Source organism: Roseateles sp. P5_D6, assembly GCF_054049415.1.
The window spans coordinates 169702-223856 of sequence record NZ_JBFUMK010000002.1 but is presented as its reverse complement, the minus strand read 5'-3'; the positions used below and the strand labels follow the sequence as shown (position 1 = coordinate 223856).

The following is a 54155-nucleotide window of genomic DNA, read 5'->3' as shown; positions in this document are numbered from 1 at the left end:
ATGGCCACCATCAACACGAAAAACGTGCACCGCAGCAACGCGCTGCGCGGCCACCCCTGGGGCGCCGATTTCATCTACAGCGAGAAGCTGTTGACCGGCAAGCCCGGCCAGGCCGACAAGGGGCGCAAGAAGGCCATCGCGCTGGCCCGCTTCACCAAGCTGCAGAACCTGGCCCTGGGCTTCACGCCGACACGGGCCCTGCTGCGCCGCTTCGTGCTGACCCAGCCCGGCGACGGGCCGGACAAGGCGGCGCGCGAGGCCGGGCACTATGAGCTCTGGTTCACCGGCAGGTCGGCCGGCGGCGAGCTGCTGCGCGCCGTCGTCAAGGGCGACCGCGACCCCGGCTATGGCTCGACCTGCAAGCTCATCAGCGAGGCCGCCCTGTGCCTCGTGCAGGACGTGGGCCGCGACGCGACGCCCGGCGGCGTCTGGACGCCTGGCAGTGCCATGGGCCTGGCCCTGGTGCGCCGCCTGCATGAGCGCGCCCGGCTGACCTTCGAGATCGCGGCTTGACGGGCGTCCCGCGCTGGGCGGTCAGCCAGCCGCGCATGCACTGGACGCTGCAGGCCAGCCTGGCCGAGACGCTGGCCACATTGGAGGCGGCCGCAGCGGCCGGTGCCCAGGGCTGCGTCGGCACCGAGCTGGCGTTGACGGGCTTTCACCGCCGCGTGCCTGAACTGCTCGATGAACGGGCGCTGACCGATGCCGAGGCGCAACTGCGTGCGGCCTGCGCGCGGCTCGGCATCGCGGCGGCCGTGGGCGTGCCGACACTGGGCGTGGACGGCGCGGTGTTCAACAGCCATCTCTACATCGACGCCGCGGGCCGCGAGCTGGGCCGCGTGCACAAGCGCGGGCTGACCGACAGCGAGGCGACTTTCTTCGCGCGGGGTGATGAACGCGGCTGGACGGCGATCGGCGGCGTGCTGGCGACGTCGGTGCTGTGCCGCGAGACGCTGGACGGCGCAGCGCTGCTACCGGAGCTGCGTGCCGCGGCCATTGGCTCGGGGCCACGCGTGATCTTCTGGCCCAGCTACATCAGCGAATCCGACGCCGAGCAGGCGGCGCTGTGCCAAGCCTATCGTGCCGGCGCCGAGGCGCTGGCGCGCGAGCTGGGCGCCTGGGTGCTGCAGAGCAACTGGCCCGAATCGCTGAACGCACCCGAGCAGCGCGGTTTCGGGGCCAGCGTCGTCATTGCGCCGGATGGCCACTGCGTGCTGACGCTGCCGCGGGATGAAGCCGCCTTGATCGTCGTGGATCTGGCTTAGCGTCTGCGCTTGGCCAGCCAGCCGAATACGCCCAGGCCGGCCAGCAGCAGCGCGCCACTGGTGGGTTCGGGCACCGGGGCAGTCGCGCCGGTCACCGTTGCGGCATTCAACCCCCAGCCCTCGTCGCCCAGGCCCTGGAAGCCGGCACGGTCTGAACCTTCAAAGCTCGTCGGGCTGTCGATGCTGAAGACCAGTTGGTTGCTGCCCGCGGCCAACGTGACGGGGAGGCTGATCGTCAGCTGCTGGTTGACCACCGCACCGACCGTGGCGCCGTTCGGGTTGAACAGCACGCGGTCGGCGCCACCGCCGCCGAGATTCCAGGTGCCGCTGAACACTTCGCTGCCATTCAACGTCACGCGCAGGATGTCGATATAGCCGTTGTCGCCGTCCAGCGTGGCGTAGCCGGCCAGCGTGAAGTCGATCAGGCCGGCGCCGGCGCCAGCGGCGAAATTGGCGGTCACCGAGACCGTGGTGTCCAACATGGCCGTCGGCGCGGGCAAGGTGTACAGCGTGGCGGCCCAGGCGGGCGCGACCGTCAGCAAGGCGGCGGCAGCGAGCAGCGGCAGGCGGGGCATCGAAGTCATCGCGCGTCTCCAGTGGGGTTCGGCGCAATCTATCCGCCGCCGATCCGCGCCGTGGGCTTCGAACTTGGGGGTGTCCCCCGACTCGGGGGGAGCGGGATCAGGTGCGCCGGATCAGCGCCGCATAGCAGCCGCGTCGTGCGAAATGGGCGTGGATGTAGTCCACCTCGGGCTGGGCCAGCAGGCGCTCGATGAGGCCTTCGATGGCTGCGCCGTCGACGACGTCCGCATCGACCATCAGGCCTGCTGCATCGAAGGCGCGCAGTGACAGCAGGCGGCTGCGCAATGCGTCGGGCACGGTGTCGATGGCGTCGAAAGCTTCTCTGGCCTGTTCGCGCACGTAGATGGCGTGGCGGGAGCGGTAGGGCGTGTCGGCAGGCTGGTGCTCGTGGTTGATGAGCAGCACGGACTCATCCTCAGTGGTGTCGCGCAGTTCGACGCGGTCGGGCAGGCCCGCGCCGCGATGGCGCAGCGCACCGTGGTCGGCCAGCGCTGCGTCGCTCAGGCCGAAGAGGTGCTGGAAGGGTTGGGCGGACAGCCCGGTGATGCGAAAGGACATGACGTGCTCCGTGGAAGGGGATGCACGTCATTCTTCAGACACGGCCGGGCCGCGTCTGGCCGCAATCGGACCTTCAATCTCGCCCGGCAGGGCGCTCGTAGCCGTTGTCCACCCAGGCTTCGGCGGACGCCTGGCTGAGCTTGAAGCCGGCTGCGACCTTGACCTGCGCCAGGCGCTCGCCGGCGGCATCAAAGGCTGCCAGCCAGGCATAGGGGTCGTCCTCGGCGGGCACGATCTCCAGCGTGATCTTCAGCCAGTTGCCATCGCGCGCCACATAGAGCGCCTTGTTCAGCTGGGCGTGCAGTTGCTGCTCATGGCGGCGGAGGACCTCGGAGGCCGTCTTCACCAGCGTGTTGAAGGCGTTGACGTCCAGTGGCTTGGGATTCTTCTTGTCGCGCCCCATGGTCCAGGGGCCGACCAGGGCCGGCTCGCTTTCGCCGGCCTTGAACATCGCGACAGCCCAGCCTTCGTCGTCTTCGTTCTTGATGACCTGGGCCGTCCAGCCGTTGTCGCGCCACAGGCGCGCCTCGAAGACGGGTTCGTCCAGATCAGTCATGCCTTCAATCCCTTGGCCAGCAGCTCGGCGACGAGCGCGTTGATGCCGCCTTCACGGCCGGTGGCGCGTTCGCGCAACTGCTCGGTCAGTTCAGCAGGCAACTTGCAGGCAAAGGGAACGAGGCCGGCGGCGGCGTCCAGCTTGCGCTGGGCCTTGCGGTCAGGCAGGGCGGCAGCGGCCTGGCCGAAGCGGCCGGGGGCCGCCTTGCCGCGCATCGCGCTGTCCAGCTTCAGGCCGGCGAGCCGTTCAAGATCGGTTTTCTTCATGCTCATGGGCCGGATTGTCCCCCCTTGGAGACAAGCCGGCCTGTGAGCGTCAGCCGTTGGTGGCCGGAGCGGCCGGCACGACGGCCGGGGCGCGCTGCACGCGGGTCTTGCCGCCGGTCGTCACGAGGACAACGGGGTCACCGCTGTTGAAGGCTTCGGCGCCCTTGGCCTGGACGATCGCGCGGCGCTCGCCGTTGCGCAGCTGGACGATGATTTCGAGAGCATCTTCCTTGGTCGCCGAGCGCTCAATGGCGTTGCCGATAACGGCACCGGCGACGGCACCGATGACGCCAACGACCGCGCCTTCACGGCGGCCGCCGACCGAGCTGCCGGCAATCGCGCCGGTCACGCCACCGGCCACGCCGCCGACGCCGCTCTGCGAGCCGTCGACGGTGACGGGGCGGGAGGACAGCACGGTGGCGTCCTGGATCTGGGACATGCGTTGCGCGTCACCACGCTGGACCACGTCGGGGCTGGTCGTCGAGCAGGCCGAAAGCACCAGGGCCGCAGCCAGGGTGAGGGAGGTCATGAGCTTGGACATTCGAATACTCCTTGGGCAAACCGGCAGCCCAACGTCGCCAATTGTCCCGCCGTTGACGGCTCGACGCCCTCGACTACAACTCTTTACCGTTGGTGGTCAACGGGAATGACCCGCAATCGCCGTGACCTACCCATGCAGGCGCGAGCTGCGCGGCACGCTGGCCAGCAGGAACTCCATCTGGTCGGCCAGGATGCGGCGGCCGCGCAGGATCATGTCCTCGTGCAGGCTGGGCACATAGGGCAGGTAGAGCAGGCTCATGTGCGCCTCCTCCGGCATGCGGTTGCCCTTGCGGCCATTGCAGGGCCGGCAAGCGGTGATGCAGTTCATCCAGGTGTCGTAGCCGCCGCGTGACGTCGGGTGAATGTGCTCGCGTGTCAGGTCTTCGGGCAGGCAGTGGTGGCCGCAGTAGGCGCAGACGAAGCGGTCGCGCACAAACAGCTTGCTGTTGGTCAGCGCCGGCGCCTGGCGCCAGGCCCGGCTGGGAACGGCGCCACGCACGGCAATGATGGGGTGGACCTCGATGCGCGACTGGCGCCCGGAGATGCGCTGCCAGCCCCCGCGCAGCACCTGGCAGGGGTCGCCCAGCGTCCAGGCCACGCCGTCGCAGGCGTAGATCACGGCCGCTTCACGGGTCGTGATCCAGGCCTGGGGTCGGCCGGAGACATCGAGTTGGAGCACATCCACAGAAGTCAACCTCCTCCCGGAGACTACTTCAGAAGCGACCCGGCACTCAAGCGTGTGTGCATGACAGCGTGGCGGTTCTGCGCATCCGGTATTTGGGCCGAGCGCCGGGCCGCCCCTAGCCGGCCCGTCGGGCGATGTGCATGCGGCTCGATGCCGCATGCATCGCCATCCCCCCGGGGGATCGGCCGGGCACGCCCGCGTTCAGCGGCGCGAGACCGGACGAGGGGCTGGGGTTTGCACTAGGTTGTTGGCAGTATTAGGCACATCACCCTAGGAAATCGGTAGGACAAGCTGGCGCTGTCACGGGAGCGACCTGCAAAATAGAACGATCGTTCGTTTTATTCCAGGCTGGCTTCCGCCCCTTCTGCCCGTGTCCACGCTGCCCACTCCCGCCAAGAAAACCGCCCCGCTGCGCGTTGCGAAGCCGGCGCGCGTTGCGCGTTCGCTGCAAAAAGGCCAGCAGACCCGTGCCGCCATCCTCGAGGCTGCTCTCGGCCTGGCCTCGCACATGGGCCTGGAGGGCTTGTCCATCGGCGCACTGGCCGATGTGACAGCCATGAGCAAGTCGGGCGTCTTCGCCCACTTCGGCTCGCGTGAGGAACTGCAGATCGCGGTCGTCACTGAGTATCACGCCAAGTTCGAGGAAGAAGTCTTCTTCACCGCCATCCGCGAGCCGCGCGGCCTGCCGCGCCTGCGCGCGATGTTCGAGCGCTGGGTGCGCCGCGTATCCGTCGAGGTCGACTCCGGCTGCATCTACATCAGTGGCGCCGTCGAGTTCGACGACCGGCCCGGCCCGGTGCGCGATGCTCTCGTGGCCATGGTCAAGGCCTGGCATGCGGCGCTGCAAAAGGCCATCCAGCTCGCCATCAGCGAGGGCCATCTGAAAGCCGATGCCGATGTCGAGCAGATCTGCTTCGAGCTGCACGGCCTGATCCTGTCCCTGCACCACGACGCGCGCTTCATGCGCATTCCTGGCGCACTGGCGCGTGCCGGCATCGGTTTCGACCGAACCATCCTTTTCTACGCCACGCCGCTTGGCCTCGACATCGACGGCAGCCGCAAGCTTCCAAAGACCGGCGCCGCCAAGCGCTGAACCCCTTTCTTGACCCACTGACCGTTCCAGGAGTACCCCGATGCCCCAGTACACCCCGCCCATGCGTGACATGCAGTTCGTCATGCACGAGCTGTTGAACGTCGTCGACGAACTGAAGATGCTGCCCGCGCATGCAGACATCGACGCCGACACGATCAACGCGGTGCTTGAGGAGGGTGGCAAGTTCGCCGCCGAGGTGCTTGCGCCCATCAACCTCAGCGGCGACGCCGAGGGCTGCACGCTCGACAAGACCACGCACGAGGTCAAGCCGCCCAAGGGCTTCAAGGAAGCCTACAAGCAGTACGTCGAAGGCGGCTGGCCGGCACTCTCCTGCGACCCGCAGTTCGGCGGCCAGGGCCTGCCGCATCTGGTGAACCAGTTCTTCTACGAGATGCTGAACTCGGCCAACCAGGCCTGGACGATGTACCCGGGCCTCTCGCATGGCGCCTATGAAGCCCTGCATGCCCATGGCACGCCCGAGCAGCAGGCCACCTACCTGCCCAAGCTGACCAGCGGCGAATGGACCGGCACCATGTGCCTGACCGAGCCGCATTGCGGCACCGACCTCGGCATGCTGCGCAGCAAGGCCGAACCGCAGGCCGATGGCACTTACAAGATCACCGGCCAGAAGATCTTCATCTCGGCCGGCGAACACGACATGGCCGAGAACATCGTCCACCTGGTGCTGGCCCGCCTGCCGGACGCGCCCGTGGGCTCCAAGGGCATTTCGCTCTTCATCGTGCCCAAGTTCAACGTCAACGCCGACGGCTCACTGGGCAGCCGAAACGGCGTCTTCTGCGCCGGCCTGGAGCACAAGATGGGCATCCACGGCAACGCCACCGCGCAGATCGTGCTGGAAGGCGCGAACGGCACGCTGGTGGGCCAGCCCAACAAGGGCCTGGCCGCGATGTTCGTCATGATGAACGCGGCCCGCCTGGGTGTCGGCAACCAGTCCCTGGGCCTGACCGAAGTGGCCTATCAGAACGCCGTCGCCTATGCCAAGGACCGCATCCAGATGCGGGCGCTTTCCGGCCCCAAGGCCCCGGACAAGCCGGCCGATCCCATCATCGTGCACCCCGACGTGCGCAAGATGCTGCTGACGGCCCGCGCCTTTGCCGAAGGCGGCCGCATGCTGCAGGGCTATACCGTGCTGCAACTCGACAAGGCGCTCAAGAGCGGCGACGAGGACGAGCGCAAGGACGCCGAAGCCGAAGTCGCGCTGCTGACGCCCATCATCAAGGCCTTCATCACCGACAACGGCTGGCTGGCCACCTCGCATTGCATGCAGGTGTTCGGCGGCCACGGCTTCATTCACGAGTGGGGCATGGAGCAGTACGTGCGCGACGCGCGCATCAACATGATCTACGAGGGTACCAACACCATCCAGTCGCTGGACCTGCTGGGCCGCAAGGTGCTGGGCAACAACGGCGCCACGCTGAAGAAGTTCGGCAAGAAGATCGCCGCCTTCATCGAGGAAGAAGGCACCAATGAGGCCATGCAGGAGTTCGTCAACCCGCTCGCCGACCTCGGCGACAAGGTCAACAAGCTGACGCAAGAGCTGGGCATGAAGGCCTTTGGCAACCCGGATGAGGTCGGCGCCGCGGCGGTGGACTATCTGCGCGTGGTGGGCCACATGACCTTCGCCTTCTTCTTCGCGCAGGCCGCCAAGATCGCTCTGGCCAAGAAGGACAGTGGTGACCCGTTCTACACGGCCAAGCTGGCCACGGCGCGCTTCTATTTCGCGAAGCTGCTGCCCGAGACGGCGACGCTGATCCGCACCTGCCGTGCGGGCCTGGCGCCGCTGATGGAAATGGAAGAAGCTCTGTTCTGAACCGCTTGATGAACGACAAGGATGCCCCGATGAAATTCCTGTTCGCTGCTGCCCTGCTGTTGCCCGCGTTTGCGTTCGCGCAGACTTCACCCGTGGGCCTGTGGAAGACCATCGACGACGACGGCAAAACCGCGAAGTCGCTGGTCCGCATCAGCGAACAGGGGGGCACCCTCGTCGGCAGCATCGACAAGCTGCTGGACCCGAGCGCGGAGCCCAACGCGAAATGCGACAAGTGCAAGGATGACCGCAGGGACCAGCCCGTCGTCGGCCTGCAGATCATCCGCGGCGTGAAGACCGAAGGCGACGGCATCTGGGGCGGCGGCGAGATCCTCGACCCCAATAACGGCAAGACCTACCGCACCCGCTTGAAGCCGGTGGACGGTGGCAAGAAACTGGAGATGCGCGGCTACATCGGCCCCTTCTACCGCACGCAGACGTGGATTCGCGTGGAATGAAGTGGCCCCTCGCCCAGGCTGCCGCGCTGCACGCGGGCCAGCCTGGTCGGTCCCCCGAGGGGACGGCGATGCTTGCGGCGTTGAGCCGCAAGCACATCGCCAGCCGGGCCGGCTTGGGGCGGCCCGGCGCTCGGCCCGAAGGGCAATGAACAACTGGCAAACATGGAGAAAGAAATGAGTCGATTCCAAGTCCGCAAGGTCGCCGTGCTCGGCGCCGGCGTGATGGGCGCGCAGATTGCGGCCCACCTCGTCAACTGCAAGGTGCCGGTCGTGCTGTTCGACCTGCCTGCGAAAGAAGGCGCCAAGAATGGCATCGTCACCAAGGCCGTCGACGGCCTGAAGAAGCTCAAGCCGGCCCCGCTGGGTGATGCATCGGAAGCCGCGCTGATCCAGCAGGCCAATTACGAAGAGCACCTGGAAGTCCTGCGCGGCTGCGACCTCATCATCGAGGCCATTGCCGAGCGCATGGACTGGAAGCTCGACCTGTACACCAAGATCGCGCCCTTCGTCGCACCGCATGCGATCGTGGCTTCGAACACATCTGGATTGAGCATCACCAAGCTCTCCGAAGTGCTGCCCGAAGAAATCAAGCCGCGCTTCTGCGGCATCCACTTCTTCAACCCGCCGCGCTATATGGCCCTGGTCGAGCTGATCAACACGCCGACCACGCAGCCTGAAATCCTCGACCAGCTCGAAGCCTTCGTGACGACGTCGCTGGGCAAGAGCGTCGTGCGCGCCCACGACACGCCCAACTTCGTCGCCAACCGCGTCGGCATCGCCGGCATGATGGCCACGATGATCGAGGCCGAGAAGTTCGGCCTCTCCGTGGACGTCGTCGATGACCTGACCGGCAAGAAGCTGGGCCGCGCATCGAGCGGTACCTTCCGCACTGCGGACGTTGTCGGCCTGGACACCATGGCCCACGTCGTCAAGACCATGCAGGACAACCTGAAGGACGACCCCTTCTATTCGACCTACGCCACGCCCAAGGTGCTGGCTGGCTTGATCGAGAAGGGCGCGCTGGGCCAGAAGACCGGCGCCGGCTTCTACAAGAAGGTGGGCAAGGACATCCAGCGCCTGGACTTCGCCACGGGCGAGTACGTTGCCGGCGGCAAGAAGGCCGACGAGATCGTCGCCCGCATGCTGAAGAAGCAACCGGCCGACCGCCTCAAGCTGCTGCGCGAGAGCACCAACCCGCAAGCCCAGTTCCTGTGGGCCATCCTGCGCGACAGCTTCCATTACGCGGCCGTGCACCTGAACACCGTAGCCGACACCGCCCGCGAGATCGACTTTGCGATGCGCTGGGGCTTCGGCACCACGCAAGGCCCCTTCGAGCTGTGGCAAGCCGCCGGCTGGAAGCAGGTCGCTGAATGGATCTCGGCCGACATCGCCGACGGCAAGACGCTGGCGAGCGCAGCGCTGCCTGCCTGGGTGACGGAAGGTCCGGTCGCCGAAGCAGGTGGCGTGCACACGCCGCAAGGCTCGTGGAGCGCCGCTGAAGGCAAGTTCAAGCCGCGCAGCGAGCTGCCGGTCTACAAGCGCCAGGCCTTCCCGGAAAGCCTGCTGGGCTCCGGCGCCGCCGACCCGCTGAAGTCGGGCACCGAGCTGTTCAAGAACGAGGAAGTGCGCGTCTGGACGCTGGACGGCAATGTCGTCATCGCCTCCATCACCGCCAAGCTGCACCTGATCAGCCCGGCCGTCACCGAAGGCCTGCTGAAGGCCGTCGAGATCGCTGAAGCGGACTACAAGGGCCTGGTGATCTGGTCGCCGGACGACGTGTTCTCGGCAGGCGCCAATCTTGAGTCCCTGATGCCTGTCTTCATGAAGATGGGCAGCAAGGGCATCGCGCCGGAAGAGAAGAAACTGCAGGACATGATGCTGCGCCTGCGCTACGCGTCGGTGCCCGTCATCGCCGCGATGCGCGGCCTGGCCCTGGGCGGTGGTGCTGAACTGGCCGTGCACTGCGCACGCCGGGTCGCCCACGTCGAGAGCTATGTGGGCCTGGTTGAAGTCGGCGTGGGCTTGGTGCCCGGCGGTGGCGGCCTGACCTATATCGCCCGTCGCGCCGCCGAGATGGCCGCAGCTGGCAATGCCGGTGCCGACATCCTGGCCTTCCTGAAGGACGGCTTCCTGACTGCGGCCACGGCCAAGGTCGCGACCTCGGCGCACGAAGCCAGGAAGAACGGCTTCCTGCTCGACAGCGACATCATCGTCCCGCACAAGGACGAGTTGCTGCACGTCGCCACGGCCACCGCCATCGGCATGTCCGAAGCCGGTTACCGCCCGCCGCACAAGGCGCTGTTCCCGGTCGCCGGCCGCAGCGGCATCGCGACGATCAAGGGCCAGGTTGCCAATATGCGCGACGGCGGCTTCGTCAGCGCCCACGACTACCACCTGGCCGCGGCGATTGCCGACGTGGTCTGCGGTGGCGAGGTCGAGGCGGGCTCCCTGGTGACGGAGGAGTACCTGATGGCGCTGGAGCGCAAGCACTTCTGCGCGCTGCTGGACAACCCCAAGACTCAAGAGCGAATCATGGGCATGTTGCAAACCGGCAAGCCCGTCCGAAACTAATGACATCGCGGGACAGACCGAAGCGCGCAGCGCGAGCTCTGTCCTCGACTGACTAGGAACAAAGTGAACCGGCTTCAACGCACCCTCGCCAAGCTGGACGGCCTGCCCGGCCCGCTGCGGGGCGCCGCGCGCAACTTCGCGCTGCGCCGCGCAGTGCCCTTCACGGGCACGGCATCGCTCGATTTCATTGCCCTCACGCCCGAGAGCAGCGAGATCCGCGTCGCCAACAAGCGCCCGGTGCAGAACCACATCAAGGGCGTGCATGCGGCCGCGATGTCGCTGCTGGCCGAGACCGCCACTGGCATGGTGGTGGGCATGAATGTGCGTGACGACTGCCTGCCGCTGTGCAAGTCGCTGCAGGTGAACTTCAGGAAGCGCGCCACCGGCGGCCTGGTCGCCAAGGCGCACCTGACCGCCGCTCAGCGCTTCGCCATGGCGAACGAGACCAAGGGTGAAGTGCGGGTCGCCGTGACCGTGACCGACGAAGCCGGCATCGAGCCGATCGAGTGTGAATTTGTCTGGGCCTGGGTGCCCAAAGAAAAGCCCCAGGCTTAAGTAAAGGAAAGACCATGAGCAAGCAAGTCCAAGACGCCTACATCGTCTCCGCCACCCGTCTGCCCATCGGCAAGAGCGGCCGCGGCTTCTACAAGAACACGCGCCCCGACGAGATGCTCGTCAAGGTGATGCAGGCCGTGCTGGCGCAGGCCCCGGGCCTGGACCCGGCGGCCATTGAAGACGCCATCGTCGGCTGCTCCTTCCCCGAAGGCGAGCAGGGCATGAACATCGCCCGCGTCGCCTCGGTGCTGGCGGGCCTGGGCCCCACCATCGGCGGCGTGACGATCAACCGCTACTGCGCCTCCGGCATCACCGCCGTGCAGATGGCCGCGGACCGCATCCGCGTCGGCGAGGCCGATGTGATGTTTGCCGGCGGCGTCGAGTCCATGTCCATGATCCCGATGGGCGGCAACAAGCCCAGCCTGTCGCCGCTGATCTTCGAGAAGGACGAGAACATCGGCATCGCCTACGGCATGGGCCTGACGGCCGAGAAGGTCGCCGCGCAATGGAAGATCAGCCGCGAAGCGCAGGACGAGTTCTCGGTGGAATCGCACCGCCGCGCCGTGGCTGCCATGCAGGCCGGCCACTTCGACGCCGAGATGACGCCCTTCGACGTCGTCGAACGCACGCCCAACTTGGCTGACGGCACCGTCAACACCAAGACCCGCACCGTCAAGCTCGACGAAGGCGCTCGCCCCGACACGTCGCTGGAAGGCCTGGCCAAGCTCAAACCGGTGTTCGCCGCCAAGGGCAGCGTCACCGCCGGCAACAGCTCGCAGACCTCCGACGGCTCGGGCGGCCTGCTGATCGTCAGCGAGGCCGCGCTCAAGCGCTACAACCTGACGCCGCTGGCCCGCTTCGTGTCCTTCGCCGTGCGCGGCGTGCCGCCCGAAATCATGGGCATCGGTCCGATCGCCGCCATCCCCGTGGCACTGAAGGCTGCCGGCATCACCGCCGCCGACCTGGACTGGATCGAACTGAACGAAGCCTTCGCCGCGCAGTCGCTGGCCGTGCTGAACGACCTCGACAGCAAGGGCATCGTGCTGGACCGCAGCAAGGTCAACCCCAACGGCGGCGCGATTGCGCTGGGCCACCCGTTGGGCGCCACCGGCGCCATCCGTGCGGCCTCGGTCATCCACAACCTGCGCCGCACCGGTGGCAAGTACGGCATGGTGACAATGTGCGTCGGCGCCGGCCAAGGCGCAGCAGGCATCTTCGAAAGGCTGTAAACCATGGATCGTCGCCGCGCGCTCAAGACCACCACGGTGTTGCTCGCGGCGACCCCGCTGGCGGCCTGTACGGGCAAGTTGAAGACCTTTGCGACGTGGAAGGACGGTCAGCAGGCCGTGCTCGATCTGCTGTTCGCGCCCAAGGTCGTGCAGGACAACCCCTGGAACCTCAGCCAGGTCATGCAGCATCTGGCCCAGAGCATCGAGTTCTCGATGCAGGGCTTCCCGGCGCTCAAGGGCGCCTGGTTCCGCTCGTCCATCGGCTCAGCGGCCTTCGCGGTGTTCAATGCGCGCGGTGCGATGAGCCACAGCCTGGACGAGCCCATTCCCGGCGCGCCGGCGCTGGACGCCTCACAGGCGCTGAAGACCTCGGTGCAGCGCCTGTTGGATGCCATGGACGCCTTCGCGCAATTCAACGGCACACTGCGGCCTCATTTCGCCTACGGTGAGCTGACCAAGCCGCAGTACGAGCGAGCCCATTTGATGCACCTGGCCAATCACTGGACGCAGTTCCACGCCAAGACGGCTGTCGCGTGAGCCCCTCGCCCAGTCTCGCTCCGCTGAACGCGGGCCAGCCCGGTCGGTCCCCCGAGGGGACGGCGATGCTTGCCGGCTCGACCGGCAAGCACATCGCCAGAGCGGGCCGGCTAGGGAGCGGCCCGGCGCTCGACCCGCCGACAATACAAGCAGCCCCGACAGGAAACTGAAATGACCATCAAGAGCTACACCGTCAACGGCGTCGCGACCCTCGAGATCGCCCGCCCCGAGAAGAAGAACGCGATCACCCAGGCGATGTACCAAGCCATGGCTGATGCGCTGCGCGCGGCCGATGCCGACCCCGCCGTGCGCGCGGTGCTGATCACCGGCCAGCCGGGCATCTTCACATCGGGCAACGACCTGGAAGACTTCATGGCCGGCCCGACGCGGGGTGAAGACGCACCGACCTTCCAGTTCATGCATGCGCTGGTGGACAGCACCAAGCCCGTGATCGCTGCCGTGACCGGTGCGGCCATCGGCATCGGCACCACCATGCTGCTGCACTGCGACTTCGTCTTCGTCGCCGATGACGCCCGACTGGCCATGCCCTTCGTCGCCTTGGGCCTGGTGCCCGAGTTTGCGTCCAGCGTCGTGCTGCCCCAGCTGATCGGCAACCGTCGCGCGGCCGAGAAGCTGCTGCTGGGCGACCCCTTCACCGGTGAGCAGGCCGTCGAATGCGGCATCGCCAACCGCGTGCTGCCGGGTTCCGAAGTGCTGAACCACGCACGCCGCATCGCTGAACGGTTCAACAACCTCGCGCCGGGAGCGGTGCGCGACAGCAAGAAGCTGATCCGCGATGCCCAGCGCGACGCCGTCAAGGCCGCCATCACGCGTGAAGCCGAGATCTTCGGTGCCCGCCTGCGCAGCCCCGAGGCGATGGAGGCTTTCCAGGCCTTCTTCCAGAAACGTGTGCCGGACTTTTCCAAATTCTCCTGAAGCTTTCAAAGATCGCACTCGGCCCACTGCTGATTTGGCAGGGGCGCCGAGTCCGTGCGACGGCGCTGCGTTTGCCAGAGGCCGCCGGCCCGCGTTGGGCCGAAGGCTCGACGTTGCGACTGCTGATCGTCGGCGACTCGTCCGCCGCTGGAGTCGGTGCCGCGCATCAGGACGAAGCACTGGCCGGCCGGCTCGCTCAGGCTCTGGCAACGCGCCTCGGGCAGCCGGTGGGCTGGCAGCTCATCGCCACCAGCGGCCATCGCAGCGAGCAGGCGCTCGCGGCGTTCGAGGCGGCGGACGTGGTGCAGGCCGATGTGCTGATCACCTCCCTGGGTGTCAACGACGTTGTTGACCAGATCGCGCCTGCGCAGGCGTTGGTGGCGTTGGACCGCATCCACGCCCTTGCGACCGAGCGCGCCGGTGTGCGCCTGAGCGTGCACTGCGCGGCGCCGCCCATGCAGCGATTCCCGCTGCTGCCCCAGCCTCTGCGCTGGTTCTTCGGCCGCCAGGCAGCGCGCTTCAACGTGGCCTTGAGTTCGTCGGTCGAAGGCCAGGCATCACGCCATGTGCTGCATCTGCCCGAGGCCATGCAACGCAATGCCGTCGAGCTGATGGCCGAGGACGGCTTCCACCCCGGCCCGCGCGGCTATGCGCTCTGGGCCGAGGCGCTGGCCGATCGGGTGGTGGCGTCGTTACCTCAGCTATCGATCCACTCACCAAGTTGAGCGTTGCGGCCGCCCGGCCGTTCCTAGACTGCCCCGGCCGCAGCAACGCGGCAGCACCGGCCGCGCGAACCTGCAGACGGCGGGCTCAATAGGAGACAAAACATGCGGATCGATTTCCTCCGCCGGTGCTTGCGCCGGCTGGGCGCGGCAGCGTGCCTGCTTTTGGCGACGGCCACGGCCACGCCAGCATTGGCGGCCTTGAGCCTCACCACGCTCTACGACAGCGGCAGTTCTGCCAAGCTGCAATACCAGGTGGACACCGGCGGCGGCCTGGTGTTCAAGGTGATGGCCTACGACAACGGCGTCAGCACCCAGTCCAAGGGCGACCTTTCCAGCCTGCTCTACAACGGCGTGCAGTACGCCGATGCCAGCCGTGGCTCGCAGCTGAACTCCGGCTTCGACTTCCTCTACAGCAACGTCTCGGCTGTCGACGTGCAGGCCCAGATGATCAGCAGCAGTGGTGCGGCCACGTCGGCCTCCACCGCCAACGGCGGCGTGGTCAGCGGCGGCACCTACGTCAAGATCACGGTGACCGTCTTCAGCGCCAACGGCGGCGTGCTCAAGCATTACTACATGGCCAAGAGCGGCGAGCCGCGCATCTACATGGGCACCTATTTCACCGAGGAGCCCGACACGCTGAATCTGGTGCGCTTCATCCTGCGCGTACCCATCGCGGCGCTCTCCAAGGGCGGCCCGGCCGGCACGCCCGGCGGCCTGGCCAGCAACGGCAGTTGGCCGCAGGACCTGCGCGGCACGGACACAACTGTCGAAGCGAGCGACGTGTTCGGTTTCTCCAGCAGCACCTCCAGCGCGGGGCAAACGCGCTCCAAGCACTACTCCAACATGCGGCTGAAGGACTGGCAGTACTTCGGCGGGCTCAACAGCGCCGGCAGCGTGGGGCTGTGGTTCTATCGGGACAACAACGAAGGCAATTCCGGCGGGCCCTTCTACCGCAGCCTGCTCAACCAGATCACGTCCACCAACAACGAGCTGACCTATATCGTCAACTACGGCGAGGGCCAGACCGAGGCCTTCCGCATGGGGGTGTTGAACAGCTACACGCTGATGTTCACCGCTGGCGGTGCGCCGTCGGCGCCGGATACGAGCTGGTTCTCGGTGATGGCGCTGGACGGTTATGTGGCTGCGTCCGGCCGCGGCACGGTGGCCGGCGTCGGTCTGTCGGGCACCGATTCGAACTACAGCTACACGGTGGGCTTCTCCAGCAGCACGGCGCAGTACTGGGCCAGCGCCAACCTCGCCAACAACGGCTTCTTCAAAAGCACCGGCATGCGGCCGGGCACCTACACGCTCACGGTCTACAAGAACGAGCTGGCGGTCTACACCGGCAGCGTGACCGTCACGGCCGGCGGCACGACGACCTTGAACACGCTGGCGATCAACGCCGACCCTTCAGCCAAGGCGGCGCTGTGGCGCATCGGCAACTGGGACGGCACGCCAGCCGAGTTCCTGAACGGCGCCAGGCTCACGACCATGCACCCGACGGATGCGCGCATGAGCAGTTGGGTGCCGGCCACCTTTGTGGTGGGCACGTCGAGCGCGGCCAGCGGTTTTCCGGCCTACCAATGGAAGGACGTGAACAACGCGCGCGTCATCCAGTTCACGCTGACCAGCGCCCAGGTGCAGAACCTGACGCTGCGCCTCGGCACGACGGCCGACTTCAACGGCGCCCGGCCGCAGATCAGCGTCAACAACGGCAGCTGGACCTCCGCCATCCCGACCGCGCCGCCCAAGGGCTCGCGCAACCTGACGGTGGGCACCTACCGCGGCGTGAACCGGCTCTACAGCTTCGACATTCCGTCGACCGCGCTGGTGGCCGGCACCAATACGGTGACCGTCAATGTCGTCAGCGGTACCTCGGGCACGGCCTACCTGAGCCCGGCACTGTCTTACGACGCGGTCGACCTGATCGTGACGCCGTGACCCCTGGATCGGCGCGGGCCGATCAGGGTGCCACCAGCCTCGACTTGCCTTCGCGGTCGATGGCCACGTAGGTCAGGTTGGCCTCGGTCACCTTGACCACGTGCAGGTTCTCCGGGTCGCGCTCGGCCATCACCTCCACGTGCACGGTGACGGAGGTGCGGCCCACCCGGGTGACTGTGGCGTAAAAACTCAGCAGGTCGCCGATGGACACCGGCTGCTTGAAAACGAACTCGTTGACGGCGACGGTGGCGACGCGGCCACGCGAGATGCGGGCCGGCAGCACCGAGCCGGCGATGTCGACCTGGGCCATGATCCAGCCGCCGAAGATGTCGCCGTTGGCGTTGGCGTCGGCCGGCATGGGCATGACGCGCAGGACGAGCTGGCGGTCACCGCCGTGCGGTGTCGATGGGGCGTTTTCAGTCATGGCGGGATTGTCCCGTACAAGCTGCCGTTCAGAAGCGCTACCGGTTGTCGGCGCCCGGCGTGGCGCGGGGCGCCGTGTCACCCCGCTGCGCCTTGCGCAAGTTGGCCGCGTCGGCCTCGGCCAGGCTCCTGTCCTGGTCGCTCAGGCGGAAGACACGGATGGAGTCCCGCACCCGGCTGACCTGGCCGTTCAGCGCTGTGGCCGAAGCGGCCAGCTCCTCCACCATCGCGGCGTTCTGCTGCGTGATGGCATCCATCTGCTGCACGGCCTCGCCGACCTGGGCGACGCCGGTGGCCTGCTCGCTCGCGGCGGTGTCGATCTGCACCAGCACTTCGCTGACGCGCGACACGGCGGAGGCCACCTCGTCCATGCGCAGCTGTGCGTCACCGGCCCGGTGGCTGCCGGTCTCGACGCGCCCGCGCGATTCCTCGATAAGGGCGCGGATCTCCTTGGCTGCCGTGCCGGTGCGCTGAGCGAGGGCGCGCACCTCGGCGGCCACCACCGCGAAACCGCGGCCCTGCTCGCCGGCGCGAGCCGCCTCGACAGCGGCATTCAGGGCCAGGATGTTGGTCTGGAAGGCCACGCCTTCGATGACCTGGATGATGTCGCCGATGCGCTGCGACGAGTCGGTGATCTCCTGCATAGTGTCCGTCACGCCGTGGACGGCTTGCTGGCTGCGCTGGGCCACACCGGCGGTCTCGCGCGCAAAGCGGGCACCGTCGCCGGCCAGCTCCGAGGTCTGCCGCACGGTGCCGCTGATCTCGTCCATCGCGGCGGCGGTCTGCTCCAGGCTGCTGGCTTGGGACTCGGTGCGGGAAGACAGGTCCTGGTTGCCGGCGGCGATCTCGCGGGCGCCGTCCTCCAGGTGGATGACCTCCTCGCGCACGTCGCGAACGACGGTGCGCACGGACACGGTCAGTTGGGCCAGCGCCAGTTGCAGCTCGCCGATCTCGCCCCGGCCGCTGACCTCGACGTGCCGCGTCAGATCGCCGCCTGCCAGCAGGTTGGCGGTGGCAATCACCTGGCGCAGCGGGGCGATCCCGCTCGCGAGCAGGCCGTAGCTGGCGGCGGCGGTGCTGGCCAGGGCAGCCAGTACCAGGCCCCAGCCTGGCGCGCCGGCCCAGGCTGCGAGCAGCGGTCCGGCCGCGGCCAGCACGGCCAGCAAGACCATCTGGCCGCGCAACTCGGGCCGCAGCCAGTCTGTCAGGCGGCCCACTGTGTCGTTGCGCTTGACCACGCCGCGCCGCAGCACATGAGTCCGGCGGCCTGCGGACGCCTCAGCGCGCATGGTGGCGTAGAGCTGCTCGAAGCGGCGTACCTCGACGTCGCTGGGCTTGGTGCGCACCGACAGATACCCCACCGTGCGGTCGCCGTTTCGCACCGGCGTCGCGTTGGCTCGCACCCAGTAGTAGTCGCCGTTCTTGCGCCGGTTCTTGACGAGTGCGGTCCAGGGTTGTCCGCCCTCGATGGTGGCCCAGAGGTCGCGGAAGGCCTCCTCCGGCATGTCCGGGTGGCGCACGATGTTGTGCGGCTGGCCCAGCAACTCCGCCTGCGCGTAGCCGCTGACGGCCACGAAGCTGGGGTTGCAGTAGGTGATGCGCCCCTTCAGGTCCGTGATGGAAATGAGGGTCTGGTCGGAGGCCAGGGCGTACCCGTTCGGGGTCACCGGTTGGTTGTTGCGCATATTGGCCTCTCAGGTGGGACGGATAACCAGCCCTGGTTTTCGGCGCCAGGGGCCCAGCGTAGGGGTAGAAAGGTGCACCGCGATTGCGCTGCGTCAAAGGCGCAAGGGGTTCGCCGGCAGTTCCCATGCGGAACACGCCTTCCGGCGCGCGACCGGACAATGCCGGCATGCGTTCTCTTGCCGCCCGCCTCCCTGAACCCGCCTCAGCCAGCGCTCCCCGTGGCGACTGGGGCACCGTCGGCCGCCTGCTGCCCTATCTGTGGCGCTACCGCTGGCGCGTTGCACTGGCGCTCACCTTCATGGTGGGCGCCAAGCTCTGCAATGTCGGCGTGCCCCTGCTGCTCAAGCAGCTGATCGACAGCCTGAACTTCAAGCCTGGCCAGCCCGAGGCCCTGCTGGTGGTGCCGCTGGGCCTGCTGCTGGCCTATGGCGCGTTGCGGCTGTCGACGTCGCTGTTCGCCGAGGCGCGTGAGCTGATCTTCGCCAAGGCCACCGAGGGCACCTCGCGCAGCATCTCGCTGCAGGTGTTCCGGCATCTGCACGACCTGTCGCTGCGCTTTCACCTCGAACGCCAGACCGGCGGCATGACGCGCGACATCGAGCGCGGCACGCGCGCCGTGCATTCGCTGATCAGCTATTCGCTCTACAGCATCGTGCCGACGCTGATCGAGGTCGTGCTGGTGCTGACGCTGCTGGGCGTCAAGTTCGACGTCTGGTTCGCCGGCATCACGGTGGCGGCGTTGGTGATCTATATCGGCTTTACCGTCGTCGTCACCGAGTGGCGCACCAAATTCCGCAAGACGCTCAACGAGCTGGACTCGGTGGCCCACAGCAAGGCCATCGACTCGCTGCTGAACTACGAGACGGTCAAGTACTTCAACAACGAGGCCTTCGAGGCCACGCGCTATGACGAGAGCCTGGAGAAGCTGCGCCGCGCGCAGCTGAAAAGCCAGCGCACGTTGTCCATGCTGAACACCGGCCAGCAGCTCATCATCGCGTCGGCGCTGGTGCTGATGCTGTGGCGAGCCACCCAGGGCGTCGTGGCGGGCCGCATGAGCCTGGGCGACCTGGTCATGGTCAACGCCTTCATGATCCAACTCTATATCCCGCTGAACTTCCTCGGCGTCATCTACCGCGAGATCAAGCAGGCGCTGACGGATATCGAGAAGCTCTTCGTGCTGCTGGACCGCGAGCGCGAGATCGCCGATGCGCCGGATGCCGCCGAGCTGGCCGTGGGTGGCGGCAGTGTCGTCTTCGACAACGTCCGCTTCGCCTACGACCCCGTGCGGCCCATCCTGCACGGCGTCAGCTTCGAGATCCCGGCGGGCAGGAAGGTCGCCGTCGTCGGCCCCAGCGGCTCAGGCAAGAGCACGCTGGCGCGGCTGCTCTACCGCTTCTACGACATCGATTCGGGCGCCATCCGCATCGACGGCCAGGACATCCGTACGGTGACGCAGTCCAGCCTGCGCCGCGCCATCGGCATCGTGCCGCAGGACACCGTGCTCTTCAACGACACCGTGGCCTACAACATCGCCTATGGGCGGCCCGGCGCTGGCCAGGCGGAGGTGGAAGGCGCGGCGCGTGCGGCGCATATCCATGCCTTCATCGCGGCGACACCGCTCGGCTACGACACCATGGTGGGCGAACGTGGCCTGAAGCTGTCGGGTGGCGAGAAGCAGCGCGTGGCCATTGCGCGCACGCTGCTGAAGAACCCGCCCATCCTCATCTTTGATGAAGCCACGTCGGCACTGGATTCGACCAACGAGCGAGCCATCCAGGCCGAACTGGAGTCCGTGGGCCAGAACAAGACCGTGCTGGTCATCGCCCACCGCCTGTCCACCGTCGTCGACGCGCACGAGATCCTCGTGCTGGAGCAGGGCCGCATCATCGAGCGCGGCCGGCACGACACCTTGCTGGCCAGGAACGGCCGCTACGCCGAAATGTGGCGCCTGCAGCAGTCAGCTGACTAGTGCGGCTTCTTGGGCTTCTCGAAGCTCTTGGGCCGATAGACGTTGCCGTCCCACTCGCCGTCCGTGCGACTGTCGCGCGCATCGTGCAGGGCCGACTCGCGGGCGCGGCGGATGACGCGCTCGGCCTCCAGCGCGGCGGCTCGGGTCTGGCGCTGGCGGCGGCGCCAACCGGTCAGGCGGGCGATCTGCAACTCCACCCACGATGCCAGGGCGGCCACGCCGGCATCCACCCGCGCCTGCAGCCGGTAGGGCAGGGCCATGTGGACCGCCATCGCGATGCAGACGGCAAGGCCGGTGGCGGCGAGCAGGGTCTGGAGCATGGCCTGAAGTTAACCTAAACCGACGCTTGCGGCCACCTGCAACCACCCGCGTTGGGGGGATGGTTACGCTTTCTGGTCGGCGTCTTGGCGCAGAGCCCACAACGCCAGCATGGCGTCAGGAATCTTGCGGCTGGCTTCGTCGCGCTCGGCAGCCGAACCTTCGGCCAGCGCGCCATCCTCACCGCCCAGGGCGGCGATGGGCGCGAGCAGCTCGGCCGTTCCGGCACCGTCGAACAACGGCCCCCAGGCCTCGGGCGCCAGGTCCACGGCCATCAGGAAGCCGGCAGCCCAGTCTTCGGCGTCGGCGTACTCGGTGTCTTCATCTTCGCTGTCCCCCTCCAGTGAGGCAAAGCTGAAGATGGGCTCCCAGGCCTTGGGCGCATGCGTCCAGGCCATGGCGATGGATTGCACATGCCGCAGCATCGCCATGACGACCTTTTTGCGCTGCTTGCCGCTGGCGAAGGGCTTGGGGTCGGGCTCCTGGTCGCCGCCCCAGACCACCGGCAGCCAGGCGTCTCCAGGCAGGTCGGCCAGCTTCTGCGGCGACAGCAGCAGGCCAGTCAGATAGCCGTCCAGCGCCTCGATGTTCATCGCGCTATCGGTGGGCAGCACCGAGAGCAGCTCGTCCAGATCGTCGAGCTCCTCGTCGGACAGCGGCCGGTTGTCGGAGGCAGGGTTGTATTGGGGGTACTGCATGGGAGTCGTCCTTTGCCTCGCGAGTTCAGCCGTGGCGGCCGTGGCGGCTCTTGGGCTTCTTGTTGTCGATTTCGGCGATCTGTGCCTTCAGCAAGGCCATCAGCACGCGGGCGTTCTGCTCCGTCATGACGATGACGCTGCTGGGCTCGATGCCGTCGATGGGCGTCTTGGGCGTGACCATGGCGTCCACCTTGAACATGATCTGGCCGTGCTGGTTGGCGGACGCGGCCTTGAACTTCTGGATTTCGATTTGATGGGTCTTCATGGGGCGTGCCGGACGAATGAGGAGACCGGCAGGCCGCCATCTTGCCATTCCGGGCGGCGAGACTTAAGGTGGCGCATGGCAAGGCCTGCTCGACTCGAGATCGCTGGCGCCGTCTATCTGATCGGCGCCCACTGCCCGTTCGAGAGCGGGCAGCAGGCTTTTGTCGACGAAGCCGATCGTGCCGAAATGCGTGCCTTGCTGGCCCAGGCCCTGCACCGTTTCGACGCCCAGGCCCTGGCCTACGCCCTGCTGCCCGACCACTACCACCTGCTGTTGTTCACGCGCCGCGCCAATCTGTCGCAGCTGATGCGGCATGTGAACGGCGTCTACACCCAGCATCACCAGCGCCGCCACGGCTTCAGCGGCTCGCTGTTCCAGGGGCGTTTCCATGCCGTGCTGGTCGACCGCGAGCGCCATCTGCTGGATGCCTGCCGCTATGTCGACCTCAACCCGGTGCGCCTGCGCCTGGCGCGTGGCGCGGCGGATTGGGCCGGCTCGAGCTTCCGCGCCCTGGCTGCCATGGAAGCCGCGCCCGAATGGCTGGACGTCGATGGCCTGCACAGCCATCTGCTGGGGCGCCCGGCGACGACGCCGGCCCAGCATCGCCTGGCCGGCGAACGCTATGCCCGCCTGGTCGCCTCCGAGCCCGGCTTGCAGCTGTGGCCCGGGCGTCTGCGTGAACAGATCTTCCTCGGCGACGCTGACTTCGCCGCGCGCATGCGGGCCGCCGCCGTTGCGCCCCGTCGCGTGGCCCGCACGGGCTTTGGCGAGTGGCTGAAGCGCGCCGGCGGCATCCGCGAGCAGGCGCTGTGGCTGGCCCATGCCGAGGGCGGCGTCGCGATGACGGATCTGGCGGGCCAGCTCGGCCTGTCCGTCTCGCGCATCAGCCGCCTCATCGCTGCCGCCGAGCGAGCCGTCTGATGCTCAGACGCCGGGCATTGCTGCTGGCCGGCCTGCCGGTTCCCGCATGGGCGCAGGCCTATGCCGGCCCGCTGTTCGATGCTCATCTGCACTACAACGACGACGCCCAGGCGCTGCATCCACCGGCCGATGTACTGGGCCGCATGGCCCGCGCGGGCGTGCGCGGTGCGTTGGTCAACAGCCGGCCCAACGACGGCACGCTGCGTCTCGTCTCTGAGCCGGGGCCGCAATGGGTGCCCTTCATCCGCCTGTACCGCGACCGGGCCGACTACACCGGCTGGTTCGCCGACGACAGCATTCGGCTGATGGTGCTGGAACTGCTGAAGCGCGGCAGCCCGGCCGGGCCCTTCCGCGGCCTGGGTGAGTTCCATCTCTACGACAGCGCCAATGCCGATGGGCCGACCGCCATCGCACTGATGAAGCTGGCGCGCGAGCGCGGCCTGACCGTGCTGGCTCACGTGGACGATGTGGCGGTCGACAAGCTGCTTGGCCACGCGCCGGGAACGTCGCTGATCTGGGCCCACACCGGCATTTCCGGCGAGCCCTTGCCGCGCGTGAAGGAGCTGCTAGCCAAGCACGCGGGTCTGCGCGGCGAGCTGTCCTACCGGCCGGGCATCACGTTTGACGGCAAGCTTGGCGACGACTGGCGCGCACTGATGACACAGCACCCGGGGCGCTTCCTGATCGGCTCCGACACATGGGTCCCCCAGCGTCTGCAGCACTACGAGGGCCTGTTCGCCGAGTACCGCGGCTGGCTCGGGCAGTTGCCGTCTGAGGTGGCTCAGCGCATCGCCTGGCGCAACGCGGCCGAGTTGTTCGCCCTCCAAGCTGCTTGAACGGCGCAAGGCCGCCATGACTTCTGACAGCCCCCGTCGTGGCAGCGGAGGGCGCTAAGCTGGCGGCCCTGCCAATCGGCATCACTTCGGGAGACGCCCATGCGCCGCTTCGTCCTGACCGCCTTGCTGCTGGCCAGCTCCGCCTGGGCCGCCGACATGAGCCCACCGCCGGAGATCAAGCCTGCCGCGGCCGATCCACTGGCCACGCCACGCCGCCTCATCGCGGCCAAGGACTGGGCAGGCGCCCTGGCCGCGTTGCGCACCGAGCCCCAGGCCGGCAATGCCGACTGGCACAACCTGATGGGCTATACGCTGCGCAAGCAGGCCACGCCGCAGTTCACCGAGGCCGAGGCCCAGTACCTGCAGGCACTGCGCATCGACCCCAACCACCGCGGCGCCAACGAATACCTGGGCGAGCTCTATGTGATGAAGGGCGAGCTGCCCAAGGCGCATGAGCGCCTGGCCGTGCTGGAGAAGCTCTGCCCGGCCGGTTGCGAGCAGCGCGAGCACCTGCAGCGTGCCATCGCGGCGGCCAAGTAACAGCTTGCAGCCCGCGCCAGAGCCAGGTGGCCACCCCCTAGGATGCGCGCCATGCTGAAGTTCCTTCTCCAACGCCCCTGGCTCGCCGCCCTCGTGGGCGTGCCGTTGGCGATCCTGCTGCTGGGTGCCATCGTGGCGGCGCTGATCTGGGCGCAGCTGCCGGCCCTTGATGCGCTGACCGACTACCAGCCCCACCAGCCGCTGCGCGTGCTCAGCGAGGACGGCCAGCTGCTGGGCGAGTTCGGCGCCGAGCGGCGGCGCTTCGTGCCGCTGAAGGACATCCCAAAAGCCCTGCAGGACGCGTTGCTGGCCGTCGAAGACAGCGACTTCTACGTGCACTCCGGCATCGACTACAGCGGCATCGGCCGCGCCATGCTGCACAACATCCTGCACCCGACGCGGCTGCAGGGCGCGTCCACCATCACGCAGCAGCTGGCCCGCAACATCTTCCTGAGCAACCGGCAGACCTTTGCGCGCAAGGCCCAGGAGGGACTGCTGGCCATCAAGATCGAGAGAAACCTGAGCAAGGATCAGATCCTCGAGATCTACATGAACCAGATCTCGCTGGGCAACAAGGCCTATGGCTTTGGCGCCGCGGCCGAGCGCTATTTCGGCAAGCCGCTGGACAAGCTCAACACCGGCGAGATTGCCGTCCTCGTCGGCCTGCCCAAGGACCCCAACCGCCTCAACCCGGTTCTCTACCCTGAGCGCACCAAGCGTCGCCAGGCTGTCGTGCTGGGACGCCTCGTGGCGGTGGGCCAGATCACGCAGGCCCAGGCCGACACCGCGCGCGAGAAGCCGCTGGACGTGCGCCGGCCCAAGCGCCTCTCCGGCGTCGCCGACCATGCCGCCGAGCAGGTGCGTGCCGAGATGGTGACGCGCTTTGGCGAGGAGGCCTACACGCGCGGCCTGACCGTCTACACGACGCTGCGCTATGCCGAGCAGGCGGCTGCGCAAGAGGCGCTGCGCCATGCGCTGTTCGAGCTGGAGCGCCGCCAGCCTTTCCGCGGCCCCGAGGCGACCGTCGAGCTGCCTGAAGGCGAAGACTTCGACGAGGCCCTGGAGGCCGCCTTCGACGCCCACCCCGACCTCGGCGAGCTGCGCACCGCCGTGCTGCTCAAGGTCGACAAGAGCGCGGCCGAGCTGGTGATGGCCGACGGCGAGAAGATCAGCTTGAAGGGCCAGGCGCTGCGCCCGCTGCAGAGCCTCAAGCGCGGTGCCGTGCTGCGGGTGATGGAGTCCGGCAAGCAGTGGCAGCTCAGCCAGACACCGCAGGCCGAAGGCGCCGTCGTCACGCTGGACCCGGCCACCGGCGCCATCCGCGCCCTGGTGGGCGGCTTCGACTTCGCCCGCAACCAGTTCAACTCCGCCACCCAGGCCTGGCGCCAGCCGGGCTCGGCCTTCAAGCCCTTCATCTACTCGGCCATCATCGACCAGGGGGCCTGGGCCGGCACCCTGGTCAGCGACCAGCCCGTCGAGGTTGGCGACTGGTCACCGCGCAACTACGACGGCCAGTACGAGGAGGCGCTGACGCTGCGCCAGGGCCTGGCCCGCTCCAAGAACATGGTCACCATCCACCTGGTGCAGGCCCTGGGCCCGCAGCGCGCTCGCGCCTGGGCGGCGCGCTTCGGCCTGGACGAGGACAAGCAGCCGCTGAACCTGACCATCGCCCTGGGTACCGGCTCCGTGACGCCGCTGCAGATGGCCCAGGGTTACGCCGCCTTCGCCAACGCCGGCCAGCTGCCGACGGCCTGGCTCATCGACCGCGTGCAGGACGCGCAAGGCGCCGTGCTGTGGAAGGCCGAGCCGCCAAAGATGAGGACGGCTGTCAGCCCGCGCAATGCCTTCATGACCTCGCAACTGCTCGCCGCCGTCGCGCGCGAAGGCACCGGCGCGCGGGCCAGCAGCCTGCTCGGCCGCTGGGACCTCTATGGCAAGACCGGCACGACCAATGACGCCGTCGACGCCTGGTTCTGCGGTTTCCAAGCCACGCGGGCTGGTGCCGTCTGGATCGGCTATCCCCAGCCCAAGTCCCTGGGTGAGCGCGAAACCGGTGGCGGCCTGGCCCTGCCCGTCTGGGTCGCGACCATGGCCGTGGCCTTGAAGGGCCAACCCAACACCCAGCTGGCACCGCCGGACGAGGGCCTGGTGCAGCAGGACGGCAACTGGTTCTACTCGGAATTCGCCGGCGACATGGCGATCGCGCGCATCGGCCTGCCACCGGCCCCGCCGCGCGTCGATGAGGCTGCGTCCGAGCCCGCGCCGTCGACGCCGCCGATCAACCAGTAGCGACCAGCGGGCTCATTGCCCGGCCGGCGGCTCCCAGAGCTCGACCTTGTTGCCATCGGGGTCCATCACCCAGCCGAACTTGCCGTACTCCGAGTCCTGCGGTTCGCCGACGACGTTGCAGCCTTCCACGCGCAGGGCCGCGAGCAGGCCGTGCAGGTCGGCGACGCGGAAATTGATCATGAAAGCCGCTGCGCTCGGCGCAAAGTAGCCGGTGTCGGCCTTGAAGGGGCACCAGTTGGTGCCGCCCGCGCCGCCCGGGTTGTCGGGCGTGGCCCAGGGGAAGGTGACGCCGCCCCAGGCCTCGACGGGCAGGCCGAGGTGCTTGCCGTACCACTCGGCCAGGGCCTTGGGGTCGGGCGATTTGAAGAAGATGCCGCCGATGCCGATCACGCGTTTCATGCGAGCTCCTGAAGTGGCACGATTTCAGCACGCGATGGGGTGCTTGCGCATCAGCCCTGATACGGCCCCTTGACCTCGCCCCAACCCCATTTGGGCATGGTCGCGTCGGCGTCCACCGTCACGCCAGGTTGCGAATTGAGAACGGCCAGACGCGAGCCCCATTCAAGGTAGCCCACCAGCGCGGAGCGGAACTCGGGGTCATCGGGCATGCCGAGCTGATCGGCCGTGTCCAGCAGCAGTGCGACCCAGGCGCGGCGCTGTTCCTGGCTCAGATGGCGGTCGAGATGCTGGCGCACCATGTGCGGATGGCCGCCATGCTCGGCGGAATAGGTGGCCGGCCCGCCCAGCACCTCGGCGAGGAAGGCGGCCACATGAGCCGGATGCTCGCCGTTCATGTGGGCGAAGACGGGCGCGAGCAATGCGTCGTCCTTGACCCGCTGATAGAAGCGCTCGGTCAGCCGTTGCAGCGCGGGCAGGCCGCCCAGCCAGTCGTAAAGGGTGGGGATCGCGGGATCGCTCATGGGGGTGAGGGCAGTGTGGATGCGCTGGACGTGGGGTTGGCCGTGACCTTCACAAGTCGGTGTTTGCCCGCGGTCAGCCACAGCGCAAACGCCAGCTCGCCCACCAGGACCGGCAGCATGACGGCCGGGAACAGCAGCCTGGCGAACGCCGGCGCCAGCAGCAGCGCGAAGCTGTTGAGCAGATAGGCCAGGCCCGCGAGTGCGAGCAGCCAGCCCAGCACGCGTGGCAGCACGCCGCTGTGAGCGATCAGCGCACCGCAGATGACGCAGGAGAAGCCGAAGAACACCAAGCCGATGGCAAAGCCCTGGCCGTGCAACTGAACCGCCAGCATCGCCAGCGCCTCGCGCTGGGCTGGCGGGAAGGCGGTGCCCATGGCGGGGCCGGTCAGCAGGTCCAGCGCCGCGAGCAACTGCACGCGGTTGGCGACGAGCATGGCCGTCTGCACGAGGTTCAGGCCAGCCGCAGTCAGTGCCAGCGGCTCGTTCACGGGCCGCAGCAGCCGCCACATCATGACGATGATCGGTAGGTCCAGCACCTGCATCAACAGGTCTGCGCCCAGGCCCAGGCGCCACAACTGCGGGTTGGCGGCGATGCGCTCGGCCGTCGCGGCGGCATCGCCGGCAACGACGAGGCTGCCGCGCACGAAGGCTTCGCTCCACAGCCCGAGCGCAATGATGGCGAGGTAGCAAAGCCCGGAGATGCGCAGTTCGCGCGAGCTCACGCTGATCATGCCGGCCTCACGGCATGCCAGGCCCAGCGGGCCGTGCCGCGCACCAGCCAAGACAGGCCGGCGATGATGCCGCCGACCAGCGTTGGCAGCACGGCGCCAAACGTCCAGCTCATGCCGAGCGCGAAGCCGAACAGGCTTTCCGGGCGATGGGCCGGCAGCAGCACCGCAAGCAGCAGCAGGCCGAAGAAGATCGCCTCGGTCAGCGCCTGGAGCTGGAGGCTGAAGGCCAGCGACAGTGCTGCGCCGGTCAGCAGGGGCAGCGCGAAACCCAGCGCGATTGGCGCCCAGTCCTGCATCGTTGCCGGGCGGCGCGGCAATCGACCAGCCGCCCAGGCGGCCAGGGCCGGCAACAGCAGCAAGCCCCAGGCGTTGGACAGGCCCGGCAGATCGGGGCGCTGCAGCAGATGGTGACTGACGATGCCGCCATGAAGGGCCTCCCAGCCAAGATGCAGGATTTCGGCGAGGCCGGCGAGGGCGGCGAGCGCCAGGCGCGGTGGGGTGATGTAACGCATCCGCCGGAGTGTGGCCGAGGAGATGCGTGGCGGCGGCACGGGCTGCGACCGGCGGCAGGGGCGGGGCGGTCAGCTGCAATGCCGGCCGACAGTCGGCAGGGTGATTAACGGAAGCAACGCCGGGTAACAGCTGTCGGGCTCACCCGGCTCTAGAGTCGAGGCCTTGCCACGACCGAAGTCCCAGCCCATGCGCCATCGCCTTTTGAGCGTTTCCGTTCTGACTCTGCTGGCCTTGCTGCTCGCGGGCTGTGCCGCGGTGCGCGACGGGCGTGAGGCACGCGGGCGTGACGCGCACATGGCTCAGGCGCCGTCGGTGGCGGGCGTGGCGGAGGAGAGCTTCGGCAAGCCGGCCTGGGGACGCAAGGGCGAGTTCTCGCTGAGCGGCCAGCGCGTGCGCTACGAGCGCGGCGCCGAGCGGCTGGCCTTGTTCGAGCCTTTGCCCGCCAATCTGCGCACGCCCCTTAACTTCAGCTGGCAGGGGTCGGGGGGCGAAAGCTCGACCGTCTGCGAGGCCTGGACACCGGAGTCCAGCGCCAATGGCCGCCTGACGGACAGCAAGCCCTGGGTGCTGAGCTGCCGCTGGGGCAATGCGCCAGCCGCCATGCTGCAGATCGGCGAAGGCCAGATGCGCCGCGGCAAGCTCAGCCGCGAAGGTGCCTACCGCCGCGGCGAGCTGACGGTGGGGCTGCGCTCAGTGCATCTCCACGAAGGCAGCGCGCAGCCGCAAACAGTGGCCACGGGCTACGAGATGCTGCACCAGGGCACCGTCGTCGGCAGCCTGGACCTGAGCGGCAGCCAGCCGCGGCTGCGCCGCCCCGACCCGGCCACACCGTTGGGGCGGGCCGTCACGGAGGCGGCTCTGGCCCTTGCGCTGGCCTGGGAGCCGAGTTGAGCTGAACTGAACTGAACTGACGCCAGGAGCGTCAGGTTTCCAGCTTCAACGGCGGTACGCGCCGGCGCAGTGGCTGGGCCTTGACGATGCTGGAGCTGGTCTGGGCGCAATCGGCCAGCCTGTCCAGGGCCTGGTCGAGGTGTCCGATGTCGCGCAGCGCCAGCCGCAGCACGAAGCAGTCGTCGCCGGTGACCTTGTCGCACTCCAGCGCCTCGGGCATGTCCTCGATGCGCTGCTGCACCTGGGCCAGCGCACCGGGCATGGGTCGCACGCGCACGATGGCCTGCAGCGTGAAGCCCAGGGCCACCGGGTCGATGTCGATGGTGAAGGCGCGGATCACGCCGCGCTCGCGCAGCCGCGCCAGCCGCTCCGAGGTGGCGGGCGGCGACAGCCCAATCGCCTCGGCCAGGTCCTTCAGCGGCGCACGGGCGTCGGCGGCCAGGGCGGCCAGCAGCAGGCGGTCGATGTCGTCGATCATGATTAGGTTCGAATGGATAAGTGCCGTCGTTGATTCTGCCGAAGCATCAGATTGCCGTCTTTAATGCATATATCGGCCGGGCTGACCTTGAAACAATGGCATTCCTCGTCATTGCAAGGAAGCACCGTGTCCCCCACTACCCGTGGCGCCCTCGAGATGGGCAGCGCGATGAGCCTGCTGGGCTCGATCGGCTATTTCGTGTTGCTGTCCGGCCTGGCGCCGCTGGACGTCGTGTTCTGGCGCTGCGGCTTCGGGTTGCTGACGCTGGCGCTGATCTGCACGGTGCTGGGTCTGTGGCGCCGGCCGAGCGCGCGGGAGCTCGGGCTGGCCGTGCTGGGGGGCGTGGCCATCGTGCTGAACTGGGTGCTGCTGTTCGGCGCCTACGGCCGGGCCTCGGTGGCCGTGGCCACGGCGGTCTACAACCTGCAGCCCTTTTTGCTGATGGGCCTGGGCGTGGTGTTCTTCGGCGAGCGGCTGAGCGTGGCGCGGCTGGCCTGGGTAGCCCTGGCCTTCGCGGGCATGGTGCTCATCGTGCAGGCACGGCCGAGCGCCGGCTATGTCGGCGGCAACTTCGGGCTGGGCGTGGCGATGGCCCTGGGTGCCGCGGCGCTGTGGGCGGTGGCGGCCGTCGTCGCCAAGCGCCTGAGCGGCATGCCCGCCCCGCTGATCGCCATGATCCAGGTCGCTGTCGGCATGCTGATGCTGGCGCCCTTTGCCGACCTCGGCCACCTGCCGCAGACGGCACTGGGCTGGATGCCGCTGGTGGTGCTGGGCGTCGTGCACACCGGGCTGATGTACGCGCTGATGTATGCCGGCGTGCAGCGCCTGCCGACGGCGCTGCAGGGCGGCCTGTCCTTCCTCTACCCGGTGGTCGCCATCCTCGTGGACTGGCTGGCCCTGGGGCACGAACTGGCGCCGCTGCAATGGCTGGGCGCGGCGGCCATCCTGCTGGGGGCCGCGGGATTGTTCGTTGGGCCTGTTAGCCCTGCGGAGATGGGTCGCGTTGTGGCCAGAAGGGCCGCAGGCACGACAGCAAACCGCAAGCTGGGTTGATACCCAGCGAGGATTTGCAACACAGCATGCGGCCCTTCTGGCCACAACCCTTCGGGAAGGCCCGCCGCAAGTGGCCACTCGTTGTTGCAGCCCTGGCCCGCACATGAGTGCGGGCTGCACGCTGCGTCTAGATTGGCCCCTTGCGGCGGGCCTTCGCGGCCCATCGCCGCAGGGCTAACAGGCCCTACTTCTCGGCCAGCGCCTTCAGGTTCGCCAGCCCCGCGTCGAAATCCGGCCCGACCATCTTGTCCATGAACAGGCCCATCCAGCGGTAGACCGGGTTGCTGCCCATGTCGCCGTCCATCGACCACGTCACCTGGGTGGCACCACCGTTGGTCTCGAGGCGGAAATCGCCGGTCGAGGTGGTGCCGAAGTCGGGGAAATAGAGCTCATAGCCCAGGCGCTTGGGCGCCTCGGCCGTCGTGAAGGTCATGCGGCCATCGCCCTGGCTCTTGCTCTTCCAGGCCCAGACGGCGCCGGCGCCCGAGGCGGGGCCGCTGTATTCGATGGCCATGGCCGGATCGCGCTGGTTCCAGGCGCTCCAGGCTTTCCAGCTGCGCGGATCGGCGACGAGGGCGTAGATCTTGTCCGGCGCGGCGTTGATCTTCACCGTACGCGAGAGCGTGTACTTCGGCGACAGCATCAGCCCGCCGCCCACGCACAACACCGGCAGCGCGACGATGGCGATCAGCAGGACCTTGAGCACTTTCATCGGGAGTCTCCCGGGGTGTTGACGTGGCCGCACTGTGGGCGCCCCGCACTGGTCACACAATCCGCACAACTCCTTCCTACAAGCTCATGACGAACTCCGCCGACCTTGCCTCCGTATACGCCGAACAGGGCTATCTCGTCATCCCCGGCTTCAAGACGGCCGCCGACATCGCCGCGCTGCGCCAGCGCGCCCTCGACATCGTCGATGCCTTCGATCCCGGCGAGCAGCGCCCCGTCTTCACTACCGAAGAGCAGCAGCGCCATGTCGACGATTACTTTCTCGACAGCGGCGACCAGATGCGCTGCTTCTTCGAGGAGGAGGCCTTCGATGCCGAGGGCCGGCTGCGCGTCGACAAGGCCCTGGCCATCAACAAGATCGGCCATGCGATGCACGACCTCGACCCGGTCTTCAGCGCCTTTTCCAAAGGCCAGGCGCTGCGCGGCGTGGCGGCCGAGCTCGGGCTGAAGCAGCCGCAGGTCTGGCAGAGCATGTTCATCTTCAAGCAGCCCGGCATCGGCGGTGAGGTGCGCTGGCACCAGGACGCGAGCTTCTTCGAGAGCGACCCCATCACGGTGACTACCTTCTGGTTCGCGCTGGAGGATGCGACGCTGCACAACGGCTGCCTGTGGACCGAGCCCGGCGGCCACAAGGGCGAGCGCGGCGTGCTGCGCGAGCGCTTTGTGCGCGAGGGCCGCAAGGCCTGGATGGAGCAGATCGACGCGACGCCTTGGCCCGCGGCGGATTCCCGCCAGGCCATTCCACTGGAGGTCGAGGCGGGTTCCCTGGTCGTCTTCCACGGCCTGCTGCCGCATTACTCGGCGGCGAACCGCTCCGACAAATCGCGCCATGCCTACACGCTGCATGTGACGGACGCGGCCAGCCGCTATTCACCGCGCAACTGGCTGCAGCGTGACGGCACGTTGCCGGTGGGGGGTTTCTAAGCCGCGCCCTCACAGCGGTCACAAGTACATACACCCCAAGCCCTTTGTCCTACAAGGCGAAGGAGCTTGCACCGGCATGGCGCGCCGCGGGGTCACCTCACAGTCGGCTCCATCGCAAACGTCGACAACGACGACCGGAGGCCGACATGAAATTTCCGAAATCGATGCACGCCGAGGGCTGGGCCAACCACCTGGAGGAGACCAAGCCCGAGCATCTGCCCGATGCGCTGAAGGCCGGTGGCTCCGCGCCCCTGCACGCCGCCAAGGTCCCCCCCGTCGGCGCGGCGCGATTCAAGCCGACCGGCGTTGGGGCCAAGGTGTCGGCGACGACGCCGCTTCATGCCGAAACGCCGCGTGTCGAGCCGGTTCACGCCCGACCCCAGCCCGCCACCGCATCGCTGCAGCGTGACCGGCAGATGAACTGGATGATCCCCGCCGGTGCCGGCGCCGCCCTCATCGCCGCTGTGGCCATCTGGGCCATGAACCGGCCGAGCGAGGCACCTGTCACGCCGCCCGCCATCGTGGTTGGCAGCGCCGAGCCACAGACCGAAGTTGCCGCCGCCACCCCGGCGCCGGAGACACCGGCCGCGTCACAGGCAGAGGACAGCACGACGACCACCGTCGCTGCTGCGCCAGCGCCTGCTGAGCCTGCAGCGACCACTCGTCTGGGCCCGCCGGTGACGACGACCCGGCCGGCCGCTGACGCCCCCGCTGTGGTGGCTCAGGCGCCGGCGCCCGCGGCGCGACCCGACATGGTGTTGCGCGGCGCGCCGACCAGCCCGGCTGCAACCCTGCCGCCACCGACGACCGTGGCCGCCGCGCCAGCGAACGCCCAGCCGCTTAGCGTACCGCCTGGCTCGGCGCCCATCGTGATGCCGCCCACCGCGGCCGGCCCGGCCACGGCGACGACGCCCCAAACCATGCCGCCCGCTACGCCGCCACTGGCCTCGGCAACGCCTGCTGTGCCTGACACGGTCGCCGGCTCGATGGCGCCTGGCACGTCGCCTCAAGCCCAGGCTCAAGCGCAGCCGCAACCTCCGCAGCAGCTCCTGCCGACAGCCGAGGACAGCGGCATCACGGCCAAGGTGCGCATAGCTCTCTCCGCCGATTCAACGCTGGCCGCTGTGCCCATCGTTGTCAGCACCGACCATGGCGTCGTGAAGCTGGAAGGCCAGGCACCCGACACCCAGACCCGTGAGCGGGCCACTGTCGTCGCGTCCTCAACGGGTGGCGTGAAGGCCGTCGATAACCGCCTGACGGTGCCGCCGGCTGCGGTGGTGAGCCAGGCGCCGACAAGCCAGCAATAAGCGTCCACGCCAATGGCAAAGGCGCCCTCAGGGGCGCCTTTTGCGTTTGTGCTGTGGGGCTGGGTTCAGTGGCAGTGCTGGCTGCGGGCGGGCGCCAGTTCGGCGTCAATCAGCGCTTCCTCGGTCAACTCGCGGGCGGCCTCGAGCTGCTGGCAGAGTTCGCTGATGCCGTCATCCCGTCCGCCAGTGACTGCTGGCAGCGGCGCCGCGGCAATCTCGGTGGGCAGGTCAGCCAGGGCGCCGATGAGCTGGAACAGCAGTTCCAGGCTGGCTTCACCGTCCTGCGGCAGGTCGCGCGCGGCACCCAGGCTGCGGGCCAGATACCAGCAGGCTTCGGCCGCGTTGTCGCAGGCCTGGGCCTTGAGTTCAAGGGCGCGATTCCGAGCTTCAGCCTCATCGCGTTCACGATAGGCCTGGGCGATCTCATAGGCACCCAGATCCGCCGGGACGGCATCGTCAAGCGAGAGCGCGGCAAAGTCGAGTTCGTGGGCCATGGGTACTGCGGTGTTCGTGAGACAGGGCCATCCTAACGGCGGGCTGGCCCGGCAAGTGCCCCCTCACCTCGAGCGGCGTGAAGCAATCGCCGGAACTAAGTCACTATTCAACGCTTCTTCGTGGGACGGGTCCAGCCAGTCAATGCAACTTGTTTGCCGCGGGCGACAGCGAGGTCACCGGGAGTAACGTCCTTGGTGATGGTGGAGCCACCGCCAATGGTGGCGCCATTGCCGATCTTGATGGGCGCCACCAGCACGCAGTTGGAGCCGACATGAACGTCATCGCCGATCGTTGTGCGGTGCTTGTTGGCGCCGTCGTAGTTGGCCGTGATCGAACCCGCGCCATAGTTGACACGCTCGCCCACGGTGGCGTCGCCCAGATAGGCCAGGTGGTTGGCCTTGGCGCCCTTGGCCAGCGTCGAGTTCTTGACCTCAACGAAGTTGCCGATGTGCACCTCGGCGCCCAGTTGTGCGCCGGGCCGCAGGCGGGCGAAGGGGCCGATCAGCGCACCCTCGCCAACGCTGGCGCCCGCTGCTTCACCGTCGATGTGGGTGAACTCGTGGATGCGTGCGCCGGCGGCGATGGTCACGTTGCGGATCACGCAGTTGGCGCCAACGCGCACGCCATCGCCCAGGCTCACCTCGCCCTCGAAGACGCAGTTCACGTCGATCTCGACGTCCTGGCCGTGCGTCAGCGTGCCGCGCAGGTCGAAGCGGGCCGGGTCGGCCAGGCGCACGCCGGCGCGCATCAGGCCTTCCGCCTGGCGGACCTGGAAGGCGCGTTCGAGCTGGGAGAGCTGCACGGGGTCGTTGACGCCCAGCACCTCGATCTCGCTGTGGGCCTTGATGCCCAGCACGGGCAGGCCCTCGGCGACGGCCATCGCGACGATGTCGGTCAGGTAGTACTCGCCCTGGGCATTGTTGTTGGTCAGCTGGCCGACCCAGCGCTTGAGCGCTGCAGTGGGCGCGGCCATCATGCCGCTGTAGCCCTCGTGGATGAGGCGCTGCTCGGGCGTGGCGTCCTTGTGCTCGACGATGGCGAGCACGCCGCCGTCATCGGGGTCGCGGATGATGCGGCCGTAGCCGGTGGGATCGGCGAGGTCGACCGTCAGCAGCACCAGGGCGTGGCCGGCGCAGGCGTCGATGAGAGCCTTGGCCGTGGTGGTTTCGATCAGGGGCACGTCGCCGTTCAGGATCAGCGTGGTGCCTTCACCCAACAGCGCCGGCACGACCTGCTGGATGGCGTGGCCGGTGCCGAGCTGGGGCATCTGGCGCACGAAGGAGATGCCGTCAGCCGAGACGGCCGCCTCGACCTGGTCGGCGCCATGCCCGGTGATGACGATGCGCGCGCTGGCGGCCAGGGGCTCGCAGCTCTTCAGCACATGAGCCAGCAATGAGCGGCCGGCGAGCTTGTGCAACACCTTGGGCGTTGCGGACTTCATGCGGGTGCCCTTGCCCGCCGCCATGATCACGATGTTGAGCGCCATGCCTGCCTTGCGACTACGTTTGAACGAAGCCGCGATTATGGGCAGGCGGGGCGCTGTTCCCTGCTGTCCTCGCCGCTAGCGGACGGCTTGCACGGAGACGCGATGCGATTTCGGGTTGACCTTGGGGAACTCGGCCATGGCCGCGTCGAACAGCGGCGTCAGCAGGACGTCGCTGCCCATGGTCACGCCCTCGTTGCTGGCATGGGTCTCGAACAAGGCCTCGCCGCTGGCGCGGTCACGCATCAGCAGGGCCACGGCGCGGTCGTAGCGGCGATCGAAGAACGGATCGTGGCGCCAGCCAAAGCCGCTCCAGCCTGGCACATAGCCATAGCGCGGCGAAATGAGGCGGCCGCGCCAGCGCCACCACAGCGGGTCATCCCAGGGCACGGGGTCGTAGGCGGTGACGCGGGCGCCCAGCGTGACGAGCACGTCAGCGCTCTTCGCATCGGCGGCAGGCCTGAAGCCGGCCTTTTCCAACGCGGCCTTGGCGGCGTCTTCCAGCGTGGCCTGGCGCTTGGCGGCTTCCTCGCTCTGCTGCTGCGAGGGCAGGCGGTCGAAGGCATAGCTGCCGGGCTTGCGGTCGGCCGGCCAATTGCCATAACTGGAGACGTCAGCGGAGACCGTGTACGGGCCGGCGCAGCCGGTGAAGGCAGCGACCGAGGCAGCGGCAAGGGTGGCGAGGATCAGGCGGCGGTTCATGACGGCACCTCCATCAACGAGATGCCGTCATTCTGACCCGCTCAGATTGCCCGCGTGTAAATCAGCGTTGCAGCGTGATGACTGAAGCCTGCGCGGGTGTCGCGCAGCTTTCATCGTCGTCGAAGGCGATGTCGCCGTCGGGCTCGGCCCGGCCCGTGGCCTTCATGGTCTCGAACGGGAAGAGCTTCTTGTCCATCATGTGCGAGGGCACGACGTTGCCCATGGCCGTGAAGATGTTGTCGATACGGCCGGGGTAGCGCTTTTCCCACTCGTTGATCATGGCCTTGACCTGCACGCGCTGCAGGTTGTCCTGGCTTCCGCACAGGTTGCACGGAATGATGGGGAACTCGCGGTGTTCGGCCCAGCGCACGAGGTCGGGCTCCTTCACATAGGCCAGCGGGCGGATGACGACGTTCTTGCCGTCGTCGCTCACCAGCTTGGCCGGCATGCCCTTCATGCGGCTGCCGAAGAACATGTTCAGGAACAGCGTCGTGACCATGTCGTCGCGGTGATGGCCCAGCGCGATCTTGGTGGCGCCCAGTTCGCCGGCCACGCGGTAGAGGATGCCGCGGCGCAGGCGTGAGCACAGGCTGCACGTCGTCTTGCCCTCGGGGATGAGCTTCTTGACGATGGAATAGGTGTCCTGGTTCTCGATGTGGAAGTCCACGCCGCGCGAACGCAGGTAGTTGGGCAGCACCTCCTCGGGGAAGCCGGGCTGCTTCTGGTCGAGGTTGACGGCGACGAGGCTGAACTTGATTGGCGCGCGCTGCTGCAGGTTGAGCAGGATGTCCAGCATGGCGTAGCTGTCCTTGCCGCCCGACAGACACACCATGACCTTGTCGCCGTCTTCGATCATGTTGAAGTCGGTGACGGCCTGGCCGACCTGGCGGTGCAGGCGCTTGGACAGCTTGTTGATCTCAAACGCGGCCTTCTTGTCGGCCGCGGCTTGTTCGGCGAAATCGAGGACGTCAGCGGTGCCCGGCCGCCCGAAACCGCTGACAGCCCCCTCGGGGGGCAGCTCGCCGTGCGAGCGTGGGGGCAAATCAAGTTCAGACATGTTGTTCACCATGCACCCAGTTCGGTGCTGATTGCGACTTCGCAGTCGGGAAAGATTTCGAGCTTGGTCAGCTTCAGGCGCACGCCGACGACGCCGGGCAGGCTCATCAGGCGGTTGCAGAGCTTGCCGAGCAGGGCTTCGACGAGGTCGGTGTGCTCGGCCGTGCACTCGTCGATGATGGCCGTGCGCACGCGGCGGTAGTCCAGCACATGGCCGATGTCGGCGTCGCGCGCGACCACCGGCATGGCGCCGAGGTTGACCTCGGCATCGACCTGGATGGGCTGGGGCCCGGTGCGTTCGAAGTCGAGCACGCCCAGGTTGGCGCGAAAACGCAGGCCCTGCAGATGGATGACCTGGCGGTTGTTGTAGCGCTGCGGCGCGGCGGCGACCTGCGGGCGCAGCGCCAGTTCGATCTGCTTGGCCGCCTGCACGCCATCGGCCAGTGCCGTCTGCACGCAGGGATGCCAGCGACGGCTGGCGTCACCGGCGACGAAGGCGCGTTGGCGCGAGGCCTCGTCCAGCAGCGCAAAGGCGGAAGGCTCGGGCTCGAAGCCCAGCAGTGCGGCGACAAAGTCGAAACGTTCGGCGCCGACAGTGACGCCGCGGTCGTCCGGCAGCAGGGCCTCGGGCAGTGGCGTGGCCAGTTGCACCGTGATGCGGGGGTGGGCGGTCGCCCGCTCGGCCAGGTGGATCTGGGCGCGCCAGCTGCCGCGCGACCAGACAGTCACCTCATGGCCGCGCTCGGCCAGGAAAAGGGCGTTCTCTGCGGCGTTGTCGCCGGCGCCCAGCAGCAGCACGCGCCCTGGCGACAGGGCCTCGCGGCGGGCGGTCAATTGGGAGGCGTCCAGCACGCGCTCATGCGGCACGGCGAAGTAGCGCGCCGGGCGCAACAGGCGCAGGCCGGTGGCGACGAGCAGGGCGCGGGCCTGCACATGCTCGCCGGTGGCCAGTTGCAGGGTCCAGCCTGCGGGCGTGTGGCGGGCGGACTCGGCCCGCGTGCCCAGGCGCAGCGTCATGCCCGGCGTGGCCTGGGCCTGGGCGGCGTAGTGCTCGCCCAAAGCAGCCAGGCGGGCGGCGGGCTCGCCCAGCACCCAGTCCTGGGCGAAGTTCAGGCCGGCCAGCGCGGCGCACAGGCGGGATTCGCGCTCGACGAGCAGGGCCGTCATGCCCATCTGGCCCAGCCAGGACGCGGCGCTGCAGCCGGCGGGGCCGCCGCCGAGGATGGCGACGTCAATGGAGGTGGGGTTGGGCATGGGGTGGTTCGGGCAGAACCGCGAATTATCCCAGTCGCGCCTTTTTCGTGTTCAGGCGTTTGAAGAGGCGCCACCCCAGCAGCGCGGCAAGGATCACGCCGTAGACGGCCGGCTCGGCGAAGTTGTGCTTGCCGGCTCGCATCCAGATGAAGTGCAGCAGCGCGATGACGGAGATGGCGTAGATCGTCTTGTGCAGCGCCTGCCAGCGCTTGGCGCCGAGGGCCTTGATGGCCTTGTTGAAGCTCGTTGCCGCCAGCGGCGCCATCAGCAGCCAGGCGGTGAAGCCCATCAGGATGAAGGGCCGCTTGGCGATGTCGCGGGCGATGTCGGAGAAATCCAGCCCCATGTCCAGCCAGCCATAGGCCAGCAGGTGCAGTGAGGCATAGCTGAAGGTGAACACGCCCAGCGTGCGCCGAAAGCGCGCCAGTGCGGCCAGGCCCGTCAGCTCGCGCAGCGGCGTGATGGCCAGCGTCAGCCACAGGCCGCGCAATGTCCAGTCGCCCAGGCCGCGGATGATGGCTTCGGCCGGGTTGGCACCGAGCCGGTTGGCTACGGCGCCGAAGACCAGCCACGCCAGCGGCGTAAGGCACAGCAGGAAAAGCGCCGGTTTGGCGCCGCGGCTGAGCAGCGCCGCCGTCAACGCACGCCGCATCAGAAATTGCGCTTCAGATCCATGCCCGCATAGAGCTGGCCCACTTGCGCTTCATAGCCGTTGAACATCAAGGACGGCCGCTTCTTGGCGAACAGGCCGTCTTCGCCAATGCGGCGCTCGCTGAGCTGGCTCCAGCGCGGATGGGCCACGGTGGGATTCACGTTGGAATAGAAGCCGTATTCCTGGGGTGCGCTCTCTTCCCAGCTGCTGCGCGGCTGCTTCTCGACGAAGCGGATCTTGACGATGCTCTTGGCCGATTTGAAGCCGTACTTCCAGGGCAGCACGATGCGCACCGGCGCGCCATTCTGGTTGGGCAGCACCTCGCCATACATGCCGAAGGTCAGCAGCGCCAGCGGGTGCATGGCTTCATCCATGCGCAGGCCTTCGAGGTAGGGCCAGTCCAGCACCGACGAGCGCAGCCCGGGCATCTGCGCGCGATCGGCCAGCGTCGTGAATTCGACGAACTTCGCCTTGCCGGTGGGCTCTGCTTTCTTGATGAGCTCTGACAGCGAGTAGCCCACCCACGGGATCACCATGCTCCAACCTTCGACGCAGCGCAGCCGGTAGATGCGCTCTTCCATGGCGCTGAGCTTGAGCAGCGCGTCGAGGTCGTAGCGGCCGGGCTTGGCGCATTCGCCTTCGACGCTGACCGTCCATGGCCGGGGCTTGAGCGTGTGGGCGCGCTCGGCGGGGTCGGCCTTGTCGGTGCCGAATTCGTAGAAGTTGTTGTACGAGGTTGCATCGGCGTAGCTGGTGACTTTCTCCATCACCATCGCACCGGCCACGGCCGAGCGGGCGCCCGGCAGCTTGGGCAGCTTGCCGCCACCTGGCGCGGCCTGGGCCTGGGCCAGAGCCAGCGGTGACGCGGTTGCCAGGCCGAGGCCGGCCAGGGCCGTGCGGCGGTTCAGGTAGACCCGGCGGGGCGTGATCTCGCTGGACAGGGGCTCGTGAAGGGCGGTCGTTCGAATCAGCATGAGGGGCTCTCGGGTCTGTGGGCTGAGGCTGGGTCGGGCCAGGACGGGCGCAACTTACACCGACCGCGTTCTACTTGCTTGAGCGTTGAGCGCATGGCGGCATGTGCGGACCTTGGGCCAGGCATTTGTCGGTATCGCCATTTAGCGCGCGGATCCCGTGGGTACGTTCACGGGAACCTCCAGGATGAACGACGCACCTTGCCCAGGGCCATCGCTATGGACGCTCAAGCTGCCGCCCATCTCCTGTGCGGCCAGAACGCAGCTGTGCAAACCAAAGCCATGCCCGTTCTTGCGCGTGGTGAAACCATGAGAGAAAACGCGGGTCAGATTCTCCGGCGCGATGCCTTCGCCGTTATCGGTCACCGTGATGCGCAGCACTGGCCCTTCCATCAAAACAGCACCGAGCGTAATGAAGGCGCGTTTGTCCGCGGTCGCGCTCAACGCTTGTTTGGCGTTGCTGATCAAGTTCACCAGCACCTGCAACACGCGATGCCGATCCAGTAGGAGAGCGGGCAAGGTCGGGTAGTTTTTTACAACATCCACTTTGTGACGCGTCAGCGCAACCGTGTGCATGCGCAGCGCGTCGTCCAGCAGTTCGTCCACCTTGGCGGATTCGACAACACGCGGCGTGCCTGCATATGACTGCTGCGTTGCGATGACCTGTTTGATATGTTCCACGCTGCCGCACAGCGCGCCCAGTTCAGTCGTTATGGCTTCGTGCTCACCCTCGAGTGTTCGAGCCAGTTCACGCAAATAGGTGGGCAGCAGCTTGCCTTTGCTGTCCTGCGTCAGGAACTGCCCCAAATCCTCGGTATGCGCATCCATCAAAGCCACGGAGCGGGCGAGTCCCTTGAGCTTGGATGCCCGCAACTGGGCGCCAATCAAGTCGGCCGATACGTTGACGCTGTTGAGAACGTTGCCCACGTTGTGCAAGACGTTGGTTGCGATCTCTGCCATGCCTGCGAGGCGTGCCGCAGTCAGCAGTTGGGCCTGCACCTCTTCAATTTTTCGCTCGGCTTCCTTCAGTTCGGATATGTTTTTTGACGTTCCGAAGGTCCCGATCAGTTGGCCATGCCGGTCTCTCCAGGGGCTTTTGGTGGTGAGATACCAAACAACGCGCCCATCGGGATGGACTGTTTTCTCGCTCTTTTCGACGATGGGTTTTCCGGTCCGGAGGATCTCTTCTTCATCATGGCTGAATTCACTCGCTCTATCCTGGCCATAAAGGTCTGCGTCGGTTTTGCCGATCACATATTTTTCAAACTCGTCCACGTTGGCCAAATGCGGCGGGAGTGCGTCTTCATCCGTGCCGGGATGTACTGCGCGGTAGCGGCTGATCGATAGTCGCAGCAGGTTATGCAGCTCTGAACGGCTTATTTTGACGAAGCGTGATTTCAGATCCTTGAAGAAGATGGAATCAGGCGAATTCTCCATCAGCGTGCTCAGCAAATCGTGGTGATATGCCAGCGCTGCTTCCGTCTGCTTCAGCGCAGTAATGTCCTTGGAGATGCCGAAGGTGCCGATGATGACTCCTGCACTGTTGCGCAGCGGCATTTTGGTACTCAGCGTCCAGGACTCGGCGCGGCCATCCTTCCAGGTTTCCTTCTCCGCTTTGCCAATCATCGGTTGGCCTGTGCGCAGTATTTCCTGTTCATCCTCATAGGCGGGGCGCGCATGCTCTTCGGAAAAAAAATCGAAATCTGTCTTGCCAACCAATGCCGCCGGCGACGCGGCCCCGAATTGCAACGCCTGGGCTTTGCTGCATTTGAGAAAGCGGGACTGCATATCTTTGAAGTAAATATGATCGGGAGAGTTGTCCAGAAGTGTGCGCAGCAAATCTTGCTCATTGATCTGGGACGCATCCACTGGGCTCTCTGCCGCTGTCGTCTCTGCCGCTGAGTTCACGCCTTGATGCGCCTCGGCAAACTGTTGCAAATGCCACTTCTCTGTCAGGGAATGTGACAGCTGGATGACTTCGACGCGGTCAAGAGGCATTTGAAGCGTCAGCCACCTGCTATTCGTTGCTCCCATGGCTTCGAATAACGAGTCAGAAGAAGAATCGAGCCGCTCCGCGCAAAGCACGATCTGAACGCTGGGATCAATTGCCCAAATTTGGGGGGCTATTTCGACCGCTGTCCATGCCTTTGTCTGGGAGGCGCCTATGAATACCAAGGTATAAGGTTGCGAAGCCAGCAGGGACTGCTGCATAAGGGCAAGGCTGTCGGGGGTGTCGCGGGCGCAGTCCAGTTCGAATTTCCCTTGCGCATGGGCATCTTCGACCAACATGTTGCGAAAGGCGCTGTGAGTGTCGGGATTGCTATCCACGACGAGAATACGGCCCTTGTTTGGGGCAGGCCATGTTTTCATGATGGGTTGCCTTGCATGAAGCGGCCTCAGATATCGGACACTGGCACTTCGGCTTGCGTTTTTGTCTGTCGCACGGGCAGCGTGACGCGAAACGTGGTGCCTTGACCCACGACACTTTCCACGTCGATGCGGCCGTGGTGTTTCTGCACGATGCCGTAGGACACCGATAGCCCGAGCCCCGTGCCTTTGCCAACGGGCTTGGTGGTGAAGAAGGGCTCGAAAATATGCTTGAGCGTGTCGGGTGGTATGCCAGTGCCCGTGTCGGCCACCTCCATCCACACGTGCGCCCCTTCGGCTCCCGTTCGAATGGCGATGCGGCCACGTTTTTCACCAATGGCGTGAGTCGCATTGACCACAAGGTTCATCACCACCTGATTGATCTGTGAAGGCAGGCATTCAATATTGGGAATGGCGCCATATTCTTTGACCAGATCGGCCTTGTACTTGATTTCGCTGGCGACGATGTTCAGCGTCGAATCGATGCCCTGGTGCAGATCGGCTGATTCCCAGTCTTGCGACGAATCAATGCGTGAAAAGTCCTTCAGATCCTGGACGATCTGGCGCACCCGCACAATGCCTTGCTTGGATTCTCGTATGAGCACTGGAATGTCTTCTTTCAAGAAATCCAGCTCCACACGTTCGCGCAGTGCGCGCAGATTGGCAATCACCTCGGGTGCCGTGATGCTGGTTTCCGCGTGTTCATAGGCGGTAATCAACTCGAACAGTTTTCCGATATATCCATCCAAGGTGCCATGGTTTGAGAAAATATAGCCGATCGGATTGTTTATCTCATGCGCGACACCTGCCGCAAGCTGACCGATGGAGGCCAGCTTTTCTGATTGGATCAATTGCCCTTCCAGATGCTTGCGCTCTCTCATCTCGTTCTGTAAAACTTCGTTGACGGTGAGCAGTTCGCTGGTGCGTTCCCGGACCGCGTCTTCCAAAAGGGTGCGATGCGCCGCTGCATCCTGCATCATTTGCCATTTGGTGGTGAGCGCCGTGGCCAGTTGGAAGACCTCAATGGAATCAAAGGGCTTTTTGAGGATCAGCAGGCGATCGGACACGTCCAGGCGCGCCAAGATATCGGCCCACGAACCGTCGGCATATGCCGTGCAAATAACAACCTGCAAACGTGGGTCGCGCTGCCATAGATGTTCAATGGTTTGCACACCATCCCAGCCGGGCGGCATGCGCATATCCACGAAGGCCATGGCATAGGGCCTGTTTTCGTGGAGGGCGGCCTCTAATCTTGAAAGCCCCTCCTGCCCCTGATAGGCAGAATCGAGTTCAAAGGCGATTTGGGGGAGCGCGCTGTCCTCTTCGCCAAACAAAGCTGCTTCCACGGCGCTGAGTTGCGCGTGTTCCGGCGCTTGCGGCATGAGGATCTTTCGAAAATCCTCGTGGATTGCAGGCATGTCATCCACCAACAGGATGCGACGGTTTTGCGGGGTCTTCATCGCTGGCCCTCCGGATTGGAGACTGATTTTTCAGAATAATTAGAGCAGATTTCCGTAAGGGTATGTCGCGAATGAGATACTGGCTGTGCGCCCGTCTTATGGGAGTGGATTGAAATTTCTGACCGATTGGGCCCATTAGGGCACAGGGCTTCGCTCCTCCGCTCATTACTGGCCGCTGCATCCAGTGCGCAGTGCGCACCTGGCAGCGGCCCGAAGTGGCGGTCATGGTGGGCCCATGTGCGGCCCGGTGTTCGGAAGCGGGACTTGCCGGGTTTGGCTCACTTGAAGTCCCGACTCTCCGTCGGCAACCGGCCCAGCAGCGGGTTGAGGTTGGTGAAGCCCTGCGCCAGCAGGTGGCGCACATCGCCGTCGCCGCGCTGCCAGACGCCTTCCACGGCCAGCAGCCGTGCGCCGAGGATGGCGCTGCGGTGCTCTTCATAGACCTTGGGCCAGACGATGACCTGCACGTTGCCGGTCTCGTCCTCCAGCGTGACGAACAGGGTGCCCTTGGCCGTCTGCGGCTTCTGCCGCCCGGTGACGATGCCGCAGGCCTTGGCGCGGCGGCCGCTCTTGACGGCGTCGAGCTGCTGGGCGCTGAGCAGCCCTTGCTTGGACAGGCGTGGGCGCAGCAGGGCCAGCGGGTGGCGGCGCAGCGTCAGGCCGGTGGCGGCGTAGTCCCACAGCACCTCCTCGCCCTCGGCGGCGGCGGGCAGTTCGAGGTCGTCCTCGGGCAACAGGCTGCCCTGCAGCAGCTCCGGCATGGCATGCAGGGCCGAGGCCTGCCAGACCTGCTGGCGGCGATGGCCGGCCAGCGACGTCAGTGCATCGGCGGCGGCGAGCTGTTGCATGTCTTGCTGCGTCAGGCGGGCTCGGAAGGCCAGGTCCTGCGGGTGGGCGAATTCGCCGTCGCGAGCGCGAGCCTGCTCGATGCGCTCGGCCGCCTCGTCGCCCAGGCCGCCGACGAGGCGCAGGCCCAGCCGCACGGCGGGTTGGTGCTCGCCCGGTCGGGGCTCCAGCGTGCTGTCCTTGTTGCTGTGGTTCACGTCGATGGCGCGCACCTCGACCTCATGCCGGCGCGCATCCTGAATGAGCTGGCTGGGCGTGTAGAAGCCCAGCGGTTGCGAGTTCAGCAGCGCGCACAGGAAGGCTGCGGGCTCGTGGCATTTGAGCCAGGAGCTGACATAGGTCAGCAGCGCGAAGCTGGCGGCATGGGACTCGGGGAAGCCGTAGGAGGAGAAGCCCTTGATCTGGCTGAAGATGCGCTCGGCAAACGCGTCCTCATAACCTCGTTCTCGCATGCCCTTGACGACCTTGTCGTAGTACTTCTCCAGCACGCCGGGGCGCTTCCACGCGGCCATGGCACGGCGCAGCTGGTCAGCCTCCCCGGCGCTGAAGCCCGCGGCAATCATGGCCACCTGCATGACCTGCTCCTGGAAGATGGGCACACCACGGGTACGCCACAGGGCTTCCTTCAGCGCCTCGCTGGGGTACTCCACCTGGTCTGCCGGCAATGCGCGGTTCTTCAGATAGGGGTGCACCATGCCGCCCTCGATCGGCCCGGGGCGGACGATGGCGACTTCCACGACCAGGTCGTAGTAGTCGCGCGGCTTCAGCCGCGGCAGCATCGACATCTGGGCTCGCGATTCGATCTGGAACACACCGATGGTGTCGGCCTTGCAGATCATGTCGTAGGTGGCGGTGTCGTTGTCGGGGATGGTCAGGTCGATGGCCGTGCCGCGCATCGGGTTGACGAGATCGAAGCAACGCCGGATGGCGCTGAGCATGCCCAAGGCCAGCACGTCGACCTTCATCATCTTCAGCTCGTCGATGTCGTCCTTGTCCCACTCGATGACGCTGCGGTCCTTCATCGTCGCGTTCTCGATGGGAACGAGACGCTCGAGCGAGCCTTGCGTCAGCACGAAGCCGCCCACGTGCTGGGAGAGGTGGCGGGGCAGCCGGTTGAGCTGGCGGCCCAGAGTGATGAGTTGCTGAAGCCGGGGATCGTCGTCCGGCAAGCCAAGCTGCTGCAGCAGCTCGAGGCGGTGTTCTTCGGGCAGCACCTGGGTGGACCAGCCGCTGTGGTCATTGCTCATCACTTCGAGCTGCGCCTCGCTGAAGCCCAGCGCCTTGCCGACATCCCGGATCGCGCTTTTGGGCCGGTAGCAGATGACGACGGCCGTCAGTGCGGCACGGTCGCGGCCGTATTTCTTGTAGAGGTGCTGGATGACCTCCTCGCGGCGCTCATGCTCGAAGTCGACGTCGATGTCCGGCGGTTCGTTGCGCTCGCGGCTGATGAAGCGCTCGAACAGCAGCGTGCTGCGGTCGGGGTCCACCGATGTGACGTGCAGGCAGTAGCAGACCACGCTGTTGGCGGCCGAGCCGCGACCCTGGCAGAGGATGCCGATGCTGCGCGCGAAGTCGACCACATCGGCAACGGTCAGGAAGTAGTGTTCGTACGCCAGCTCCTCGATCAGTTCCAGTTCGTCCTCGATGCGGCGCTTGAATTTGTCGGGCACACCGCCCTTGGCTTCTGGCCAGCGCTTGTAGGCACCGGCATAGGTCAGGTCGCGCAGGTGCTGGCGCGGCGTGCGACCGGCAGGCACAACCTCGCTGGGGTAGCGGTAGCTGATCTCGTTGAGGCTGAACGTGCAGCGAGCCGCCACCTGCGTCGTCTCTCGCATCAACGCTTGCGGATAGATCTGCGAGATCCGGTAGCGGCTGCGCAGATGGCGCTCGGCGTTGGGCTGCAGGTCGAAACCGCACTCGGCCACCGTGCGGCCCAGGCACGTGGCCGTCATCACGTCCTGCAGCGCCTTGCGCGAGCGCACGTGGAAGTGCACGTCACCGGCGGCCACCAGCGGCAGTGCCGTCTCCTCGGACAGCGCCTGCAGCCGCTGCAGCCACAGCGCATCGCTGGCCTCGCGCAGCAGCTCGACGGCGATCCAGGCGCGGCCGGCGAAATGGCGCAGCACCCAATGCGCGGGTGGCGCCAGTTCGGCATCAGGAGCCTCGCGCGGCAGCACGAGCAGGGCCAGGCAGTCGGACAGTTTCTCGGGCGCGATCTGGCGCCAGTGCAGCGTGTACTCGCCTTTGACCGGGCTGGCGCGCCGCAGCCGGGTGATGAACTGGCTGAGGTTGCCGTAGCCGTTGAGGTTCTGCGCCAGCAGCACGAGCTTGAAGCGCGGCGTGCCGGTGTCGTCGCGCACAAGGAACTCGCTGCCGATCAGCAACTGCATCAGCTGCGGCTGCGCAATGTCGTCTTCGGGCTGGCCCGCCTCGCGTGCAACCTCTTTCAGGGCGTGGTGCGCTGCCTCGCGCATCTCCCGCAATTGCTTGTGCGCGCGCACGACGCCCGCCAGCGAGCATTCGTCGGTGATGGCCAGCGCTTCGTAGCCCAGGTCGCAGGCACGCTCCACCAGTTCGGCCGGCTCGGACGCGCCACGCAGGAAGCTGAAGGCCGACAGGCAGTGCAGCTCGGCATACCGCGGCACGTCGGTGCGCGAGCCGGGCTGGGCCCGTTGCCACCCATCGGCGGCGCGGCGCAGGTCGGCTTCCGAGGCGATTCCCTGCTCGCGCAGCATCGCCAGCCGCTCGTCGCGGTCCGACATCGGCGGCGTCATGCGAAGACCCCATGCAGGAACCATCCCGATGTGGCCGTTGCCGCGTCCGGCAGGCGCTCGTGATAGACCCACAGCAACCCGCGCGCGGCGCTGCGGTAGACGAAGTAGTCGCGCGTCTGCAGGCCGCCGCGGCCCTCCCACCACCCGGCCTCGATGCGGTGCGGGCCGCTGATTCGCGCCAGCGGCCCGGCGTACAGCGGTTGTTCCTGCGCATCGCAGCGCAGTGGCTGTGGTGGCTCGACGAGCCAGGTCGGCTGCGGCCCTGGTGGAGAGCGCACAGCTACGGAAGGCGGTGCTGGCCAAGGCTGCCAGCGCTGCATTTCGGCCAGCCGATGGTCTTCGCGCAGCCGGCCTTCGCGCACATGGTCGGCGCCCAGGCGCACCGACAACCGCTCCAGCAGCGCATTCGTCGTCGTGCGCTCCTGCGGATCGGCGGGGCCGGGCAACAGGCTGCTGCTGCCTTCCTCCAGCGGCAGCACGGTATCGGCGCTGAGGCGGATTTCGCCGGCTGGCGCGGCCAGTGTCATGCGGCCCAGGTGTTCGGACAGCAGCCTTGTAAGCCGCCTCAGATCGCGCGTCGTGTCCGCCGTGGCCACAGTCAGCTCGCCGCTGTCGGCCACGTCGCGGGGGCGCATCGCGTCGTGCTGCCAGGCCAGTCGCAGCGCACGCACACCGGCATGGCGGGCGGCGAGGAAGGCGCAGAGCTGGCGCAGCAGGGTTTCAGCAAAGTGCAGCAGCACGGGCGCGTGCTCGACGCGGTAGGGCAGCTCCAGCCGGGCGTCGAAGCGATCGGGCAGGGTCAGCCAGCTGTGTATCTCGGGCAGGTCGCCATAGGCCTGGTCCAGCGCCGTCAGCAGCGCCGGGCCAAAGCGCTTGGCCAGTGCCGGGCGAGGCAGCCGGCGCAGCTCGCCCAGGCGCGTGCAGCCCAGGCGGGCCAGCATGGCGTGATGGGCTTGGGCGGCGCTCAGTGCCGATAACGGCAGCGCGTCCAGGCGCTCGCTCAGGCGGCCAGGATTGATGTCGCTGCAACGCGCCAGTGCCAAGGCGCCCAGCGCTGTCGGCGCCCAGGCCATGTCGCCCAGGGCCAAGCCGGCTTGTGTTGCCTGCGTCTGCAGCCGCTGCCGCAGAGCCCGTGCGCCGCGGAACAGCCGCAGGCTAGCCGACACCTCGGCCACCACCGCTTCCTCCAGCCGTGCAACGCGCGGCGTGAAGCTCAGCGCCAGCCAGCCGAGGGCGTCAACATCGCCAATATGACCTGTTGACCCCCAGGGCAGGGCTGCGCCCTGCCCGCCCCCCGAGGGGGTCAAGGCAACTTGGGGCGGCCCGGCGTTGCCTTGGGCATCAGGCCTGCAGCACAGGGCGAGCCAGCGCATCAGGGCGCTCCATCGGAGGGCTGACCGGAGCCGGCGCGGGCTCCGGCATGGGGGCAGGCAGGGGCTTGCGCTTGGCCGCCGTCAGCAGCGGCTCCACGGCGCCCGGCACGGCGGACAGTTCAAGCCAGCCCTCGTGCGCGGGCCCGCGGCGCTTGAGCAGGTGCACGGCCAGGTCCCAGCCCTCCCCCGGCTGCACGATCAGGCGCAGCGGCGCGGCCGAGGACTGCTGCTGCACGCGCTCCGGCCGCATCAGGAAGGCCGGCGCATCGGAACTCAGCGCATTGACCTGCAGGCGCCGGATCTGCTCCGGCCGCGCCTCGGGCAGCCAGGCCAGCACGGCCACGCGCGACTTGATGGCCTGCTCGGCGGCCCAGAGCGCTTGAGCCGGCGTGCTGGCCTCCACCCAGATCAGTGCCGAGGGTGGCAGGCCCAGGGCCTGCAGGCCCGGCAGATGGGGCGTGTGGGGCGGGTTGATGAGCAGCAGCGAACGCAGCGCCGACGTGACCACGCGTCCGCGACGGCCGGGAGCGGCCGCCGGCAGGGCCTGGGCCGCCCACCAGCCGCTCAGCGCCGGCGCCAGCAGCCGCCACTCCAGCACGCCGGGCTGCGGCGTCAGCAGCTCGGTGACGGCTCGCAGCGGCCAGCCGCCGCCGGGCAGCTCGGCGTCCAGCGCCGCAAAGCCACTGGCCAGCGTCGGGTCGGCGGCGGTGCTCAGGCTGCTGCCGCGCCACAGCCGCCCCTGCAGCCGGGCGTCGTCCAGCGGCAGGGGGACGAGCGGGGGCCGCAAGGCAGCGCAAGGGACGCAGGAGGCGAGAGAAGCGGACAACATGGCCAGGAAACAGGCAGGTCGGGGGAAGAATCCGGAGCTTGAATGAGATCACAAGACTGTATGGATATCCAGTATTTTCTGGCAATCGACCCCACCTTGGCGCTAGCATTTCACGGCGTTCCTGGAGAGCCGCCATGCAACTCGTCCCGCTGATCTGCGTCCATGACGTGCCCGCCAGCAGCCGCTGGTATCAGCGCTTGCTGGGGTGCCACAGCGGCCACGGCGGCGACGAATACGAACGCCTGAACGCGCCCGACGGCCATTTGCTGCTGCAGTTGCACCGCTGGGAGGTCGATCACGATCATGGGCCTCTTGGCGACGTCGAGTTGCGCCCCTATGGCAACGGCGTGCTGCTGTGGTTCGAGCTGGCTGACTTCGACGCCGCCGTGGAGCGGGCGACAGCGCTGGATGTCGACGTCGTCAGGCCGAAGCGCTGGAGCCAGAACGGCAACTGGGAGTTCTGGCTGCGCGACCCCGATGGCTATGCCGTGGTGTTGACGAGCCCACTGCCCTGAGCGAATCAGGCGAAGCCGTCGCCATCGAAGTTGACCTCGTCCTCGTCACGGGCCAGCGTCGGGGTGCTGCCCTTGGGCCGCATCGCTTCCAGCTGTTCCCTCAGCTTGGCCACTTGGTCCAGCCAATAGTTGGGCGTGCCAAACCAGGGGAAGGCGAGAGGGAAGGCCGGGTCGCCCCAGCGGCGAGCCAGCCAGGCGCTGTGGTGGATCATGCGCATTGTTCGCAACGGTTCGATCAGGCGCAGTTCGCGATCATCGAATTCGGCGATCTGCTCGTAGCCATCGAGCACGGCGTTGAGCAGGCTGCGTGCAGCATCGGGCTCGCCGGGCAACAGCATCCACAGGTCCTGCACCACCGGGCCATTGACGGCGTCGTCGAGGTCGACGAAGTGCGGCCCGCGGTCAGGCGTCCAGAGGATGTTGCCGGGATGGCAGTCGCCATGCAGGCGCGTTAACTGCAGGTCGGGCAGGCTGTCAAAGGCGGCCTGGATGGCATCAATGCAGCGGCGTGCGGCCTCGTCCCAGGCGGGTGCGATCTCGGGCGGGATGGCGTCGTTGCCCATCAGCCAATCGCGTGCGGCCTGGGCGGGCGCGGCGCTGGCCCAAGCCAGGCGTTCGGCAAAGGGCTTTTGGCGGCCGACGCCGTGCAGGCGAGCCAGCAGCCGGCCGATCCAGCGCAGCACTTCGGGGTCTTCCAGCTCCGGCCCGCGCCCACCCTGGCGCGGCGTGACGGCCAGGCGCTGGCCCTGATAGTGGAAAAGGGTGGAACCGCCCTCCAGCGTCCACGGCGCCGCGACGGGCACCTCGGCGGCGGCGAGCTCGGTGGCGAAATCGTGTTCTTCCAGGATCTGCGCATCGCTCCAGCGCGCCGGGCGGTAGAACTTGGCGACAGCCGCGCCGCCGTCCTCCAGGTGCAGCATCAGCACGCGGTTCTCGAAGGAGTTGAGCTGCAGCAGCCGGCCGTCGGCACGCAGGCCGGCGGCGTCCAGGGCGTCGAGCATGAACTCCGGCGTCAGGTCGCCGAAACTGAGATCAGGGGTCGTGTCATGCATCCGGCGAGTGTCGCCGGTTGCAATCAACTCCGACGGGGACGCTGGGTGGCGTAGCGCGGCGCATCGACGACGACGCCGACGATGTCGTCCATCATGGCCTCCTCGTCGGCGTCATCGAGCACCGGCAGGTTGCGCGGGTTGTAGCGCGCCGGGTCGAGGTTGCGTGAGGACAGGCGGCGCTGTGGATGCGGCGTGGCGGGCTGGGCCGGCATGCGCGGATGGCGGTCGCGCTCTCGGTCCCCATAGCCGTCATTGCCGCCGCTGAAGACGCCAGCGTCCTGCCACAGCGGCAGAGGCTGGGAGAACTGGCCCCAGTCGCTGCCGAATTCGTCCTCGCTGCTGCCCATGCGGCGGCGCGACGGCGTCGATGTGGCTGCCGGTGCGGGGAGCGGGCCGCGTGAATTGCTGCTCTGGGGCACCAAAAGCTGCAGCTCGGCGACGCTGGGCAGCTGGTCCATCGCGCAGCGCAAATAACGCACGCGGCAGGCGGAGAGCACGGCATGCTTGATCTGCAGGCTGCGCGGCGTAACGCCGCGCTCGCCCTCGAGGTCGATGGCGGCCAGCACGCGACCATTGGGGCTGCAGACCGCGAAGGTCACATGCGAGGCGCCGAGCAGGTCGAACCAGTAGCGCACTTCCTTGGCCTCGGTCGGCTGGCAAAACCGCACCAGCGGCAGCTTGGACAGCACGACGTGGTGGGGCAGGGCCTCGCGCAGCAGCCGGAAGACACGGCGCTCGTCGGTCGTGAATACAGGCCGCGCCGTGAGTGACCACTCCGCCGGCAAGCCTTTATTGGCGTACGCAGGTCGGCGCAGCGCCCAGATCAGGCTGATGGCCAGACCCAGGACGCAAACAGCCAGCGCGGCGATCCAATAGATGGCGTACGGCATACCCTGAAGGGATTTCGGCGGATGACGCCGACCTTGTTTTCTCGCGGCGCAATGGTCGGGCAATGTAGCGCAACGTCCCTAAAAGGAATTACTCGCTAGTCCCGATTCCCCCGGGCCTGAGGGGGAGCATGCCTGGGAAAACGGCCGTTAGCCCGTCATTTATTCCTTGGCGGCGCGGCCGGGAGATTCGAAATGGGCTTTGACCTCGGCAACGCTGTCGACAAATCCACTCAGCACTTGAGCCTGGCGCTTGAACTGGAAATCCAGCTCGCCCAGATGCCGCTCCAGTGCCTGCTCGACCTGGGAGCTGAATGATTCGGGTGGCAGGCGCAGATAGGCCGCGGATTCGCTGCCGTCGCGCTCGACGATGGCGCCAGCCGCTGCCGCAATGCGCAGCATGGGACGGTTTTCGCTCAGTGCGTGGATGAACAGGGTGTCGATACCCCGGTTGCGGGCATGCAAGCCCGCGGCGTCGAAAAGCCGCCGTCCCAGGCCCCGGCCGCGCGACTGCGGCAGCACGGAGACGCCGAACTCGGCCATCGTGCGGCTGGGCTCATCCGGCATCGGTTGCCCATAGGCCAGATGGGCCAGGGCGATCAGGTGCAGGCGGCGGTTGAAGATGCCCAGCACCTCGTCGCGGGCAAAGTCGATGCTGAGGGCGTATTTGCGAATCTGCTCGTCCGAAGCCGGGTACCCGAAGCGCAAGTAACGGTCCTGCGGCTCCAGCGCCAGCAGGTGGTCAATGATGCGATGGCGGTGGCGGCGCGCGAGCGAGCGAATTGGCACCCAGGTGGAAAGGAGCTCCAATGCAGCCCGGGCCTTGGCCAGCGGGCCTGCCGGTTCGGCCGGGGCGGCTGCCGGCGCAATCGGGTCGAGGCCGAAGGCCGACAGCTCATGGCCCTCGCCCGCCGCGGCTTCGGCGAGGGGAGGAGAGTCGGCGGACGGGGGCTTGGGCATGGCGGGCACTGCAAAGGTATGGCAAGGTTAACGCCTCGGTCCTTTTCAAACCATCGGCCGCACTGCTACACTCGTGGGCTTTTCCGTCAAAAGGCTGCGGGAAAGAGCCGTGTTGAGAGGCTGTGCATCAGACACAAGCACCGAGACCGGTCGAAGTTCAGCCATCTATTGCCGGTTTCAGCAGTTTGAAGCCGGCGCAGCGAAAGCACTCTCATGAAGACCTTCAGCGCCAAGCCGGCCGAAGTGACGCACGAGTGGTTTGTGATTGACGCCACCGACAAGGTGCTCGGACGTGTTGCCAGCGAAGTGGCACTCCGTTTGCGCGGCAAGCACAAGGCCATTTACACGCCTCACGTGGATACCGGTGATTTCATCGTCATCGTCAATGCCGAAAAGCTCCGTGTCACGGGCAACAAGGCCACCGACAAGGTGTACTACCGTCACAGCGGCTTCCCCGGCGGCATCTACGCCACGAAGTTCAAGGACATGCAAGCCAAGCACCCCGGCCGCGCGCTGGAAAAGGCCGTCAAGGGCATGCTGCCCAAGGGCCCGCTCGGTTACGCCATGGTCAAGAAGCTGAAGGTCTACGCAGGCCCGACGCACCCGCATACCGCCCAGCAGCCCAAGGCTCTCGAGATCTAAGGAACGGCCATGATCGGAAAC

Annotated in this window: 56 protein-coding genes and 1 pseudogene (2 of these 57 only partly in view); 24 read left to right on the top strand and 33 right to left on the bottom strand. The window is 67.1% G+C overall.

All coding sequences use genetic code 11. The annotated features are described in order from the left end of the window. Both ACXJKM_RS03095 and ACXJKM_RS03090 read left to right on the top strand, forming a co-directional pair. Nucleotides 1-513: the 3' portion of a saccharopine dehydrogenase family protein gene (locus tag ACXJKM_RS03095; protein ID WP_457350155.1), read on the top strand. 729 nt of this gene lie to the left of the window's left edge; only the last 513 of its 1242 coding nucleotides appear in the window; its start codon lies off the left edge, out of view; the stop codon is at nt 511-513. Continuing rightward, nucleotides 510-1265, top strand: a complete 756-nt coding sequence (locus tag ACXJKM_RS03090; protein ID WP_457350153.1) for a carbon-nitrogen hydrolase family protein — start codon at nt 510-512, stop codon at nt 1263-1265. Before ACXJKM_RS03095 ends, ACXJKM_RS03090 begins: the two co-directional genes overlap by 4 nt. Here the strand turns inward: ACXJKM_RS03090 and ACXJKM_RS03085 are convergent. The 6 genes from ACXJKM_RS03085 to ACXJKM_RS03060 all read right to left on the bottom strand — a co-directional run bounded on the left by ACXJKM_RS03085 (nt 1262) and on the right by ACXJKM_RS03060 (nt 4452). Further along, the gene (locus ACXJKM_RS03085) at nt 1262-1849 is read right to left on the bottom strand and encodes a PEP-CTERM sorting domain-containing protein (RefSeq protein WP_457350151.1); all 588 of its coding nucleotides are present in this window, start codon (nt 1847-1849) and stop codon (nt 1262-1264) included. The two genes, ACXJKM_RS03090 and ACXJKM_RS03085, sit on opposite strands and share 4 nt — an antisense overlap. A gap of 97 nt (nt 1850-1946) precedes the next feature. Next, nucleotides 1947-2405 (bottom strand): DUF1203 domain-containing protein, encoded by a 459-nt coding sequence (locus tag ACXJKM_RS03080; protein ID WP_457350149.1) that lies wholly within the window; start codon nt 2403-2405, stop codon nt 1947-1949. 73 nt (nt 2406-2478) lie between these two features. Continuing rightward, nucleotides 2479-2961, bottom strand: coding sequence for a hypothetical protein (locus tag ACXJKM_RS03075; RefSeq protein WP_457350147.1), 483 nt, complete (start codon nt 2959-2961; stop codon nt 2479-2481). After that, entirely contained in the window at nt 2958-3233 is a 276-nt protein-coding gene (locus ACXJKM_RS03070; protein ID WP_457323434.1) for a hypothetical protein, read from the bottom strand. Before ACXJKM_RS03070 ends, ACXJKM_RS03075 begins: the two co-directional genes overlap by 4 nt. 43 nt (nt 3234-3276) lie before the next feature. Then, nucleotides 3277-3768, bottom strand: a complete 492-nt coding sequence (locus ACXJKM_RS03065) for an outer membrane lipoprotein (RefSeq protein WP_235532079.1) — start codon at nt 3766-3768, stop codon at nt 3277-3279. A 126-nt stretch (nt 3769-3894) separates the two neighbouring features. Next, nucleotides 3895-4452 carry an HNH endonuclease gene (locus tag ACXJKM_RS03060; protein WP_056203026.1) on the bottom strand — a complete coding sequence of 186 codons (558 nt, stop codon included), beginning with the start codon at nt 4450-4452 and terminating at the stop codon, nt 3895-3897. A gap of 379 nt (nt 4453-4831) precedes the next feature. Here ACXJKM_RS03060 and ACXJKM_RS03055 point away from each other — a divergent pair, with 379 nt between their 5' ends. The 10 genes from ACXJKM_RS03055 (at nt 4832) to ACXJKM_RS03010 (ending at nt 16325) form a co-directional block, all read left to right on the top strand. Next, the gene (locus ACXJKM_RS03055; RefSeq protein ID WP_457350410.1) at nt 4832-5545 is read left to right on the top strand and encodes a TetR/AcrR family transcriptional regulator; all 714 of its coding nucleotides are present in this window, start codon (nt 4832-4834) and stop codon (nt 5543-5545) included. 40 nt (nt 5546-5585) lie between these two features. Then, complete coding sequence (locus ACXJKM_RS03050) at nt 5586-7376, top strand: acyl-CoA dehydrogenase C-terminal domain-containing protein (protein WP_056203030.1); 1791 nt, start codon at nt 5586-5588, stop codon at nt 7374-7376. A 29-nt stretch (nt 7377-7405) separates the two neighbouring features. Further along, nucleotides 7406-7831: a DUF2147 domain-containing protein gene (locus ACXJKM_RS03045; protein WP_056203610.1), complete on the top strand. Its 426-nt coding sequence runs from the start codon at nt 7406-7408 to the stop codon at nt 7829-7831. A 174-nt stretch (nt 7832-8005) separates the two neighbouring features. Next, entirely contained in the window at nt 8006-10402 is a 2397-nt protein-coding gene (locus ACXJKM_RS03040) for a 3-hydroxyacyl-CoA dehydrogenase/enoyl-CoA hydratase family protein (RefSeq protein ID WP_457350145.1), read from the top strand. Nucleotides 10403-10465: 63 nt separating this feature from the next. After that, the gene (locus ACXJKM_RS03035; RefSeq protein ID WP_457350143.1) at nt 10466-10957 is read left to right on the top strand and encodes a DUF4442 domain-containing protein; all 492 of its coding nucleotides are present in this window, start codon (nt 10466-10468) and stop codon (nt 10955-10957) included. 14 nt (nt 10958-10971) lie between these two features. Further along, the gene (locus ACXJKM_RS03030; RefSeq protein WP_457350141.1) at nt 10972-12186 is read left to right on the top strand and encodes an acetyl-CoA C-acyltransferase; all 1215 of its coding nucleotides are present in this window, start codon (nt 10972-10974) and stop codon (nt 12184-12186) included. A gap of 3 nt (nt 12187-12189) precedes the next feature. Further along, entirely contained in the window at nt 12190-12723 is a 534-nt protein-coding gene (locus ACXJKM_RS03025; protein ID WP_457350139.1) for a DUF1569 domain-containing protein, read from the top strand. Between the two features lie 171 nt (nt 12724-12894). Then, complete coding sequence (locus tag ACXJKM_RS03020; protein ID WP_457325565.1) at nt 12895-13659, top strand: enoyl-CoA hydratase; 765 nt, start codon at nt 12895-12897, stop codon at nt 13657-13659. A gap of 113 nt (nt 13660-13772) precedes the next feature. Then, nucleotides 13773-14384 carry an SGNH/GDSL hydrolase family protein gene (locus ACXJKM_RS03015; RefSeq protein WP_457350137.1) on the top strand — a complete coding sequence of 204 codons (612 nt, stop codon included), beginning with the start codon at nt 13773-13775 and terminating at the stop codon, nt 14382-14384. A 198-nt stretch (nt 14385-14582) separates the two neighbouring features. After that, nucleotides 14583-16325, top strand: coding sequence for a rhamnogalacturonan lyase B N-terminal domain-containing protein (locus tag ACXJKM_RS03010; RefSeq protein ID WP_457350135.1), 1743 nt, complete (start codon nt 14583-14585; stop codon nt 16323-16325). A 22-nt stretch (nt 16326-16347) separates the two neighbouring features. On the opposite strand, the gene ACXJKM_RS03005 is transcribed toward ACXJKM_RS03010, so the two are convergent. Together ACXJKM_RS03005 and ACXJKM_RS03000 are read right to left on the bottom strand one after the other, a co-directional pair. Beyond that, the gene (locus ACXJKM_RS03005) at nt 16348-16749 is read right to left on the bottom strand and encodes an acyl-CoA thioesterase (RefSeq protein ID WP_056203053.1); all 402 of its coding nucleotides are present in this window, start codon (nt 16747-16749) and stop codon (nt 16348-16350) included. A 37-nt stretch (nt 16750-16786) separates the two neighbouring features. Continuing rightward, the gene (locus tag ACXJKM_RS03000) at nt 16787-18433 is read right to left on the bottom strand and encodes a methyl-accepting chemotaxis protein (protein WP_457350133.1); all 1647 of its coding nucleotides are present in this window, start codon (nt 18431-18433) and stop codon (nt 16787-16789) included. A 167-nt stretch (nt 18434-18600) separates the two neighbouring features. On the opposite strand from ACXJKM_RS03000, the gene ACXJKM_RS02995 reads away from it, so the two are divergent. Next, on the top strand, nt 18601-20403 hold the full coding sequence (locus ACXJKM_RS02995; protein ID WP_457350131.1) for an ABCB family ABC transporter ATP-binding protein/permease: 1803 nt from the start codon (nt 18601-18603) through the stop codon (nt 20401-20403). On the opposite strand, the gene ACXJKM_RS02990 is transcribed toward ACXJKM_RS02995, so the two are convergent. The 3 genes from ACXJKM_RS02990 to ACXJKM_RS02980 form a co-directional block, all read right to left on the bottom strand. Then, nucleotides 20400-20723, bottom strand: coding sequence for a hypothetical protein (locus ACXJKM_RS02990; protein ID WP_056203062.1), 324 nt, complete (start codon nt 20721-20723; stop codon nt 20400-20402). The two genes, ACXJKM_RS02995 and ACXJKM_RS02990, sit on opposite strands and share 4 nt — an antisense overlap. Before the next feature lie 63 nt (nt 20724-20786). Next, complete coding sequence (locus ACXJKM_RS02985; protein ID WP_056203064.1) at nt 20787-21419, bottom strand: UPF0149 family protein; 633 nt, start codon at nt 21417-21419, stop codon at nt 20787-20789. Nucleotides 21420-21444: 25 nt separating this feature from the next. After that, the gene (locus ACXJKM_RS02980) at nt 21445-21684 is read right to left on the bottom strand and encodes a hypothetical protein (protein ID WP_056203067.1); all 240 of its coding nucleotides are present in this window, start codon (nt 21682-21684) and stop codon (nt 21445-21447) included. A gap of 75 nt (nt 21685-21759) precedes the next feature. On the opposite strand from ACXJKM_RS02980, the gene ACXJKM_RS02975 reads away from it, so the two are divergent. The 4 genes from ACXJKM_RS02975 (at nt 21760) to ACXJKM_RS02960 (ending at nt 26270) form a co-directional block, all read left to right on the top strand. After that, a complete protein-coding gene (locus ACXJKM_RS02975) occupies nt 21760-22605 on the top strand; it encodes a transposase (protein ID WP_457324633.1) in 846 nt (281 codons plus the stop codon). After that, the gene (locus tag ACXJKM_RS02970; protein ID WP_457350129.1) at nt 22605-23441 is read left to right on the top strand and encodes an amidohydrolase; all 837 of its coding nucleotides are present in this window, start codon (nt 22605-22607) and stop codon (nt 23439-23441) included. Before ACXJKM_RS02975 ends, ACXJKM_RS02970 begins: the two co-directional genes overlap by 1 nt. A 99-nt stretch (nt 23442-23540) precedes the next feature. Then, nucleotides 23541-23981, top strand: coding sequence for a tetratricopeptide repeat protein (locus ACXJKM_RS02965; RefSeq protein ID WP_457324631.1), 441 nt, complete (start codon nt 23541-23543; stop codon nt 23979-23981). 51 nt (nt 23982-24032) lie between these two features. Further along, the gene (locus tag ACXJKM_RS02960; protein ID WP_457350127.1) at nt 24033-26270 is read left to right on the top strand and encodes a penicillin-binding protein 1A; all 2238 of its coding nucleotides are present in this window, start codon (nt 24033-24035) and stop codon (nt 26268-26270) included. A gap of 12 nt (nt 26271-26282) precedes the next feature. Here ACXJKM_RS02960 and ACXJKM_RS02955 read toward each other — a convergent pair whose 3' ends face one another. Genes ACXJKM_RS02955 through ACXJKM_RS02940 form a run of 4 tightly spaced genes read right to left on the bottom strand, consistent with a single transcriptional unit; the run spans nt 26283 to nt 28433 of the window. Further along, nucleotides 26283-26669, bottom strand: a complete 387-nt coding sequence (locus tag ACXJKM_RS02955) for a VOC family protein (RefSeq protein WP_457350125.1) — start codon at nt 26667-26669, stop codon at nt 26283-26285. Nucleotides 26670-26719: 50 nt separating this feature from the next. Further along, nucleotides 26720-27190 (bottom strand): group II truncated hemoglobin, encoded by a 471-nt coding sequence (locus tag ACXJKM_RS02950; RefSeq protein WP_056203082.1) that lies wholly within the window; start codon nt 27188-27190, stop codon nt 26720-26722. Further along, nucleotides 27187-27921, bottom strand: coding sequence for a DUF4386 domain-containing protein (locus ACXJKM_RS02945; protein WP_457350123.1), 735 nt, complete (start codon nt 27919-27921; stop codon nt 27187-27189). The genes ACXJKM_RS02950 and ACXJKM_RS02945 overlap by 4 nt, the downstream gene beginning before the upstream one ends. Next, complete coding sequence (locus ACXJKM_RS02940; RefSeq protein WP_457350121.1) at nt 27918-28433, bottom strand: hypothetical protein; 516 nt, start codon at nt 28431-28433, stop codon at nt 27918-27920. The genes ACXJKM_RS02945 and ACXJKM_RS02940 overlap by 4 nt, the downstream gene beginning before the upstream one ends. 187 nt (nt 28434-28620) lie before the next feature. Here ACXJKM_RS02940 and ACXJKM_RS02935 point away from each other — a divergent pair, with 187 nt between their 5' ends. Continuing rightward, on the top strand, nt 28621-29325 hold the full coding sequence (locus ACXJKM_RS02935; protein ID WP_457350120.1) for a hypothetical protein: 705 nt from the start codon (nt 28621-28623) through the stop codon (nt 29323-29325). A 31-nt stretch (nt 29326-29356) separates the two neighbouring features. On the opposite strand, the gene ACXJKM_RS02930 is transcribed toward ACXJKM_RS02935, so the two are convergent. Then, complete coding sequence (locus tag ACXJKM_RS02930; RefSeq protein ID WP_457350118.1) at nt 29357-29803, bottom strand: Lrp/AsnC family transcriptional regulator; 447 nt, start codon at nt 29801-29803, stop codon at nt 29357-29359. 126 nt (nt 29804-29929) lie between these two features. Here ACXJKM_RS02930 and ACXJKM_RS02925 point away from each other — a divergent pair, with 126 nt between their 5' ends. Then, the gene (locus tag ACXJKM_RS02925; protein ID WP_457350116.1) at nt 29930-30856 is read left to right on the top strand and encodes a DMT family transporter; all 927 of its coding nucleotides are present in this window, start codon (nt 29930-29932) and stop codon (nt 30854-30856) included. Between the two features lie 184 nt (nt 30857-31040). Here ACXJKM_RS02925 and ACXJKM_RS02920 read toward each other — a convergent pair whose 3' ends face one another. Beyond that, entirely contained in the window at nt 31041-31568 is a 528-nt protein-coding gene (locus ACXJKM_RS02920) for an SRPBCC family protein (RefSeq protein ID WP_056203099.1), read from the bottom strand. Nucleotides 31569-31654: 86 nt separating this feature from the next. On the opposite strand from ACXJKM_RS02920, the gene ACXJKM_RS02915 reads away from it, so the two are divergent. Continuing rightward, nucleotides 31655-32509, top strand: a complete 855-nt coding sequence (locus ACXJKM_RS02915) for a phytanoyl-CoA dioxygenase family protein (RefSeq protein WP_457350114.1) — start codon at nt 31655-31657, stop codon at nt 32507-32509. A gap of 146 nt (nt 32510-32655) precedes the next feature. Continuing rightward, nucleotides 32656-33816: a BON domain-containing protein gene (locus tag ACXJKM_RS02910; RefSeq protein ID WP_457350112.1), complete on the top strand. Its 1161-nt coding sequence runs from the start codon at nt 32656-32658 to the stop codon at nt 33814-33816. 65 nt (nt 33817-33881) lie between these two features. Here the strand turns inward: ACXJKM_RS02910 and ACXJKM_RS02905 are convergent, their stop codons facing one another. The 13 genes and pseudogenes from ACXJKM_RS02905 to ACXJKM_RS02845 form a co-directional block, all read right to left on the bottom strand. Further along, nucleotides 33882-34310 carry a hypothetical protein gene (locus ACXJKM_RS02905; protein WP_457350110.1) on the bottom strand — a complete coding sequence of 143 codons (429 nt, stop codon included), beginning with the start codon at nt 34308-34310 and terminating at the stop codon, nt 33882-33884. A gap of 107 nt (nt 34311-34417) precedes the next feature. Then, nucleotides 34418-35797, bottom strand: coding sequence for a bifunctional UDP-N-acetylglucosamine diphosphorylase/glucosamine-1-phosphate N-acetyltransferase GlmU (glmU, locus tag ACXJKM_RS02900; RefSeq protein ID WP_457350108.1), 1380 nt, complete (start codon nt 35795-35797; stop codon nt 34418-34420). Between the two features lie 75 nt (nt 35798-35872). Then, nucleotides 35873-36496: a DUF4136 domain-containing protein gene (locus ACXJKM_RS02895; RefSeq protein WP_457350106.1), complete on the bottom strand. Its 624-nt coding sequence runs from the start codon at nt 36494-36496 to the stop codon at nt 35873-35875. 61 nt (nt 36497-36557) lie between these two features. Next, nucleotides 36558-37553, bottom strand: coding sequence for a tRNA 2-thiocytidine(32) synthetase TtcA (ttcA, locus tag ACXJKM_RS02890; protein WP_082532988.1), 996 nt, complete (start codon nt 37551-37553; stop codon nt 36558-36560). A 5-nt stretch (nt 37554-37558) separates the two neighbouring features. Beyond that, nucleotides 37559-37954 (bottom strand): dihydroneopterin aldolase, encoded by a 396-nt coding sequence (locus ACXJKM_RS02885; protein WP_056203616.1) that lies wholly within the window; start codon nt 37952-37954, stop codon nt 37559-37561. 312 nt (nt 37955-38266) lie between these two features. Continuing rightward, nucleotides 38267-38806, bottom strand: a pseudogene (locus tag ACXJKM_RS02880) (FAD-dependent oxidoreductase); the annotation flags it as partial. A 25-nt stretch (nt 38807-38831) separates the two neighbouring features. Next, nucleotides 38832-39458: a sulfite oxidase heme-binding subunit YedZ gene (locus ACXJKM_RS02875; RefSeq protein ID WP_457323498.1), complete on the bottom strand. Its 627-nt coding sequence runs from the start codon at nt 39456-39458 to the stop codon at nt 38832-38834. Continuing rightward, nucleotides 39458-40432 (bottom strand): protein-methionine-sulfoxide reductase catalytic subunit MsrP, encoded by a 975-nt coding sequence (gene msrP, locus ACXJKM_RS02870; RefSeq protein WP_457350104.1) that lies wholly within the window; start codon nt 40430-40432, stop codon nt 39458-39460. The genes ACXJKM_RS02875 and msrP overlap by 1 nt, the downstream gene beginning before the upstream one ends. A 141-nt stretch (nt 40433-40573) precedes the next feature. Beyond that, complete coding sequence (locus tag ACXJKM_RS02865) at nt 40574-42799, bottom strand: PAS domain-containing protein (RefSeq protein ID WP_457350103.1); 2226 nt, start codon at nt 42797-42799, stop codon at nt 40574-40576. Between the two features lie 26 nt (nt 42800-42825). Beyond that, on the bottom strand, nt 42826-44256 hold the full coding sequence (locus ACXJKM_RS02860; RefSeq protein WP_457350101.1) for an ATP-binding protein: 1431 nt from the start codon (nt 44254-44256) through the stop codon (nt 42826-42828). 278 nt (nt 44257-44534) lie between these two features. Next, nucleotides 44535-47876 carry an error-prone DNA polymerase gene (locus ACXJKM_RS02855; RefSeq protein WP_457350099.1) on the bottom strand — a complete coding sequence of 1114 codons (3342 nt, stop codon included), beginning with the start codon at nt 47874-47876 and terminating at the stop codon, nt 44535-44537. After that, nucleotides 47873-49249 (bottom strand): Y-family DNA polymerase, encoded by a 1377-nt coding sequence (locus tag ACXJKM_RS02850; protein ID WP_457350097.1) that lies wholly within the window; start codon nt 49247-49249, stop codon nt 47873-47875. The genes ACXJKM_RS02855 and ACXJKM_RS02850 overlap by 4 nt, the downstream gene beginning before the upstream one ends. After that, nucleotides 49218-50036 (bottom strand): translesion DNA synthesis-associated protein ImuA, encoded by an 819-nt coding sequence (locus ACXJKM_RS02845; RefSeq protein WP_457350095.1) that lies wholly within the window; start codon nt 50034-50036, stop codon nt 49218-49220. The genes ACXJKM_RS02850 and ACXJKM_RS02845 overlap by 32 nt, the downstream gene beginning before the upstream one ends. A 176-nt stretch (nt 50037-50212) precedes the next feature. Here ACXJKM_RS02845 and ACXJKM_RS02840 point away from each other — a divergent pair, with 176 nt between their 5' ends. Next, on the top strand, nt 50213-50593 hold the full coding sequence (locus tag ACXJKM_RS02840; protein ID WP_457350093.1) for a VOC family protein: 381 nt from the start codon (nt 50213-50215) through the stop codon (nt 50591-50593). 5 nt (nt 50594-50598) lie between these two features. On the opposite strand, the gene ACXJKM_RS02835 is transcribed toward ACXJKM_RS02840, so the two are convergent. The 3 genes from ACXJKM_RS02835 to ACXJKM_RS02825 form a co-directional block, all read right to left on the bottom strand. After that, nucleotides 50599-51645: a serine/threonine protein kinase gene (locus ACXJKM_RS02835; protein WP_457350091.1), complete on the bottom strand. Its 1047-nt coding sequence runs from the start codon at nt 51643-51645 to the stop codon at nt 50599-50601. A 23-nt stretch (nt 51646-51668) separates the two neighbouring features. Continuing rightward, nucleotides 51669-52535: a DUF2726 domain-containing protein gene (locus ACXJKM_RS02830; RefSeq protein ID WP_457350089.1), complete on the bottom strand. Its 867-nt coding sequence runs from the start codon at nt 52533-52535 to the stop codon at nt 51669-51671. A gap of 159 nt (nt 52536-52694) precedes the next feature. Continuing rightward, on the bottom strand, nt 52695-53492 hold the full coding sequence (locus tag ACXJKM_RS02825; RefSeq protein ID WP_457350087.1) for an N-acetyltransferase family protein: 798 nt from the start codon (nt 53490-53492) through the stop codon (nt 52695-52697). A gap of 213 nt (nt 53493-53705) precedes the next feature. Here ACXJKM_RS02825 and rplM point away from each other — a divergent pair, with 213 nt between their 5' ends. Further along, nucleotides 53706-54134 (top strand): 50S ribosomal protein L13, encoded by a 429-nt coding sequence (rplM, locus tag ACXJKM_RS02820; RefSeq protein ID WP_056203159.1) that lies wholly within the window; start codon nt 53706-53708, stop codon nt 54132-54134. 9 nt (nt 54135-54143) lie between these two features. Continuing rightward, nucleotides 54144-54155: the start of a 30S ribosomal protein S9 gene (gene rpsI, locus ACXJKM_RS02815; RefSeq protein ID WP_056203161.1), read on the top strand. Its footprint extends 381 nt past the window's final position; 12 of the gene's 393 nt are visible here — the first part of the coding sequence; its start codon is at nt 54144-54146; its stop codon lies beyond the right edge, outside the window.

What these genes read in the sequence shown, in the direction of transcription:
- ACXJKM_RS03000 (WP_457350133.1), bottom strand. Translation starts at nt 18,433, where the DNA reads ATGCGCAACAACCAACCGGTGACCCCGAACGGGTACGCCCTGGCCTCC.
- ACXJKM_RS02910 (WP_457350112.1), top strand. Translation starts at nt 32,656, where the DNA reads ATGAAATTTCCGAAATCGATGCACGCCGAGGGCTGGGCCAACCACCTG.
- ACXJKM_RS02950 (WP_056203082.1), bottom strand. Translation starts at nt 27,190, where the DNA reads ATGAGCGATCCCGCGATCCCCACCCTTTACGACTGGCTGGGCGGCCTG.
- rplM (WP_056203159.1), top strand. Translation starts at nt 53,706, where the DNA reads ATGAAGACCTTCAGCGCCAAGCCGGCCGAAGTGACGCACGAGTGGTTT.
- ACXJKM_RS02875 (WP_457323498.1), bottom strand. Translation starts at nt 39,458, where the DNA reads ATGCGGCGTGCGTTGACGGCGGCGCTGCTCAGCCGCGGCGCCAAACCG.
- ACXJKM_RS03075 (WP_457350147.1), bottom strand. Translation starts at nt 2,961, where the DNA reads ATGACTGATCTGGACGAACCCGTCTTCGAGGCGCGCCTGTGGCGCGAC.
- ACXJKM_RS02960 (WP_457350127.1), top strand. Translation starts at nt 24,033, where the DNA reads ATGCTGAAGTTCCTTCTCCAACGCCCCTGGCTCGCCGCCCTCGTGGGC.
- ACXJKM_RS02965 (WP_457324631.1), top strand. Translation starts at nt 23,541, where the DNA reads ATGCGCCGCTTCGTCCTGACCGCCTTGCTGCTGGCCAGCTCCGCCTGG.
- ACXJKM_RS02990 (WP_056203062.1), bottom strand. Translation starts at nt 20,723, where the DNA reads ATGCTCCAGACCCTGCTCGCCGCCACCGGCCTTGCCGTCTGCATCGCG.
- ACXJKM_RS03040 (WP_457350145.1), top strand. Translation starts at nt 8,006, where the DNA reads ATGAGTCGATTCCAAGTCCGCAAGGTCGCCGTGCTCGGCGCCGGCGTG.
- ACXJKM_RS02850 (WP_457350097.1), bottom strand. Translation starts at nt 49,249, where the DNA reads ATGCGCTGGCTCGCCCTGTGCTGCAGGCCTGATGCCCAAGGCAACGCC.
- ACXJKM_RS02975 (WP_457324633.1), top strand. Translation starts at nt 21,760, where the DNA reads ATGGCAAGGCCTGCTCGACTCGAGATCGCTGGCGCCGTCTATCTGATC.
- ACXJKM_RS02945 (WP_457350123.1), bottom strand. Translation starts at nt 27,921, where the DNA reads ATGATCAGCGTGAGCTCGCGCGAACTGCGCATCTCCGGGCTTTGCTAC.
- ACXJKM_RS02825 (WP_457350087.1), bottom strand. Translation starts at nt 53,492, where the DNA reads ATGCCCAAGCCCCCGTCCGCCGACTCTCCTCCCCTCGCCGAAGCCGCG.
- ACXJKM_RS02985 (WP_056203064.1), bottom strand. Translation starts at nt 21,419, where the DNA reads ATGCAGTACCCCCAATACAACCCTGCCTCCGACAACCGGCCGCTGTCC.
- ACXJKM_RS02935 (WP_457350120.1), top strand. Translation starts at nt 28,621, where the DNA reads ATGCGCCATCGCCTTTTGAGCGTTTCCGTTCTGACTCTGCTGGCCTTG.
- ACXJKM_RS02995 (WP_457350131.1), top strand. Translation starts at nt 18,601, where the DNA reads ATGCGTTCTCTTGCCGCCCGCCTCCCTGAACCCGCCTCAGCCAGCGCT.
- ACXJKM_RS02835 (WP_457350091.1), bottom strand. Translation starts at nt 51,645, where the DNA reads ATGCATGACACGACCCCTGATCTCAGTTTCGGCGACCTGACGCCGGAG.
- ACXJKM_RS03025 (WP_457350139.1), top strand. Translation starts at nt 12,190, where the DNA reads ATGGATCGTCGCCGCGCGCTCAAGACCACCACGGTGTTGCTCGCGGCG.
- ACXJKM_RS02930 (WP_457350118.1), bottom strand. Translation starts at nt 29,803, where the DNA reads ATGATCGACGACATCGACCGCCTGCTGCTGGCCGCCCTGGCCGCCGAC.
- ACXJKM_RS02840 (WP_457350093.1), top strand. Translation starts at nt 50,213, where the DNA reads ATGCAACTCGTCCCGCTGATCTGCGTCCATGACGTGCCCGCCAGCAGC.
- ACXJKM_RS02970 (WP_457350129.1), top strand. Translation starts at nt 22,605, where the DNA reads ATGCTCAGACGCCGGGCATTGCTGCTGGCCGGCCTGCCGGTTCCCGCA.
- ACXJKM_RS02915 (WP_457350114.1), top strand. Translation starts at nt 31,655, where the DNA reads ATGACGAACTCCGCCGACCTTGCCTCCGTATACGCCGAACAGGGCTAT.
- glmU (WP_457350108.1), bottom strand. Translation starts at nt 35,797, where the DNA reads ATGGCGCTCAACATCGTGATCATGGCGGCGGGCAAGGGCACCCGCATG.
- ACXJKM_RS02895 (WP_457350106.1), bottom strand. Translation starts at nt 36,496, where the DNA reads ATGAACCGCCGCCTGATCCTCGCCACCCTTGCCGCTGCCTCGGTCGCT.
- ACXJKM_RS03005 (WP_056203053.1), bottom strand. Translation starts at nt 16,749, where the DNA reads ATGACTGAAAACGCCCCATCGACACCGCACGGCGGTGACCGCCAGCTC.
- ttcA (WP_082532988.1), bottom strand. Translation starts at nt 37,553, where the DNA reads ATGTCTGAACTTGATTTGCCCCCACGCTCGCACGGCGAGCTGCCCCCC.
- ACXJKM_RS03050 (WP_056203030.1), top strand. Translation starts at nt 5,586, where the DNA reads ATGCCCCAGTACACCCCGCCCATGCGTGACATGCAGTTCGTCATGCAC.
- ACXJKM_RS02855 (WP_457350099.1), bottom strand. Translation starts at nt 47,876, where the DNA reads ATGACGCCGCCGATGTCGGACCGCGACGAGCGGCTGGCGATGCTGCGC.
- ACXJKM_RS02860 (WP_457350101.1), bottom strand. Translation starts at nt 44,256, where the DNA reads ATGAAGACCCCGCAAAACCGTCGCATCCTGTTGGTGGATGACATGCCT.
- ACXJKM_RS02980 (WP_056203067.1), bottom strand. Translation starts at nt 21,684, where the DNA reads ATGAAGACCCATCAAATCGAAATCCAGAAGTTCAAGGCCGCGTCCGCC.
- ACXJKM_RS02905 (WP_457350110.1), bottom strand. Translation starts at nt 34,310, where the DNA reads ATGGCCCACGAACTCGACTTTGCCGCGCTCTCGCTTGACGATGCCGTC.
- ACXJKM_RS02865 (WP_457350103.1), bottom strand. Translation starts at nt 42,799, where the DNA reads ATGAAAACATGGCCTGCCCCAAACAAGGGCCGTATTCTCGTCGTGGAT.
- ACXJKM_RS03085 (WP_457350151.1), bottom strand. Translation starts at nt 1,849, where the DNA reads ATGACTTCGATGCCCCGCCTGCCGCTGCTCGCTGCCGCCGCCTTGCTG.
- ACXJKM_RS03065 (WP_235532079.1), bottom strand. Translation starts at nt 3,768, where the DNA reads ATGTCCAAGCTCATGACCTCCCTCACCCTGGCTGCGGCCCTGGTGCTT.
- ACXJKM_RS02955 (WP_457350125.1), bottom strand. Translation starts at nt 26,669, where the DNA reads ATGAAACGCGTGATCGGCATCGGCGGCATCTTCTTCAAATCGCCCGAC.
- msrP (WP_457350104.1), bottom strand. Translation starts at nt 40,432, where the DNA reads ATGCTGATTCGAACGACCGCCCTTCACGAGCCCCTGTCCAGCGAGATC.
- ACXJKM_RS03070 (WP_457323434.1), bottom strand. Translation starts at nt 3,233, where the DNA reads ATGAGCATGAAGAAAACCGATCTTGAACGGCTCGCCGGCCTGAAGCTG.
- ACXJKM_RS03020 (WP_457325565.1), top strand. Translation starts at nt 12,895, where the DNA reads ATGACCATCAAGAGCTACACCGTCAACGGCGTCGCGACCCTCGAGATC.
- ACXJKM_RS03080 (WP_457350149.1), bottom strand. Translation starts at nt 2,405, where the DNA reads ATGTCCTTTCGCATCACCGGGCTGTCCGCCCAACCCTTCCAGCACCTC.
- ACXJKM_RS02830 (WP_457350089.1), bottom strand. Translation starts at nt 52,535, where the DNA reads ATGCCGTACGCCATCTATTGGATCGCCGCGCTGGCTGTTTGCGTCCTG.
- ACXJKM_RS03030 (WP_457350141.1), top strand. Translation starts at nt 10,972, where the DNA reads ATGAGCAAGCAAGTCCAAGACGCCTACATCGTCTCCGCCACCCGTCTG.
- ACXJKM_RS03045 (WP_056203610.1), top strand. Translation starts at nt 7,406, where the DNA reads ATGAAATTCCTGTTCGCTGCTGCCCTGCTGTTGCCCGCGTTTGCGTTC.
- ACXJKM_RS02940 (WP_457350121.1), bottom strand. Translation starts at nt 28,433, where the DNA reads ATGCGTTACATCACCCCACCGCGCCTGGCGCTCGCCGCCCTCGCCGGC.
- ACXJKM_RS02920 (WP_056203099.1), bottom strand. Translation starts at nt 31,568, where the DNA reads ATGAAAGTGCTCAAGGTCCTGCTGATCGCCATCGTCGCGCTGCCGGTG.